Source organism: Cellulomonas soli (assembly GCF_052036975.1).
Lineage (GTDB): Bacteria > Actinomycetota > Actinomycetes > Actinomycetales > Cellulomonadaceae > Cellulomonas > Cellulomonas soli_A.
On sequence record NZ_JBQIAR010000004.1, the window covers coordinates 217,737 to 273,909 of the forward strand.

The 56,173-nt window shown below is 72.8% G+C and carries 53 protein-coding genes (2 of these 53 only partly in view); 33 read left to right on the forward strand and 20 right to left on the reverse strand.

The window, feature by feature from the left end:
• Positions 1-384, reverse strand: the 5' portion of a protein-coding gene (locus ACTHAM_RS06470) for a DJ-1/PfpI family protein (protein WP_440685539.1). Its footprint begins 216 nt before the window's first position; the window shows 384 of its 600 coding nt (coding positions 1-384); it begins with the start codon at positions 382-384; the stop codon falls past the left edge of the window.
• A 57-nt stretch (positions 385-441) separates the two neighbouring features.
• The gene (gene nadA / locus ACTHAM_RS06475; RefSeq protein ID WP_440685541.1) at positions 442-1,647 is read right to left on the reverse strand and encodes a quinolinate synthase NadA; all 1,206 of its coding nucleotides are present in this window, start codon (positions 1,645-1,647) and stop codon (positions 442-444) included.
• Between the two features lie 41 nt (positions 1,648-1,688).
• Between nadA and ACTHAM_RS06480 the strand changes: the two genes are divergently transcribed.
• Both ACTHAM_RS06480 and erpA read left to right on the forward strand, forming a co-directional pair.
• Complete coding sequence (locus tag ACTHAM_RS06480; protein WP_440685543.1) at positions 1,689-2,855, forward strand: glycerate kinase family protein; 1,167 nt, start codon at positions 1,689-1,691, stop codon at positions 2,853-2,855.
• Between the two features lie 258 nt (positions 2,856-3,113).
• A complete protein-coding gene (gene erpA, locus ACTHAM_RS06485) occupies positions 3,114-3,464 on the forward strand; it encodes an iron-sulfur cluster insertion protein ErpA (protein ID WP_440685545.1) in 351 nt (116 codons plus the stop codon).
• Positions 3,465-3,518: 54 nt separating this feature from the next.
• On the opposite strand, the gene ACTHAM_RS06490 is transcribed toward erpA, so the two are convergent.
• Positions 3,519-4,691 carry a cysteine desulfurase family protein gene (locus ACTHAM_RS06490; RefSeq protein ID WP_440685547.1) on the reverse strand — a complete coding sequence of 391 codons (1,173 nt, stop codon included), beginning with the start codon at positions 4,689-4,691 and terminating at the stop codon, positions 3,519-3,521.
• 297 nt (positions 4,692-4,988) lie between these two features.
• Here ACTHAM_RS06490 and ctaC point away from each other — a divergent pair, with 297 nt between their 5' ends.
• The 3 genes from ctaC to ACTHAM_RS06505 are packed head-to-tail and all read left to right on the forward strand — an operon-like array spanning position 4,989 to position 8,103.
• Positions 4,989-5,870, forward strand: coding sequence for an aa3-type cytochrome oxidase subunit II (gene ctaC, locus ACTHAM_RS06495; RefSeq protein ID WP_440685549.1), 882 nt, complete (start codon positions 4,989-4,991; stop codon positions 5,868-5,870).
• Positions 5,870-7,708, forward strand: a complete 1,839-nt coding sequence (gene ctaD, locus ACTHAM_RS06500) for an aa3-type cytochrome oxidase subunit I (RefSeq protein WP_440685551.1) — start codon at positions 5,870-5,872, stop codon at positions 7,706-7,708. Before ctaC ends, ctaD begins: the two co-directional genes overlap by 1 nt.
• Positions 7,705-8,103, forward strand: coding sequence for a cytochrome c oxidase subunit 4 (locus tag ACTHAM_RS06505; protein WP_440685553.1), 399 nt, complete (start codon positions 7,705-7,707; stop codon positions 8,101-8,103). The genes ctaD and ACTHAM_RS06505 overlap by 4 nt, the downstream gene beginning before the upstream one ends.
• Positions 8,104-8,169: 66 nt before the next feature.
• Here the strand turns inward: ACTHAM_RS06505 and ACTHAM_RS06510 are convergent, their stop codons facing one another.
• The 5 genes from ACTHAM_RS06510 to ctaE form a co-directional block, all read right to left on the reverse strand.
• Positions 8,170-8,799 (reverse strand): superoxide dismutase, encoded by a 630-nt coding sequence (locus ACTHAM_RS06510; RefSeq protein WP_440685555.1) that lies wholly within the window; start codon positions 8,797-8,799, stop codon positions 8,170-8,172.
• A gap of 133 nt (positions 8,800-8,932) precedes the next feature.
• Complete coding sequence (gene qcrB / locus ACTHAM_RS06515) at positions 8,933-10,672, reverse strand: cytochrome bc1 complex cytochrome b subunit (protein WP_440685557.1); 1,740 nt, start codon at positions 10,670-10,672, stop codon at positions 8,933-8,935.
• Positions 10,669-11,703 (reverse strand): cytochrome bc1 complex Rieske iron-sulfur subunit, encoded by a 1,035-nt coding sequence (gene qcrA, locus ACTHAM_RS06520; RefSeq protein ID WP_440685559.1) that lies wholly within the window; start codon positions 11,701-11,703, stop codon positions 10,669-10,671. Before qcrA ends, qcrB begins: the two co-directional genes overlap by 4 nt.
• On the reverse strand, positions 11,700-12,491 hold the full coding sequence (gene qcrC, locus ACTHAM_RS06525) for a cytochrome bc1 complex diheme cytochrome c subunit (protein ID WP_440685561.1): 792 nt from the start codon (positions 12,489-12,491) through the stop codon (positions 11,700-11,702). Before qcrC ends, qcrA begins: the two co-directional genes overlap by 4 nt.
• A gap of 69 nt (positions 12,492-12,560) precedes the next feature.
• Positions 12,561-13,208, reverse strand: coding sequence for an aa3-type cytochrome oxidase subunit III (gene ctaE, locus ACTHAM_RS06530; protein ID WP_440685563.1), 648 nt, complete (start codon positions 13,206-13,208; stop codon positions 12,561-12,563).
• A gap of 284 nt (positions 13,209-13,492) precedes the next feature.
• On the opposite strand from ctaE, the gene ACTHAM_RS06535 reads away from it, so the two are divergent.
• On the forward strand, positions 13,493-13,927 hold the full coding sequence (locus ACTHAM_RS06535; protein ID WP_440685565.1) for a hypothetical protein: 435 nt from the start codon (positions 13,493-13,495) through the stop codon (positions 13,925-13,927).
• Positions 13,924-14,961 (forward strand): anthranilate phosphoribosyltransferase, encoded by a 1,038-nt coding sequence (trpD, locus tag ACTHAM_RS06540; protein ID WP_440685567.1) that lies wholly within the window; start codon positions 13,924-13,926, stop codon positions 14,959-14,961. Before ACTHAM_RS06535 ends, trpD begins: the two co-directional genes overlap by 4 nt.
• A gap of 2 nt (positions 14,962-14,963) precedes the next feature.
• Here the strand turns inward: trpD and ACTHAM_RS06545 are convergent, their stop codons facing one another.
• A complete protein-coding gene (locus tag ACTHAM_RS06545; protein WP_440685569.1) occupies positions 14,964-15,245 on the reverse strand; it encodes an Lrp/AsnC family transcriptional regulator in 282 nt (93 codons plus the stop codon).
• Between the two features lie 7 nt (positions 15,246-15,252).
• Positions 15,253-17,172 carry a DEDD exonuclease domain-containing protein gene (locus ACTHAM_RS06550; protein ID WP_440685571.1) on the reverse strand — a complete coding sequence of 640 codons (1,920 nt, stop codon included), beginning with the start codon at positions 17,170-17,172 and terminating at the stop codon, positions 15,253-15,255.
• Between the two features lie 68 nt (positions 17,173-17,240).
• On the opposite strand from ACTHAM_RS06550, the gene ACTHAM_RS06555 reads away from it, so the two are divergent.
• Positions 17,241-18,626 (forward strand): NYN domain-containing protein, encoded by a 1,386-nt coding sequence (locus ACTHAM_RS06555; RefSeq protein WP_440685573.1) that lies wholly within the window; start codon positions 17,241-17,243, stop codon positions 18,624-18,626.
• A 19-nt stretch (positions 18,627-18,645) separates the two neighbouring features.
• Here ACTHAM_RS06555 and ACTHAM_RS06560 read toward each other — a convergent pair whose 3' ends face one another.
• Positions 18,646-20,454 (reverse strand): AMP-dependent synthetase/ligase, encoded by a 1,809-nt coding sequence (locus ACTHAM_RS06560; protein ID WP_440685575.1) that lies wholly within the window; start codon positions 20,452-20,454, stop codon positions 18,646-18,648.
• A 158-nt stretch (positions 20,455-20,612) separates the two neighbouring features.
• Between ACTHAM_RS06560 and ACTHAM_RS06565 the strand changes: the two genes are divergently transcribed.
• Positions 20,613-21,557, forward strand: a complete 945-nt coding sequence (locus ACTHAM_RS06565; RefSeq protein WP_440685577.1) for an ROK family glucokinase — start codon at positions 20,613-20,615, stop codon at positions 21,555-21,557.
• A gap of 55 nt (positions 21,558-21,612) precedes the next feature.
• On the opposite strand, the gene ACTHAM_RS06570 is transcribed toward ACTHAM_RS06565, so the two are convergent.
• Positions 21,613-22,158, reverse strand: a complete 546-nt coding sequence (locus tag ACTHAM_RS06570; protein WP_440685579.1) for a hypothetical protein — start codon at positions 22,156-22,158, stop codon at positions 21,613-21,615.
• 67 nt (positions 22,159-22,225) lie between these two features.
• Between ACTHAM_RS06570 and ACTHAM_RS06575 the strand changes: the two genes are divergently transcribed.
• The 3 genes from ACTHAM_RS06575 to ACTHAM_RS06585 all read left to right on the forward strand — a co-directional run bounded on the left by ACTHAM_RS06575 (position 22,226) and on the right by ACTHAM_RS06585 (position 25,728).
• Complete coding sequence (locus ACTHAM_RS06575; RefSeq protein WP_440685656.1) at positions 22,226-22,999, forward strand: lysophospholipid acyltransferase family protein; 774 nt, start codon at positions 22,226-22,228, stop codon at positions 22,997-22,999.
• Positions 23,000-23,158: 159 nt separating this feature from the next.
• Entirely contained in the window at positions 23,159-24,379 is a 1,221-nt protein-coding gene (locus ACTHAM_RS06580) for a pyrophosphate--fructose-6-phosphate 1-phosphotransferase (RefSeq protein WP_440685581.1), read from the forward strand.
• Positions 24,376-25,728 (forward strand): class II 3-deoxy-7-phosphoheptulonate synthase, encoded by a 1,353-nt coding sequence (locus ACTHAM_RS06585; RefSeq protein WP_440685583.1) that lies wholly within the window; start codon positions 24,376-24,378, stop codon positions 25,726-25,728. Before ACTHAM_RS06580 ends, ACTHAM_RS06585 begins: the two co-directional genes overlap by 4 nt.
• Positions 25,729-25,848: 120 nt before the next feature.
• Here ACTHAM_RS06585 and pknB read toward each other — a convergent pair whose 3' ends face one another.
• Positions 25,849-27,888: a Stk1 family PASTA domain-containing Ser/Thr kinase gene (gene pknB / locus ACTHAM_RS06590; protein ID WP_440685585.1), complete on the reverse strand. Its 2,040-nt coding sequence runs from the start codon at positions 27,886-27,888 to the stop codon at positions 25,849-25,851.
• Positions 27,889-27,935: 47 nt separating this feature from the next.
• Positions 27,936-29,144, reverse strand: a complete 1,209-nt coding sequence (locus tag ACTHAM_RS06595; RefSeq protein WP_440685587.1) for a LysM peptidoglycan-binding domain-containing protein — start codon at positions 29,142-29,144, stop codon at positions 27,936-27,938.
• A gap of 143 nt (positions 29,145-29,287) precedes the next feature.
• Here ACTHAM_RS06595 and ACTHAM_RS06600 point away from each other — a divergent pair, with 143 nt between their 5' ends.
• Entirely contained in the window at positions 29,288-29,701 is a 414-nt protein-coding gene (locus ACTHAM_RS06600) for an Rv2175c family DNA-binding protein (protein WP_440685589.1), read from the forward strand.
• 9 nt (positions 29,702-29,710) lie between these two features.
• Here the strand turns inward: ACTHAM_RS06600 and ACTHAM_RS06605 are convergent, their stop codons facing one another.
• Both ACTHAM_RS06605 and ACTHAM_RS06610 read right to left on the reverse strand, forming a co-directional pair.
• Positions 29,711-30,844, reverse strand: a complete 1,134-nt coding sequence (locus ACTHAM_RS06605; RefSeq protein WP_440685591.1) for a polyprenyl synthetase family protein — start codon at positions 30,842-30,844, stop codon at positions 29,711-29,713.
• A gap of 25 nt (positions 30,845-30,869) precedes the next feature.
• The gene (locus ACTHAM_RS06610) at positions 30,870-31,439 is read right to left on the reverse strand and encodes a hypothetical protein (protein ID WP_440685593.1); all 570 of its coding nucleotides are present in this window, start codon (positions 31,437-31,439) and stop codon (positions 30,870-30,872) included.
• 132 nt (positions 31,440-31,571) lie between these two features.
• Between ACTHAM_RS06610 and ACTHAM_RS06615 the strand changes: the two genes are divergently transcribed.
• From ACTHAM_RS06615 to ACTHAM_RS06640, 6 genes are all read left to right on the forward strand, one after another.
• Positions 31,572-32,711, forward strand: coding sequence for a DUF4192 domain-containing protein (locus ACTHAM_RS06615; protein WP_440685595.1), 1,140 nt, complete (start codon positions 31,572-31,574; stop codon positions 32,709-32,711).
• Positions 32,712-32,801: 90 nt separating this feature from the next.
• On the forward strand, positions 32,802-33,197 hold the full coding sequence (locus ACTHAM_RS06620; RefSeq protein WP_440685597.1) for a universal stress protein: 396 nt from the start codon (positions 32,802-32,804) through the stop codon (positions 33,195-33,197).
• 193 nt (positions 33,198-33,390) lie between these two features.
• The gene (locus ACTHAM_RS06625; RefSeq protein WP_440685598.1) at positions 33,391-34,932 is read left to right on the forward strand and encodes an RNA polymerase sigma factor; all 1,542 of its coding nucleotides are present in this window, start codon (positions 33,391-33,393) and stop codon (positions 34,930-34,932) included.
• Positions 34,933-35,126: 194 nt separating this feature from the next.
• Entirely contained in the window at positions 35,127-35,789 is a 663-nt protein-coding gene (locus ACTHAM_RS06630; RefSeq protein WP_440685600.1) for an ArsR/SmtB family transcription factor, read from the forward strand.
• Positions 35,786-37,168: an MFS transporter gene (locus ACTHAM_RS06635; RefSeq protein WP_440685602.1), complete on the forward strand. Its 1,383-nt coding sequence runs from the start codon at positions 35,786-35,788 to the stop codon at positions 37,166-37,168. The genes ACTHAM_RS06630 and ACTHAM_RS06635 overlap by 4 nt, the downstream gene beginning before the upstream one ends.
• A 41-nt stretch (positions 37,169-37,209) precedes the next feature.
• Entirely contained in the window at positions 37,210-38,085 is an 876-nt protein-coding gene (locus ACTHAM_RS06640; RefSeq protein ID WP_440685604.1) for a CAP domain-containing protein, read from the forward strand.
• Positions 38,086-38,125: 40 nt separating this feature from the next.
• On the opposite strand, the gene ACTHAM_RS06645 is transcribed toward ACTHAM_RS06640, so the two are convergent.
• Positions 38,126-38,380 carry a DUF7455 domain-containing protein gene (locus ACTHAM_RS06645; protein WP_440685606.1) on the reverse strand — a complete coding sequence of 85 codons (255 nt, stop codon included), beginning with the start codon at positions 38,378-38,380 and terminating at the stop codon, positions 38,126-38,128.
• A gap of 132 nt (positions 38,381-38,512) precedes the next feature.
• Between ACTHAM_RS06645 and ACTHAM_RS06650 the strand changes: the two genes are divergently transcribed.
• The 3 genes from ACTHAM_RS06650 to ACTHAM_RS06660 all read left to right on the forward strand — a co-directional run bounded on the left by ACTHAM_RS06650 (position 38,513) and on the right by ACTHAM_RS06660 (position 42,613).
• On the forward strand, positions 38,513-40,639 hold the full coding sequence (locus ACTHAM_RS06650; RefSeq protein ID WP_440685608.1) for a DNA gyrase/topoisomerase IV subunit B: 2,127 nt from the start codon (positions 38,513-38,515) through the stop codon (positions 40,637-40,639).
• Positions 40,640-40,739: 100 nt separating this feature from the next.
• Positions 40,740-41,768, forward strand: a complete 1,029-nt coding sequence (locus ACTHAM_RS06655) for a GNAT family N-acetyltransferase (protein WP_440685610.1) — start codon at positions 40,740-40,742, stop codon at positions 41,766-41,768.
• A gap of 107 nt (positions 41,769-41,875) precedes the next feature.
• The gene (locus ACTHAM_RS06660; protein WP_440685612.1) at positions 41,876-42,613 is read left to right on the forward strand and encodes a lysoplasmalogenase; all 738 of its coding nucleotides are present in this window, start codon (positions 41,876-41,878) and stop codon (positions 42,611-42,613) included.
• On the opposite strand, the gene ACTHAM_RS06665 is transcribed toward ACTHAM_RS06660, so the two are convergent.
• A complete protein-coding gene (locus ACTHAM_RS06665) occupies positions 42,529-44,997 on the reverse strand; it encodes a DNA gyrase/topoisomerase IV subunit A (RefSeq protein ID WP_440685614.1) in 2,469 nt (822 codons plus the stop codon). The two genes, ACTHAM_RS06660 and ACTHAM_RS06665, sit on opposite strands and share 85 nt — an antisense overlap.
• Before the next feature lie 188 nt (positions 44,998-45,185).
• Between ACTHAM_RS06665 and ACTHAM_RS06670 the strand changes: the two genes are divergently transcribed.
• The 4 genes from ACTHAM_RS06670 to ACTHAM_RS06685 all read left to right on the forward strand — a co-directional run bounded on the left by ACTHAM_RS06670 (position 45,186) and on the right by ACTHAM_RS06685 (position 50,531).
• Positions 45,186-47,936, forward strand: coding sequence for a GNAT family N-acetyltransferase (locus ACTHAM_RS06670; RefSeq protein WP_440685616.1), 2,751 nt, complete (start codon positions 45,186-45,188; stop codon positions 47,934-47,936).
• A 32-nt stretch (positions 47,937-47,968) separates the two neighbouring features.
• A complete protein-coding gene (locus ACTHAM_RS06675) occupies positions 47,969-48,544 on the forward strand; it encodes a DUF5998 family protein (RefSeq protein ID WP_440685618.1) in 576 nt (191 codons plus the stop codon).
• Positions 48,541-49,728 carry an alkaline phosphatase family protein gene (locus ACTHAM_RS06680; protein WP_440685620.1) on the forward strand — a complete coding sequence of 396 codons (1,188 nt, stop codon included), beginning with the start codon at positions 48,541-48,543 and terminating at the stop codon, positions 49,726-49,728. Before ACTHAM_RS06675 ends, ACTHAM_RS06680 begins: the two co-directional genes overlap by 4 nt.
• Positions 49,729-49,865: 137 nt before the next feature.
• Positions 49,866-50,531, forward strand: a complete 666-nt coding sequence (locus ACTHAM_RS06685; protein ID WP_440685658.1) for a thymidine kinase — start codon at positions 49,866-49,868, stop codon at positions 50,529-50,531.
• Positions 50,532-50,585: 54 nt separating this feature from the next.
• Here ACTHAM_RS06685 and sepH read toward each other — a convergent pair whose 3' ends face one another.
• On the reverse strand, positions 50,586-51,662 hold the full coding sequence (gene sepH / locus ACTHAM_RS06690; RefSeq protein ID WP_440685622.1) for a septation protein SepH: 1,077 nt from the start codon (positions 51,660-51,662) through the stop codon (positions 50,586-50,588).
• Between the two features lie 112 nt (positions 51,663-51,774).
• Here sepH and ACTHAM_RS06695 point away from each other — a divergent pair, with 112 nt between their 5' ends.
• The 3 genes from ACTHAM_RS06695 to ACTHAM_RS06705 all read left to right on the forward strand — a co-directional run bounded on the left by ACTHAM_RS06695 (position 51,775) and on the right by ACTHAM_RS06705 (position 53,774).
• On the forward strand, positions 51,775-52,413 hold the full coding sequence (locus ACTHAM_RS06695) for a trimeric intracellular cation channel family protein (RefSeq protein ID WP_440685624.1): 639 nt from the start codon (positions 51,775-51,777) through the stop codon (positions 52,411-52,413).
• Between the two features lie 108 nt (positions 52,414-52,521).
• The gene (locus ACTHAM_RS06700; RefSeq protein ID WP_440685660.1) at positions 52,522-53,316 is read left to right on the forward strand and encodes an inositol monophosphatase family protein; all 795 of its coding nucleotides are present in this window, start codon (positions 52,522-52,524) and stop codon (positions 53,314-53,316) included.
• Positions 53,317-53,474: 158 nt separating this feature from the next.
• Positions 53,475-53,774, forward strand: coding sequence for a DUF4193 domain-containing protein (locus ACTHAM_RS06705; RefSeq protein ID WP_440685626.1), 300 nt, complete (start codon positions 53,475-53,477; stop codon positions 53,772-53,774).
• A 90-nt stretch (positions 53,775-53,864) separates the two neighbouring features.
• On the opposite strand, the gene ACTHAM_RS06710 is transcribed toward ACTHAM_RS06705, so the two are convergent.
• The gene (locus tag ACTHAM_RS06710; RefSeq protein WP_440685628.1) at positions 53,865-54,359 is read right to left on the reverse strand and encodes a DUF3093 domain-containing protein; all 495 of its coding nucleotides are present in this window, start codon (positions 54,357-54,359) and stop codon (positions 53,865-53,867) included.
• 86 nt (positions 54,360-54,445) lie between these two features.
• Between ACTHAM_RS06710 and dut the strand changes: the two genes are divergently transcribed.
• The 4 genes from dut to ACTHAM_RS06730 all read left to right on the forward strand — a co-directional run.
• Positions 54,446-54,919, forward strand: a complete 474-nt coding sequence (gene dut / locus ACTHAM_RS06715; protein WP_440685630.1) for a dUTP diphosphatase — start codon at positions 54,446-54,448, stop codon at positions 54,917-54,919.
• Positions 54,920-55,012: 93 nt separating this feature from the next.
• Positions 55,013-55,774, forward strand: a complete 762-nt coding sequence (locus ACTHAM_RS06720) for a DUF3710 domain-containing protein (RefSeq protein WP_440685632.1) — start codon at positions 55,013-55,015, stop codon at positions 55,772-55,774.
• Positions 55,771-56,142 (forward strand): OB-fold nucleic acid binding domain-containing protein, encoded by a 372-nt coding sequence (locus ACTHAM_RS06725; protein ID WP_440685634.1) that lies wholly within the window; start codon positions 55,771-55,773, stop codon positions 56,140-56,142. Before ACTHAM_RS06720 ends, ACTHAM_RS06725 begins: the two co-directional genes overlap by 4 nt.
• A 1-nt stretch (position 56,143) precedes the next feature.
• Positions 56,144-56,173, forward strand: partial view of a DUF3159 domain-containing protein gene (locus ACTHAM_RS06730; protein WP_440685636.1) — the 5' end (the start) only. The gene runs 747 nt beyond the window's last position; the window shows 30 of its 777 coding nt (coding positions 1-30); its start codon is at positions 56,144-56,146; its stop codon lies beyond the right edge, outside the window.

Consider the following 56,173-nt stretch of genomic DNA (forward strand, 5'->3'; position numbering starts at 1 on the left):
CGTGGCCGGGCGCCCGGCCAGCAGACCCGCGGCGGCCAGCACCAGTGCGCCCGTGCACACGCTGGTCACCAGCGGCGTCGAGACGCGCATGGCGCGCACCCACGCCAGGTGCTCCGAGTCACGGGCCAGTGCGCGCGTGCCCTGCCCGCCCGGGTAGACCAGCACGTGCAGCGGCCCGACGTCCTCCACGGCCAGGTCGGGGACGAGGTTGAGACCCTTGGCGCAGCGCACCCCATTGCCGTCCGCCGAGAACGTCACCACGTCCGGGTGCAGGTCGGAGTGGGCGGCCCACCACGTCAGGACCTCGTAGGGGCCGACCACGTCGAGCTCCTCGGCGCCGTCGAACACGAAGATGCCGACCCGGAGCGCACTGCCTGTGCTCACGTCGCCTCCTAGTGCTGTGACCCCCCGTGCGACGGCCACGGGGCGCGATCGTCGACCTCAGTAGCCGGGCAGCGCCAGCATCTGGTCGAGCGCCGCACGCGCCCAGTGGGCGTCGTCGGCGTCGACCACGATCCGGTTGACCACCCGGCCTGCCGCCAGCTGCTCCATCGACCACACCAGGTGCGGCAGGTCGATGCGGTTCATGGTCGAGCAGAAGCACACCGTGGAGTCCAGGTAGTGGATCTGCTTGTCGGGGTGTGCGTTCGCGAGCCGGCGCACCAGGTTGAGCTCGGTGCCGATGGCCCACGACGAACCGGGTGCGGCCGCGTCGAGGGCCTTGATGATGTACTCGGTGGAGCCCACCATGTCGGCGGCCGTGACGACCTCGTGCGTGCACTCGGGGTGCACCAGCACCGTCACCGCAGGGTCGGCCTGGCGGATGTCGGCGACGTTGCGCGCGGAGAAGCGGCCGTGCACCGAGCAGTGCCCCCGCCACAGGATCATCCGGGCGTCCTTGAGCTGGCGGGCGGTCAGACCGCCGCCGGGCTTGCGCGGGTCGAACACCACGCAGTCCTCGAGCGCGAGCCCGAGCAGGCGGACCGCGGTGTTGCGCCCCAGGTGCTGGTCGGGCATGAACAGCACCTTGCCGGTGCCCTCGAGCCCACCCACCCGGTCGAACGCCCAGCGCAGCGCGACGTGCGCGTTGGACGAGGTGCACACCGTCCCGCCGTGCCGACCCGTGAACGCCTTGATGGCGGCCGTGGAGTTCATGTACGTGACCGGCACGGTGTCGTCGGCCACGCCCGCGTCCACCAGCACGTCCCACGCGTCCTCGACCTGGTCGATCGCGGCCATGTCGGCCATGGAGCAGCCGGCCGCCAGGTCGGGCAGCACGACCTGCTGGGTGTCGGCGGTGAGGATGTCGGCCGACTCGGCCATGAAGTGCACACCGCAGAAGAGGACGAACTCCGCCTCGGGCCGGGCGGCCGCCTCTCGGGCCAGCTTGAACGAGTCGCCCGTGACGTCGGCGAACGCGATGACCTCGTCACGCTGGTAGTGGTGGCCCAGCACGAAGGCCCGCTCGCCCAGGGCCGCGCGGGCCGCGCGGGCGCGTTCGACCAGGTCGGGGTCCGAGGGGGCAGGCAGGTCGCCGACACACTCCACACCACGCTCGGAGGCGAGGTCGACCCCGCGCCCGAGGAGCAGCAGCGCGGAGGGCGCGGGCTCGGTGAACGCACCGGGCAGGGGGGTCGTCAGGCTCACGGGTCGATCTTTTCATACGGTGCGTGTGCCACGATCGCCAGGTGCGCGTCCTCCTCGCCCCCGACGGCTTCGGTTCCAGCCTCAGCGCCACGCAGGTCGCGCAGACCGTCCGGGACGCCTGGCTGTCCGTCGCACCGGACGACGAGGTGCTGCTGCGCCCGCTGTCGGACGGGGGGCCGGGGTTCCTGGACGCGCTGCGCACCCACCTGTCCGGTGAGCTGCTGCCCGTGCAGGTGCCCTCACCCGTGGGCGTACCCGTGACGGCCGAGGTGCTGCTCGTCGAGAGCGGCACCGCCTACGTCGAGACGGCCCAGGCCATCGGTCTGCCCCTGGTCCCCGCCGACCGCCGTGACCCGGGCCGCACGACCAGTCGCGGGGTCGGTGTGCTGCTGCAGGCGGCGCTCGACACCGGCGCCCGACGGGTCGTGCTGGGGCTCGGCGGTTCGTCGACCAACGACGCCGGGGCGGGCATGCTCGCCGGGCTGGGCCTGGCGCCGCAGGAGGTGCTGGGCGGGGGCGGCGGCGGGCTCGGTGCGCTGCGGGCGCACGACCTGACCGGGCTGCGTGCGCTGCGCGAGCGGTTGCGGGACGTCGAGATCGTCGTGGCCACCGACGTGGACGTCCCGCTGCTCGGCCTGACGGGGGCCAGCGCGGGTTTCGCCGCCCAGAAGGGCGCCACGCCGCAGCAGGCGCAACAGCTCGAGCGTGAGCTCGCCTCGTTCGCGCACGCCGCGGTCGAGGCCCTCGGTGACGCCGTGCGACCGGACCTGCTCGCCGCGCGGACGACCTCCGCCGTGTCGCGGCTCAGCCAGGCACCCGGTGCGGGTGCGGCCGGCGGGCTGGGGTTCGGGCTGTCGCTGCTGGGTGCCCGGCTCGTGCCCGGCGCGGCGCTCGTCGCCGACGTCGTCGGGCTCGACGCGACCCTGGCGGACGTCGACGTGGTGGTGACCGGCGAGGGCCGCTTCGACTGGCAGTCGCTGCACGGCAAGGTCGTCTCCGAGGTCGCCACCAGGGCGCTCGCGGCGGCGGTGCCCACGGTGGTGCTCGCCGGTGAGGTCAGCGTCGGCCGCCGCGAGCTCTCCGCCGCCGGTATCACCGCCGCGTACGCCGTGGGGGAGACGCCCGAGGAGGTCCGCGTCGCGCTCGCCGACCCTGTCGGCTCGCTGCGTGCACGTGCGGTGCGGGTGGCCCGGACCTGGTCGCGCTGAGCGTCGTCCTGACCGGAGAGGCGGCCAACCCGTCGGCCCGGGTGCGGGATCGTGGGCGGGTCACGGGCGACGTACCCTGGTTCGCGCAGGCCCGCCCCGGCAAGCCGCGCGCGACACCCCGAGCGGTTCGTCGCGGTGGCGGGAACAACCGGGCGGGCCCCGGCGTTCGCACCGAGGACGCCGCGGCGATGACGACGGCGGGTGCCGTCAGAGCCGAGTCCAGCAGACCAGGCCGAGTCCAGCAGACCAGGAGTGAGCATGAGCGAGACCACCGAGACCGCGACGCACGGCGTCCTCCTCACCGACGTCGCCGGGGCCAAGATCCGCAGCCTGCTCGAGCAGGAGGGCCGCGACGACCTTCGCCTGCGTGTGGCCGTGCAGCCCGGCGGCTGTTCGGGCCTGATCTACCAGCTGTACTTCGACGAGCGGGTCCTGGACGGCGACGCCGTCAAGGACTACGACGGTGTCGAGGTCGTGGTGGACCGCATGAGCGTCCCGTACCTCGAGGGCGCCACGATCGACTTCGCCGACACGATCGAGAAGCAGGGCTTCACGATCGACAACCCGAACGCAGGCAGCGCCTGCGCGTGCGGCGGCTCGTTCAGCTGACGCACCGTCGACGCACGGCCCGGTCCCGCCTTCGCGGGGTCGGGCCGTCGTCGTTCACAGATCCTCGACGCCGAGCATCGCCCGCACGTCCCGCACCGCTGCGGGCAGCGCGTCCAGGAACGCCTCGACGTCCTCGTCCCGAACATGCTGGGGCAGGGCGAGCCGCACGTTGCCCTGCGTGAGGACGCCCATGGCGGCCAGCACGTGGCTGGGCTCGAGGGTGCTGGACGTGCAGGCCGAGCCGGAACCCACCGCGAAGCCCTGGGCGTCGAGCGCACCCACGAGCGCCTCCCCGTCCACGTACAGGCAGGAGAACGTGACGACGTGCGGCAGACGGTCGGCGGGGTCGCCCACGACCTCCGTGTCGGGAACCTCGGCCGCGACCCTGGCGCGGACACGCTCCACGAGGGCGCGGCGTCGGACATCGGCCTCGGGCGAGCCCTGGACGGCCGACTGCAGCGCGACGGCGGCGGCCAGTGCCGCGGGCACGGACACACCGCCGGGGAACCAGCGGTCCTCGTCCTGCGGGCCGTCCGGCGAGCGACGCACCCCCGGGCGCGTGGCCAGCACCCCCAGCGGTGCGGGCCCGCCCCAGTCGCCGGCGTCGGCGGCCAGCAGGTCCCAGTGCTCGCCCACGGCCACGTGCCCGAGGCTCGCGCCGGCGTCGACGAGCAGCGGCACCCCGGCCGTGCGGGCCGCGCCGTGCACCTGGCTCAGGGGCTGCGTCGTGCCGACCTCACCGTTGGCGTGCTGGAGTGCCGCCAGGGCGACACCGGGCGCCGCGAGCCTGGCGGTGAACGCGTCGGCGTCCACGCGTCCGTGCCGGTCCACCGCGACGGTGTGCCGGGTCCCGTCGGTGGCGGTCACGAAGTCTGCGGCGTGCAGCACGGCGGCCCGCTCCACGGCTCCCACGACGACGTCGTGACCTGCCCGTCGCCGACCGCGCGCGAGCTGGCGGACCGCACCGTGCAGCGCGGCGGTGTGCGAGGGGGCCAGGTCGATGTCCTGCGTGCGCACCCCGATCACGGCGGCCATCGCCTCGCGGGCCCCGTCGAGCAGCATCCGCGCCCGTCGTCCCTCGGCGTGCAGGCGGCGCGGGTCGGCCCAGCCCTGGTCGAGCGCCTCGAGGAACGCCTCGCGTGCGACGGGGGACAGCGGTGCGTGGCCCGAGGCGTCGAGGATCCGACGGGGCTGCCGGGCGGGGGCGGCGGGAGGCGTCGAGCTCACCTGCGCACGGTAGCCGCCCTGCGGGTCGTCGCCAGCCGCCGCCGGACGCCGCCGGACGCTGCCGGACGGAGTCATGGTCAGGGGGTCACCGCGTGCAGGCATGCTGAGGGTCAGGTGTGCGTCAGCGGTGCACCACGACCGATGTGACGATGCTGACACGGTGTCGGCACGTGAGTGTCAAGGCGGGAAATCGGGGACTCGGGCGCGCTACGCTGCTCCCGTCGAAGGACGAAGGTCCCAGGTGGCGCGGCCTGCACGAGTGCTCGCGTCGCGGGGATCACGAGTGGAAGGCCCCCCGTGCACCCGGATTCCCCCCGCCGCCACCGGCGCCTGACCCGCCGATGGGCAGGCCTGGCGCTCGTCGCCGCCGTCGCGCTGTCCGGTTGCTCGGCCGAGGTCCGCCGCGGCTGGATGCCCGGCAACTCCGAGGCGGAGATCACCGACCAGACCGGCCGCATCACGAACCTGTGGGTCGGGTCGTGGATCGCCGCGCTCCTGGTCGGCCTGCTCACGTGGGGCCTGATCCTGTGGTGCGTCGCGGCCTACCGCAAGCGCAAGGACGACGACGTCCTGCCCGTACAGCTGCGGTACCACGTGCCCCTGGAGATCATGTACGTGATCCTGCCGATCATCATGGTCGGGGTGCTGTTCTTCTACACCGCACGCGACATGACGGCGATCAACGACACCAGCGCCGAGCCCGACCTGACGGTGCAGGTGATCGGCAAGCAGTGGAGCTGGGACGTCAACTACCTCGACTCCGACGTCTACGACACCGGGCAGCACGCGCAGGGCGTGGGTGACTCCGCAGGGGTCCTGGCCCAGCAGGTCACGATCTGGCTCCCCGTCGACCAGCGGGTCGAGTTCGTCCTGGACTCCCGCGACGTCATCCACTCGTTCTGGGTGCCGGCGTTCCTCTACAAGCTGGACATGATCCCCGGCAAGACGAACACGTTCCAGGTCACACCCCAGGAGGAGGGCACCTACCTGGGCAAGTGCGCCGAGCTGTGCGGCGAGGAGCACTCCTCGATGCTCTTCAACGTCAAGGTCGTCTCCCAGGAGGAGTACGACGCGCACATGCAGGACCTGCGCGACGCCGGCCAGACCGGCGAGCTCGGCCTGGAGTACAGCCGGCAGCAGGACGTGCAGGACCCGCAGCAGCAGGAGGGCGAGAACTGATGGCGACCGTCGCCGAGCACATCCCCGGGCTGGCGCCCTCGCGTCAGACCCTCGGTCGCACGGTCATCAAGTGGGTCACCTCCACCGACCACAAGACCATCGGGTACATGTACCTGATCACGTCGTTCGTGTGGTTCATGGTCGGTGGCCTGCTGGCCCTGCTGATCCGCGCCGAGCTGTACCAGCCCGGCCTGGAGCTGTTCGCCTCCAAGGAGCAGTACAACCAGGCGTTCACCATGCACGGCACGATCATGCTGCTGCTGTTCGCCACGCCCCTGTTCGCCGGGTTCGCCAACGTGATCATGCCGCTGCAGATCGGCGCCCCCGACGTGGCGTTCCCGCGGCTGAACATGTTCGCGTTCTGGCTGTTCTTCTTCGGCGGCCTGATCGCCGCCGGAGGGTTCCTCACCCCGCAGGGTGCGGCCTCGTTCGGCTGGTTCGCGTACGCGCCGCTGTCGAACACCGTGTACTCGCCGGGCGTGGGCGGTGACCTGTGGGTGTTCGGCCTGGCGCTGGGTGGTTTCGGCACCATCCTCGGCGCGGTCAACTTCATCACCACGATCGTCACCATGCGCGCACCGGGCATGACGATGTTCCGGATGCCGATCTTCACCTGGAACACCCTGGTGACCAGCCTGCTGGTGCTCATGGCGTTCCCGCCGCTGGCCGCCGCGCTGTTCGCGCTGGGTGCCGACCGCCGGCTCGGTGCGCAGGTGTTCAACCCCGACAACGGCGGGGCGATCCTCTGGCAGCACCTGTTCTGGTTCTTCGGGCACCCGGAGGTGTACATCATCGCCCTGCCGTTCTTCGGCATCGCGACCGAGATCCTGCCGGTGTTCAGCCGCAAGCCGATCTTCGGCTACAAGGGCCTCATCTACGCCACCATCGCCATCGCCGCGCTGTCGGTCACCGTGTGGGCGCACCACATGTACGTCACCGGCTCGGTGCTGCTGCCCTTCTTCTCGTTCATGACGATGCTCATCGCGGTGCCCACCGGTGTGAAGTTCTTCAACTGGATCGGCACCATGTGGCGCGGCAAGATCACGTTCGAGACACCGATGCTGTGGACCCTGGGGTTCCTGACCACCTTCCTGTTCGGCGGTCTGACCGGCGTGATCCTGTCGAGCCCCGCGCTCGACTTCCACATCTCCGACACGTACTTCGTGGTGGCGCACTTCCACTACGTGGTGTTCGGCACCGTGGTGTTCATGGCCTTCGCCGGGCTGTACTACTGGTGGCCGAAGTTCACCGGCCGCATGCTCGACGAGCGGCTCGGCAAGATCCACTTCTGGCTGCTGTTCGTCGGGTTCCACACCACGTTCCTGGTGCAGCACTGGCTGGGTGTGGAAGGCATGCCGCGCCGCTACGCCGACTACTCGCCGGCCGACGGCTTCACGACGCTCAACCAGATCTCCACGATCGGCTCGTTCATCCTCGGTGCCTCCATGCTGCCGTTCCTGTGGAACGTGTACGTGACCTGGCGCAACGCCCCGAAGGTCACCGTCGACGACCCGTGGGGCTACGGTGCCTCGCTGGAGTGGGCCACCAGCTGCCCGCCGCCCCGGCACAACTTCACGTCGCTGCCGCGCATCCGCTCCGAGCGTCCCGCGTTCGACCTGCACCACCCTGAGGTCGCCGCGATGGACCACGTGACACCGGACGCCGGCGTGCTCGACTGGGAGGCCCAGCGCACCGGTGAGACGGCCGTGGCGATCGACCGGGTGGTGCACGGAACGGGTGAGCCCGAGCAGTCGACCATGACCATCGTCGACGAACCGCCGGTGCGTACCGACGACCTGGGTGCCGGTGCCGAGGATACGCGAGAGGACAGGCCGTGAAGCTCGAGACGAAGCTGTTCGCCTACGGGGTGCTGTTCTTCGTGCCGGTTGGCCTCGTCTACGGCATCTGGAGCCACGGCGAGCCCGTCGGCACGGTCGCGATCCCGCTCACCGGTGGTCTGGTCGGCATGATCGGCGCGTACTTCGCGCTGCTCTCGCGCCGCATCGACGCCCGCCCGGAGGACGACGAGCACGGGGAGATCGACCAGGGCGCAGGCGACCAGGGCGTGTTCTCGCCGTGGAGCTGGTGGCCCCTGGTCATCGCGTTGGCCTCCGCGATCGTGTTCACCGGCCTGGCGGTCGGCTGGTGGCTGTCCGGCATCGGGGTGGCGCTCGGCGTCATCGGCCTGGTCGGCTGGGTCTTCGAGTTCTCCCGCGGGCAGCACGCGCACTGAACGCCTGAGCAGCGCACGACGAAGGCGCCGCCCCCCGTGTGGGGGACGGCGCCTTCGTCGTGCGGATCAGAGGCTGGGGACGATGAGCCCGGCCGTCTGGGTGCGGGCGCGCTCGAAGCGGGCGGCCGCGTCGGCCCAGCTGACGATGTTCCACCACGCCTTGACGTAGTCCGCCTTGACGTTGACGTAGTCGAGGTAGAAGGCGTGCTCCCACATGTCCAGGACGACCAGGGGCACCAGGCCGAGGGCGATGTTGCTCTGCTGGTCGTACAGCTGCACGATCACGAGCTTGGCGCCGATCGAGTCCCACGCGAGGATCGACCAACCCGAGCCCTGGATGCCGATGGCGTTGGCCGCGAAGTGCTTCTGGAACTTCTCGAACGAGCCGAAGAACTCGTCGATCGCGGCGGCCAGCTCGCCGGTCGGCTTGTCGCCGCCCTCAGGGGACAGGTTCTGCCAGAACACCGAGTGGTTCACGTGCCCGCCGAGGTTGAACGCGAGGTTCTTCTCGTGCAGGTTGACGGCGGCCAGGTCGTCGGCGTCGCGCGCCGCAGCCAGCTTCTCCAGGGCGGTGTTGGCGCCCGTCACGTAGGCCGCGTGGTGCTTGTCGTGGTGCAGCTCCATGATCCGGCCGGAGATGTGCGGCTCGAGGGCCGCGTAGTCGTAGGGCAGGTCGGGGAGTGTGTAGTCAGCCATGCGTGCGTGCCTCTCCTACGTCGTGTTCCTGCGTGGTCCACGACCGACGGGTTCGGCCGTGGAACTGAAGGAGCCGGGCTGCGCGCCGTGATGCGGCACGTGGCCCGGCTCCTGGGTCAACCGTCTGGCATGGTCACCGATTCCGCGCGGCGACGTCCGTCTCGTCGCCCGAGACGAGCGTGCTCTCGCCGTTGGTGCTGGTCAGTGCGGGGGCCGGTGCGGTCGGCGGGAGCCCGTCGTGGTCCGCACCGGGGGCGTGCGCGGTGTGCGCGTGGGCGGCGGCGAGCTCGGCGGGTGTCACCGGCTCCACACGGTCCTCGTAGAACACCCGCGAGACCCGCTGCCGGAACGCGTCGAGGCGGTACCCCTTGCGCCGCACACCACGGGAGTCCTCGGCAGGCTCGATCTCGATCGGGCGGACGGGGGAGTGCTGCACCCGCAGCCAGCGCTCGTGCTCGTCGAGGGGGCGGTGCACCTCGATGTACTCGCCGCTGGCGAACCGCACGATCCGACCCGTCTCGTGCCCGTGCAGCACGAGCTCGCGGTCCTTGCGCTGCAGGCCCAGGCAGATGCGCTTGGTGATCCAGAACGCGAAGGCCGGCGCGGCGAACAGCAGCACGCGGAACGCCCAGGTGATGTCGTTGATCGACAGGTGGAAGTGCGTGGCGATGAGGTCGTTCGAGCCGGCCAGGATCAGGATGAAGAACGCCGTCAGGAGCGAGACGCCGAACGCGGTGCGGAACGGGCGGTTGCGCGGGCGGTCGAGCACGTGGTGCTCACGCTTGTCACCGGTGGCGAACGCCTCGATGAACGGGTAGGCCGCCAGCAGGGTGAACAGGACTCCTGGCACCACCATGGCCGGGATGATCACGTTGAGCGGCACCGTGAAGCCCGCCACGACGAACTCGGCCTGCCCAGGCATCAGGCGCAGCGCACCCTCGAGGAACAGCATGTACCAGTCGGGCTGCGCACCGGCGGACACCGGTGAGGGGTCGAACGGACCGTAGTTCCACACCGGGTTGATCGCCATGGTGCCGCCCATGAGGGCGATGACGCCGAACACGGTGAAGAAGTAGCCGCCGGCCTTCGCCACGTACACCGGGAACAGCGGGAAGCCGGCCACGTTCTTGTCCGAGCGGCCCGAACCGGGGTACTGGGTGTGCTTGTGCAGCACCACGAAGAACAGGTGCAGACCGACCAGCGCGAGGATCAGCCCGGGCACGAGCAGCACGTGCACGGTGAACAGGCGGGGGATCAGGTCCTGGCCGGGGAACTCCCCGCCGAAGATGAAGTACGACATGTACGAGCCGATGATCGGGATGGCGCGCACGACGCCGTCGGTGATGCGCAGACCGTTGCCCGAGAGCACGTCGTCGGGGAGCGAGTACCCGGAGAACCCGGCGGCCAGGCCGAGGATCAGCAGCACGAAACCGACGACCCAGTTGACCTCGCGCGGCTTGCGGAACGCACCGGTGAAGAACACGCGCATCATGTGCGTGACGATCGCCGCCATGAAGATCAGCGCGGCCCAGTGGTGGATCTGCCGCATGAGCAGGCCGCCGCGCACCTCGAACGACAGGCGCAGCGTCGAGGCGAACGCCTCGGACATCTCGACGCCGTTCATCGCCGCCCAGGGGCCGTCGTAGTGCGTCTCGGCCATGCTCGGCACGAAGAACATCGTCAGGAACACGCCGGAGATCAGCAGCGTGACGAAGCTGAACAGCGCGATCTCGCCGAGCAGGAACGACCAGTGGTCGGGGAAGATCTTGCGGGCGAAGGTCTTGACCGCGGTGCCGATGCCGGTGCGCTGGTCGAGGTAGTCGGCGGTGCCGGCCGCGGCGCGGGCTGCGCGCGAGGGGGTCGTCGTCGTCACTTCAGGCGCTCCCAGAAGCTCGGGCCGATCGGTTCGTGGAAGTCGCTCTGCGCCACCAGGTAGCCCTCGTCGTCGACGGTGATGGGCAGCTGGGGCAGGGGGCGCTTCGCAGGGCCGAAGACGACCTTGGCGCCGTCGGCGACGTCGAACGTCGACTGGTGGCACGGGCACAGCAGGTGGTGCGTCTGCTGCTCGTAGAGGGCCACGGGGCAGCCCACGTGGGTGCAGATCTTGGAGTACGCGACGATGCCCTCGTACGACCAGTCCTTGCGGTCCTCGGCCTCCTTGAGGTCGCGCGGGTCGAGGCGTACGAGCAGCACGACGGCCTTGGCCTTCTCGTCCAGCGGGTGCTCGGCCTCGTGCAGGTCCTCCGGGATGACGTGGAACACCGAGCCGATGGTCACGTCGGCAGCCTTGATGGGTCGGCCCGAGGGGTCGATCGCCAGGCGGGTGTTCTTCTTCCACAGCGTGTGCTTGAACTTCGAGACGTCCCAGTCCTCGCCGACGTTACCGATGAGCGGGATCACGATCGTCAGCGGGAACAGGGCGAGGGCCGAGGCGAGAGCACCCTTGAGCACGCCGCGCCGTCCGATCCCGGAGTCGGCCGCACCGGCCTTGAGCGCCTCGACGGCGGCCGCACGGTCCTCGTCCGAGCTGCGCAGCTCGTGCCGGTCCTCGTGCTGCTCGCGGTCGTTCATGAGCGACTTGGCCCAGTGCACGGCCGCGGTGCCGATGCCGAGCAGCGCGAACGCCAGGCTCAGCCCGAGCACCAGGTTGGAGCGCCGCATGCTCGCGGCGGTCTCGCCGGGGGGCAGGGCGAAGTACGCCACCACGAACGTGAGCGTGCCGAGGATCGACAGGGTCAGCAGCGTGACGACCTGACGTTCGGCGCGCTTGTCGGCGGCCGGGTCCTGGTCGGCGCGCCGCAGCTGGTGCGGCTTGTCGCCGGGGTCGGTGAACCTCGCGGGCACCTGGTCGTCGCCGTCGTGCACGGCGACGTCGCGCGTGCTGTCGTGGTCGTGGCTGCTCACGAGGACTTCGCTCCGATCCAGACGGCGGCACCGATCAGCAGACCCATGCCGACGACCCAGGCCCACAGGCCTTCACTGACAGGACCGAGGCTTCCCAGGTCCAGGCCGCCGGGGGCCGGCTGGCCCTGCTCGGCGATGTAGGCGATGACGTCGCGCTTCTCCTCGGGCGTGATGTTCGCGTCGTTGAACACGGGCATCGACTGCGGGCCGGTCAGCATGGCCTCGTACAGGTGCGTGGGGGAGGTCTCCAGCAGCGAGGGTGCGAACTTGCCCTGGGACAGCGCGCCGCCGGCGCCGACGGCGTTGTGGCACATGGCGCAGTTGGTGCGGAAGATCGCCATGCCGTTGGCCACGTCGCCCTGGCTCGCGTCGACCTGGTCGGCGGTGGGGATCGACGGACCGCCACCGAGGCTGTCCACGAACACCGCCAGCTGGGCGATCTGCTCGTCGTCGAACTGCACCGGCTTGACGGGGGCCTGCGGGCCGGTCGCCTGCATGGGCATGCGTCCCGTGCCGACCTGGAAGTCGACGGCCGCCGCACCCACGCCGATGAGGGACGGTGCACTGTCGGTGCCCTCGGCGTTCACGCCGTGGCAGGTCGCACAGTTGGCCTGGAAGAGCTTCTGGCCGGCGTCGACGTCACTGGCACTGGCGCTGGCGGGTGCGGTGGCCGCGTCGGCCGACGTCGGCGCCAGGACGGCGTACAGGCCGCCGGTGACGAGCAGCGCCAGCAGGAGCAGCACGACCGGCGCGCGCCGGTCGTGCCTGCGGGCGGCGAGTGCCTTCACGGATGGGTCCTCGTCTCGCGTGTCGGGGGAGGGGCGTCGGGCCCGGGACGGGTGCGGGGGTGCGTGCGTTCAGCGCAGCAGGTAGATGACCGCGAACAGCGCGATCCAGACGACGTCGACGAAGTGCCAGTAGTACGACGTGACGATCGCGGTGGTGGCCTCGTGGTGACCGAACCGCTTGGCGGCGAACGAACGGCCGAGCAGGAACAGGAACGCGATCAGGCCGCCGAGCACGTGCAGGCCGTGGAACCCGGTGGTCAGGTAGAACACCGAGCCGTACGGGCTGGAGGAGATCGTCAGACCCTCGTGCACGAGGGCCGCGTACTCGTAGATCTGTCCGCCGATGAAGAACGCACCCATGAGGTACGTCATGGTCATCCACTCGTTCATGCCCCAGCGGCCCACCTGCAGCAACGAGCCGGTGCGCACCGGCTGGAACCGCTCGGCCGACCAGACGCCCATCTGGCACGTGACCGACGAGAGCACCAGCACCGTGGTGTTGATCGCGGCGAACGTGACGTTGAGCTTGCTGGTCTGCTCCGCCCACTCCTGCGGCACCGCTGCGCGCAGGGTGAAGTACATGGCGAAGAGCGCGGCGAAGAACATGAGCTCGCTGGCGAGCCACACGATCGTGCCGACCGACACAGGGTTGGGTCGGTTCACGCTCACGTGGGTGGCGGTGCGAGGGGCAGCCGTTGCGGTCGACACGCTCGCCATTATGGCCGAACTGTGAAGCGCATGGGCCGTTAGGCCCAGATGACGCGCACGGGATATGTCACATCGTCACGATCGAGCCCGGATCGGCGGTCGATCGTTGCCGTTCCGTGTCCGTCCCGTAGCCGCGTCGTGGCCGTGCCGAGGTGGGCGGTGCACCTCCTGGCACGCCGCGGGGCGGAGCCCCCCGGCGCGCGGCCCTGCCGTCGGTCAGGTGCGCGCAGGCTGTGCCTCTCACGTGCCACGATGTCCCCGGACGCACGTCGACGACGAGTGAGGTACCCACGATGAGCACGGCCACCCCCGCACAGCCCGCTGACGCCACCGCGACCGGTCCGCGGATCCTGCTCTACAGCGACGACGTGGACGCACGCGAGCAGGTGCGGCTCGCCGTCGGTCGTCGGCTCGGACGGGGAGAGCCGGACATCGCCTGGTACGAGGTCGCCACGGCCGACGTGGTCGTCGCCGCCGTGGACTCCACCCGCTACGACCTGCTCATCCTGGACGGCGAGGCCGACAAGGTCGGCGGCATGGGCCTGTGCCACCAGCTCAAGGACGAGGTGTACGACTGCCCGCCCGTGCTCGTGCTCACCGGGCGCCCGCAGGACGCCTGGCTCGCGCACTGGTCCAACGCGGACGCCGTCGTCGCGCGCCCGCTCGACCCGGTCGGCGTGCAGCAGGCCGTCGCCTCGCTGGTCGGGCCGCGGTCGGCCGCCCGATGACCACCTGGCCCGACCTGCTGACCTCGCTCGTCGCACGTCAGGACCTGACCTCGTCGGACGCCGCCTGGGCCATGGGCGAGATCATGCGCGGCGATGCCTCACCGGCCCGGGTCGCCGGGTTCCTGGTCGCGCTGCGCGCCAAGGGGGAGACCGTCGCCGAGCTCACCGGGCTCGCCGACATGATGCTCGAGCACGCGCACCGCTTCGTCGTGCCGGGACGCACCGTCGACATCGTCGGCTCCGGCGGCGACCGCGCGCACACCGTCAACATCTCCACCATGTCCGCGCTCGTCATCGCCGGCACAGGGCTGACCGTCGTCAAGCACGGCAACCGGGCCTCGTCGTCCTCGTCGGGGTCCGCCGACGTGCTCGAGGCACTGGGCATCCGGCTCGACCAACCCGTCGAGCGGGTTGCCGCACTGGCGGGCGAGGTCGGCATCACGTTCTGCTTCGCCGCGACGTTCCACCCCTCGATGCGTCACGCAGGCGTCGCCCGTCGCGAGCTGGGCATCGCCACTGCGTTCAACTTCCTGGGTCCGCTGACCAACCCCGCCCAGCCCCAGGCCGCGGCGATCGGCGTGGCCGACCCGCGCATGGCGCCGCTGGTGGCCGGTGTGCTGGCCGGGCGCGGCACGAGCGCCCTGGTGTTCCGCGGCGAGGACGGCCTCGACGAGATCGCCCCGACCGCGCCCACGCGCATCTGGGAGGTCCGCGACGGCGCGATCGACGAGCAAGTCGTCGACTGGACGCGCGACCTCGGGTTCGCACCGATCGAGCAGTCCGCGCTGCGCGGCGCCGACGCCACCTTCAACGCCGACGTCGCCCGCCGGCTGCTGGACGGCGAGCGGGGCCCGGTGCGCGAGACCGTCGTGCTCAACACGGCCGCAGGTCTGGTGGCCGACGGCACCCTGCCCGGCACCGCGAGCGGCTCGCTCCTGGAGCGTCTGACCGCAGGGGTCGACCATGCCCGGGCATCGCTGGACACCGGGGCAGCGCGGGACGTGCTCGAGCGCTGGCGCCTGGCCAGCGGCTGACCTCAGTCGTCCAGGCCGAGCGCGAACGCCTGCGCGAGGTCGTGCTGGGAGTACGCGCGGAACGCGATGTACGTCTGCGTGCGCAGGACTCCCTCGACCTTGCTGACCCGGTCCGCGATGATGTCGGCCAGCTCCTCGTGCTCACGCACACGCACCATCGCGATCAGGTCCACCTCGCCGGTGACCGAGTAGACCTCGCTCACGCCGGGGATCTCCGCGATGGCGGCGGCCACCTCCGGGATCCGGTCGGCGTCGGTGTCGATGTGCACGATGGCGGTCAGCATGCGGCCATCATGCCGTGCGTGGTGCCGGGGTGACGACCGACGCCGGGCCGGGCCGGGTGTCGGGACCGGGCCGCATGCCCCCCGGTCCCCGGACCCACGCGAGGTCCAGGTCGTCGGCGCCAGGCTGTTCGGACACCGCCCTGACCGCCCCGACGGCCGAGGCGGCATCGCCCAGACCCTGCGCGCCGCGCACCGGGCAGGTCCACGCCGCAGACACGGCGACCAGCCGCACACCCGGCTGGTCGAGCCAGGCCAGTACCAGGTCCGTCTCCTCGGGGTGCGCGGCCGGCGCAGGTGCGACCGGCGTGGGCACGTGCTCGCCGGTGATACGCAGCGTCTCGATGGTCGGCATCGGGTCGGTGCGGCGATCCACGCGGGCCGTCCCGGCGAGCCGGCCGTGGCGGACGAGAACCAGCTCCCACCCGCCGTCCTCGTCACGCCGCGCCGCCACCAGCTCGGCAGCCCTGGACACCGGGTCGAACCGCTGTGCGCGGCTGGCTCCCCGCAGGTACGCCGCGAGGCGCTCGCGCACGGTCACGGCCTCCTCGAACCGCTCCTGCACGACCAGGTCGGCGATGCGGTGCGCGTGCGCACGGGCCACCGGCGTCGCGTCGGCGAGCATGCCGTCACGCACCGCATCGACCACCTCGGCGTACGCGTCCACGTCCTGCCCGCCTGTGCACGGCGCACCGCAGCGACCCATGTCGGCGAGCACGCACGCCGTGGCCCCGATCGCCGGCTCGGCCGGGAGCCGCCGGGTGCACTGACGCACGGGGTACGACTCGTGCAACGCCTCGACCGCCAGGCGCGCCGCGGCGGTCGAGGCGAACGGACCCAGGTACGTCGCGCCCGGCTCGTCGCGCACATCACGCACGACCGACAGCCGCGGGTAGGGCTCGCTGGTCAGCCGCACCCAGGGCATGCGCTCGGGATGCCGCGAACGCCGGTTGTACCGCGGCGCGTGCTCGGCGATGAGGCGCAGCTCGCGCACCCGGGCCTCCAGCGGGGTCGCGCACGCCACCGCGTCGACCCGTGTGGCGACCCGGACCATCTCGGTCATCCGCCGGCGCTTCTCCGCGGCGGTGAAGTACGTGCGCACCCTGGACCGCACCGACGTGGTCGACGTGCCCACGTACAGCACCTCGTCACGGGGACCCCGGAACAGGTACACACCCGGGGTGTCGGGCAGGCCGTCGGCCAGGCCGCGCTTGCGACGCACGTCCGAGGGCACCGGGTCGCTGGCGGTCGCCAGGTCCTCCAGGTGGGTCACGCCCAGGGGTGCCAGGCGTGCCAGCAGGGCGTGCAGCACGTCGACGGTGGCGCGCGCGTCCGAGAGCGCGCGGTGGTCGGGCGTCACCGTGGCGTGGAACAGCGCAGCCAGCGTCGAGAGCTTGTGGTTGGGCACCTCGTCGCGCAGCACGGCGCGGCGGGCGAGCGGCACCGTGTCGACCACACGGTTGCCGGGCCACGGGTGCCCGGTGCGTGCGGCTGCCACCTTGAGGAACCCGATGTCGAAGCGGGCGTTGTGCGCCACGAGCACCGCGTCGCCGGCGAACTCCAGGAAGCTGGGCAGAACCTCCGCCAGACGTGGTGCGCCCACGAGCATCGAGGTCGTGATGCCCGTGAGCACCTGGATGTACGGCGGGACGGGACCGCCGATGTCGATGAGCGTCTGGAACTCGCCGAGCACCTGCCCACCGCGGACCTTGACCGCCCCGATCTCGGTGATCTCGCAGTCCGCAGGGGTGCCGCCGGTCGTCTCGAGGTCCACCACGACGAACGTGACCTCGTGCAGGGGCGTCCCGACCTCGTCCAGGGTGGGCTGCACCGCCCGGTGGTCGGGCTGGACCTGCGCCCCGGAACCGGCCCGCGCGGCGGACGCCTGCTCCTCGACCCAGACCGGTCGCAGTCGGCGTTCCCTCGGCATGGCAGGGAGGTTAGCCGCGGCCACCCACAGGCCGACCGGGACCCGGCCCCGCCCGTAGGGTTGGGCCCATGAGCCTCCCGCCGACCACCGAACCCGGGGGGTCGCCCGAGGTCGAGGTGCCCGCACCGCTGCGGGCAGCGATCGTGCAGGTCGCGGGAGACGTGCTCGGCACGCTCGAACCCGTCGAGGTGCCCGCCACGCTGCGCCAGGTGCGGCAGTTCGCGCCCCGACGTCGTGCGCTCGCCGGCGCCGGACCGCTCTGGGCGGCGCTGCACGACCCGGCGTTCCGGGCCCGGGTCGTCAGGGTGTGGGCGCAGGGCCACCGCGAGCTGGCCGCCGTGCTGCGGCCCCCGGAGCAGGGGGAGCCCGACCCGGATCGCCCCGCAGAGGCTGCCCCGGTGACCGCACCTGCGGACGGACCGGTGGAGGGCCTCGCCGCGGCCGTGGCCGAGCACGGAGCCCTCACCGTCGCGGTCGGCTCCTGGCTGCTCGACACCCCGCACTGGCCCGGGCTCGTCGAGGGGCCGGCCGCGCCCGCGCCCGCCGACGCCGCGCGGGCCGCCGCCGAGCGCCTGGCGCGGTCCGAGGCGGAGCAGGCCCGGCTGCGCGTCGAGCTGGGTGCGGCCCGCGACGCCGCACACGCGGCGCAGGAGGAGCTGGCCGCCCTGCACCGTGAGCTGCGCAGGCTGCGCTCGGACGCCGACCGTGCGCGCTCGCAGGCGCGCGCCGCCACGCAGCGGGCCGACGAGCTGGCGACCGCCGCGCAGGAGGACCTGCAGGCCGCCCGTGAGGAGCGGGCCGCCGCCGAGGCCGAGCATCGGGCCGCCCGGGCCGCGCAGGCACTGGCCCGCACGCAGGCCCGCACCGCCCGGGACCTGGCCGACGTGCGGGTGCGTCTGCTGCTGGACACGATCGTGGACGCCGCCGACGGCCTGCGCACCGAGCTGGCGCTCCCGCCCGTCGACCGGCTGCCCGCCGACCTGGTCGCACCCGACACCACCGCGATCTCGCCCGCCTGGACCGGTTCTCGCGGCCGCACCGCGCAGGACCCCGGGCTGGTCGACGAGCTGCTGGCCCGGCCACGCGCGCACCTGGTCGTCGACGGCTACAACGTGTCCAAGACGTGGCTGCCCGTGCTGACCCTGGCCGAGCAGCGACGCGGGCTCGTGGACGCCCTGGGGCGGCTCGCCGCCCGCACCGGCGCCGAGGTCACCTGCTGCTTCGACGGGCAGGAGGGGCATCGCTCGCCGCCGACGGCCGGCCGGGCGGTCCGCGTGCTGTTCTCCGTGGGTGAGATCGCCGACGACCTCATCCGCCGTCTGGTGCACGCCGAACCGCCCGGGCGGCCCCTGCTCGTGGTGACCAGCGATCAGCAGGTCACGCGCGACGTGGAGGCCACCGGGGCGTGGGTGGTGCCCTCGGCGACCTTCGTCGAACGGCTGCGCAGGCTCTGAGGCCCGCGCAGGTGCGTCGTCAGTCCTTGCCCCCGTCGTAGATCGCGTCGACGTCGGCCGCGAACGCCTTGAGCACCTCGGCCCGGCGCACGCTGAGCTTGGGCGTGAGGAACCCGTTGGCGATCGTCAGGTCGGACTCGAGGATCCGGTACTTGCGGATCGACTCGGCACGCGAGACCGCCTTGTTCGTCCGTTCCACGGCGCGGTCGAGCGAGGCCAGCACGTCGGGGTCCTTCGCGGCCTGCTCCAGGCTCATCTCGGGCTTGCCGTGGGCCGAGAGCCAGCCGGGGACACCCTCAGGATCCAACGTGATCAGCGCGCCGATGAACGGGCGCTGGTCGCCGACCACGACGACCTGGCTGACCAGCGGGTGGCCGCGCAGTCGGTCCTCGAGCACGGCCGGGGCGACGTTCTTGCCGCCGGCGGTCACGATGATCTCCTTCTTGCGGCCGGTGATCCGCAGGAACCCGTCGGCGTCCAGCGAGCCGAGGTCGCCCGTGCGGAACCAGCCGTCGTCCATCGCCTCGGCCGTCGCGTCGGCGTTGGCGTGGTACCCACGGAAGACCTGGATGCCCTTGATCTCCACCTCGCCGTCGGCGGCGATGCGCAGCGCGGTGCCCGGCAGGGCGGGGCCCACCGTGCCGATCTTGGTGCGGCTGGGCAGGTTCACGGTGGCCGGTGCGGTGGTCTCGGTCAGGCCGTAGCCCTCCAGCACCACCAGGCCCACCCCGCGGTAGAAGTGGCCCAGGCGTTCGCCGAGCGGTGCCCCGCCGGAGATCGCCCACTTGGCCTGACCGCCGAGCACCGCCCGCAGCTTGGACAGCACGAGGACGTCGGCGACCTTGTGCTGCAGCCGCAGCCACAGGCTCGGGCCGGAGGGGTCGTCGAGCGCGCGCGAGTAGACGATCGCGGTCTTGGCCGCCCGCTGGAAGATGGCGCCCTTGCCACCCGCGGCGGCCTTCTGCTCGGCCGAGTTGTAGACCTTCTCGAACACGCGCGGCACCGACAGGATGAACGTCGGGCGGAACGACTGCAGGTCCGGCACCAGGTCGCGGGTGTCGGGCGTGTGGCCCATCGTGGCTCCGGCCACGACGCACAGCACCTCGATGAACCGCGCGAACACGTGCGCCAGCGGCATGAACAGCAGCGTGCGGGCACCGGGCTCGTCGAGGATCTCGTGCAGCTTCGCGGCGGCGTTGGTGGTCAGCAGCGCGAAGTTGCCGTGCGTCAGCTCCACGCCCTTGGGGCGCCCGGTGGTGCCCGAGGTGTAGATGATGGTGGCGACGTCCTCGAGCCCGGCCAGCGTGCGGCGGCGGGCGATCTCCTCGTCGGTGACGTCCGCGCCGGCGGCCACGAGCGTGGCGATCGCGCCGTCCTCGATCTGCAGCACCTCGCGCAGCGTGGGGGCCTGGGAGCGGACCTCGTCGACGACGGCGGCGTGCGCGGCCTGCTCCACGACGAGCAGGGACACCTCGGCGTCGGTGAGGATCCACAGCACCTGCTCGGCCGAGGAGGTCTCGTACAGCGGCACCGGGATCGCACCGGCGGCCCACACGGCCCAGTCCAGCAGCGTCCACTCGTAGCGGGTGCGCGACATGATGCCGACGCGGTCGCCCGGCTGCACCCCGCGGGCGACAAGACCCTTGGCCACGGCGACGACCTCGGCGTCGAACTGGCGCACGGTCAGCGGTTCCCAGGTGCCGTCGGTGGCGTTCTTGCGCTCGACGAGGACCCGGTCGGGGGAGCCCGTGGCACGGTCGGCGAGCAGGTGGTTGAGGTTGCGCTCGGGATCGATCTCCACGAGCAGTGGCGTACTGAACTCGTCCATGCTGACTCCATTGGCAGAAGGGGCGATGGTTGCAGCGAGGATACGGGACGTTCTGCCTCGTGCGTCGGGCGGCCGTCCAGGTAGCCTCGTCCGGGTTCGCGCGCGTCCTCGTCGGTTGCCGCGACCACTCGGACCAGCGCGGAGGAGCACAGACGCACATGCACGCCATCGGGGTCGACATCGGCGGGACGAAGATCGCTGCGGGTGTGGTCGACGAGGAGGGCACGATCCTGGCCAAGACGCGCCGGGACACGCAGCCCGACGACGCCGGGAGCATCGACCGCGCCATCGCCGAGGTCTACGCCGAGCTCAGCGCCGGCTACGACATCGGTGCGATCGGCGTGGCGGCGGCCGGGTTCGTCGCTGCCGACCGCTCCGGGGTCCTCTTCGCGCCGAACATCGCCTGGCGCGACTACCCGCTGCGCGACAACGTGCGCGCCCTGATCGGCACCGACGTGCCCGTGGTCATCGAGAACGACGCGAACGCGGCCGGCTGGGCCGAGTTCCGCTACGGCGCCGCCAAGGACGTCGAGGACATGCTCCTGCTGACCGTGGGAACGGGCCTGGGCGGGGCGATCGTCGTCAACAACAGGCTCGTGCGCGGCGCCTGGGGAGTGGCGGCCGAGGTCGGCCACATGCGTGTGGTGCCCGGCGGGCACTACTGCGGTTGCGGGCACGAGGGCTGCTGGGAGCAGTACTCCTCGGGCAGCGCCCTGGTGCGTGACGCGCAGGCGGCGGTCGTGGCGCAGCCCGACCGCGCGGCGCGGCTGCTGGAGCTGGCCGGCGGGGACGCCTCGCGGCTGACCGGTCCGGACGTGACGAAGGCCGCCCAGGAGGGCGACGGGCTCGCGATCGACCTGCTGGCCGAGCTGGGCCGCTGGATCGGTGAGGGCTCGGCCTCCGTGGCAGCGCTCCTGGACCCGGCGCTCATCGTCATCGGTGGCGGCGTCGGTGCAGCGGGCGACCTGCTGCTGGCGCCGGCCCGCAAGGCGTTCGCCGAGCAGCTCTCGGCGCGGGGTCACCGCCCGGAGGCGGCGATCGTGCTGGCTGCCATGGGCAACGACGCGGGGATCGTCGGCGCGGCCGACCTCGCCCGGGCCTGACCTCTCTGGGCCTTTCCCGGCTCGGACAGAGCCGGTCCACGACACCGGCGCCGGTCTAGACGACGGCGCCGGTGTCGTCGTCCGACGGGTCACGGCGGTGCGGCATGCGCCAGACCAGCACGCCGACACCGAGCACGAACACGATCCCGGCGGCCTGCAGCACGGCCGCAGGGGCCGACCGCCACGCGATGGCCACCACGAGGAGCAGCAGGGCCGGGACAGCCACCGCGAGCCAGGCCATGGTCAGCAGCGGGTCTCCGCCGAGCACGGGCCCGGGGTCCGGCGGCACGAAGTGCTCGGCCTCGTCGACGGCCGCTTCGGCGTCGTCGATCTGCCCGGTGCCGTCCCAGTCCCGGCCGGTCGGTTCACCCGCCTGCCGAGCGGGCCGCACGACCCGGGGGTCGGAGACCCACGGGGCGACGGGGTAGGTTACGTGCGGTCCGTCCGTGGACCTCGCGTCCGTGGACGTGCTGGTCGCGGCGGAGTCCTCGTCCTGCGGGTCGAGGTCGCCGAGCCGGGCGACGAGCGAGGCCCATGCCTCGTCGTCGCTCCCCGGGTCGTCCGGGGGCACTGCGTCGGGCTCGTCCGGGCGTGCGGGCATGAGAGCACTCTAGAGTCGTACGGAACGGTCCGGGCGGGCGAGAGGTGAGCCGTTGTTCTACTGGTTGATGAAGCGGGTCATTGCGGGCCCGCTCCTGCACCTCATCTGGCGCCCGTGGATCCGCGGGGCCCAGAACGTGCCGTCCGAGGGCGGTGCGATCCTGGCGAGCAACCACCAGGCGGTCTTCGACTCGGTGTTCCTGCCGATCATGATCGATCGCGAGATCGTGTTCATCGGCAAGCAGGAGTACTTCACCGGCAGCGGCCTCAAGGGGCGCCTGACGGCCGGGTTCATGCGCGGCGTGGGGACCATCCCGGTCGACCGTGGTGGCGGCAAGGCGAGCGAGGCGGCCCTGCGCACCGGTCTGCGGCGTCTGCAGGACGGCGGCCTGTTCGGCATCTACCCCGAGGGCACGCGCAGCCCCGACGGCCGGCTGTACCGCGGCAAGACCGGGATCGCGCGGCTCGCGCTGGAGTCCGGCGCCCCGGTGATCCCCGTCGCCATGGTCGGCACGGGGGAGGCCCAGCCCATCGGTCGCCGCATCCCCAAGGTGATGCGCGTGGGCGTCGTCATCGGTGAGCCGCTGGACTTCAGCCGGTACGCAGGCATGGAGAACGACCGCTTCATCCTGCGGTCGGTGACCGACGAGATCATGTACGCGATCATGAGCCTGTCGGGCCAGGAGTACGTCGACGTCTACGCCGCGACGCAGAAGGCCCGCATCGCCACGGGCCACCCGGCGGCCGAGGTGGAGACCTCCGCACCGGCCGCTCCCGGTGGTCGTCCGGTGCCGGCCGTCCAGGTTCCGGTCCCTCCGGAGGACGAGCCCTCGGCTCAGTAGGATGAGCCGGGTCGGCCCCGTGCCGACCGCGCACCCCCACGTGAGACCCGCACCGACGGCCCGGACCTAGGGCCCGCACCGTCGTTGTCCGGGCACAGCACCCTGGGGGCGCTAGTGCAGGTCGACCAGAGCTGTGCAGTTCAACGAGAGGTGTGTCTCATGTCGGTTCGTCGCGTCGCCCTCCTGACCGCGGGTGGCTTCGCTCCGTGCCTGTCCTCCGCCGTCGGTGGCCTGATCGAGCGTTACACCGAGATTGCGCCGGACGTCGAGATCATCGCGTACGAGCACGGGTACTACGGCCTGCTGCGCGGCGACAAGATCGTCATCGACGCCGAGACCCGCAAGAAGGCCGGCATCCTGCACCGCTTCGGCGGTTCGCCGATCGGCAACTCGCGGGTGAAGCTCACCAACGCCAAGGACTGCGTCAAGCGCGGCCTGGTCAAGGAGGGCCAGGACCCGCTGCAGGTCGCGGCCGAGCAGCTCAAGGCCGACGGCGTCGACGTGCTGCACACCATCGGTGGCGACGACACGAACACGACCGCGGCCGACCTGGCTGCCTACCTCGCGCAGAACGACTACGGCCTGACGGTCGTCGGTCTGCCCAAGACGATCGACAACGACGTCGTGCCGATCCGCCAGTCGCTGGGTGCGTGGACCGCCGCCGAGGAGGCCGCGGGCTTCGCCGCGAACATCATCGGCGAGCACCGCTCCGGGCCGCGCATGCTGATCGTGCACGAGGTCATGGGACGGCACTGCGGGTGGCTGACCGCTGCTGCGGCCGCCGAGTACCGCAAGTGGCTCGACCAGCAGGAGTGGGTCCCGAGCATCGGCCTGTCGCGTGAGCGCTGGGACATCCACGCCGTCTTCCTGCCTGAGCTCGCGCTCGACATCGACGGCGAGGCCGCGCGGCTGAAGAAGATCATGGACGAGCAGGGCAACGTCAACATCTTCCTGTCGGAGGGTGCGGGCATGCACGAGATCGTCGAGCAGCTCGAGGCCGCCGGCACGCCCGTGGAGCGTGACCCGTTCGGTCACGTCAAGCTCGACACGGTCAACCCGGGCCAGTGGTTCGCCAAGCAGTTCGCCGAGAAGCTCGGCGCCGAGAAGACCATGGTGCAGAAGTCGGGCTACTACTCGCGCGCCGCGGCCGCGAACGCCGAGGACCTGCGCCTCATCAAGTCGATGACCGACCTGGCGGTGGAGTGCGCCCTGCGCGGCGAGTCCGGCGTCATCGGCCACGACGAGGAGAACGGTGACCGTCTGACCGCGATCGCGTTCCCGCGTATCGCCGGCGGCAAGGCGTTCGACGTGTCCCAGCCGTGGTTCGGCGCCCTGCTGCAGGACATCGGCCAGCCGCTGGTCCCGGCGAGCCACGCATGAGCGTCGAGGCGGACCCGCAGGTCGTCGCCGGTCTCGACGCGTGGCGCACGCTGCCCGCCGGGCAGCAGCCGCAGTGGCCGGACGCCGACGAGCTCGCCCGGGTGACCGGGCGGCTCGCGTCCCTTCCCCCGCTGGTGTTCGCGGGCGAGGCCGACGACCTGCGGGCCCGCCTCGCAGCCGCTGGTCGCGGCGAGGCGTTCCTGCTGCAGGGCGGTGACTGCGCCGAGACCTTCGCGGAGGCCACGGCCGACAACATCCGCAACAAGATCAAGACGATCCTGCAGATGGCGGTCGTGCTCACGTACGGCGCGAGCCTGCCGGTCATCAAGATGGGCCGCATGGCCGGGCAGTACGCCAAGCCGCGCAGCTCGGACTCCGAGACGCGCGACGGCGTGACGCTGCCGGCGTTCCGCGGCGACATCATCAACGGGTTCGACTTCACGCCCGAGGCCCGCACGCCCGACCCGCAGCGGCTGCTCGAGGCGTACCACACGTCGGCGTCGACGTTGAACCTGATCCGTGCCTTCACCACGGGTGGGTTCGCCTCGCTGCTGCGCGTGCACGAGTGGAACCGGGGCTTCACCACCAACCCGGCGTACTCGCGCTACGAGGAGATCGCCGCCGAGATCGACCGGGCCATCCGGTTCATGGCGGCGTGCGGTGCGGACTTCGACGCGTTGCGGGCCGTGGACTTCTTCTCCAGCCACGAGGGTCTGCTGCTCGACTACGAGCGGCCGCTGACGCGCATCGACTCGCGGACGGGTCTGCCGTACGACTGCTCGGCGCACTTCCTGTGGATCGGGGAGCGCACACGTGAGCTGGGTGGGGCGCACATCGACTACTTCTCGCGCGTGCAGAACCCGCTGGGCATCAAGCTCGGTCCGACCTCGACCGGCGACGACGCGCTGGCGCTGATCGACAAGCTGAACCCGAGCGGTGAGGCCGGGCGTATCACGTTCATCACCCGCATGGGTGCCGGCCTGATCCGCGACCGCCTGCCTCAGCTGGTCGAGAAGGTCACCGCCGACGGTCGTCCCGTCACCTGGGTGTGCGACCCGATGCACGGCAACGGCATCACGTCGGCCACCGGGTACAAGACGCGCCGGTTCTCCGACGTCATGGACGAGGTCGCCGGATTCTTCGAGGTGCACCGCGCGCTGGGCACCGTCCCCGGCGGTCTGCACATCGAACTCACGGGTGACGACGTCACCGAGGTGCTCGGCGGCTCGGAGGAGATCGACGACGAGGGCCTCGCGCTGCGGTACGAGACGCTGGTCGACCCGCGGCTGAACCACCAGCAGTCGCTGGAGATGGCCTTCCAGGTCGTGGAGCTGCTGCGCCGCGCCTGACCCTGCTGCTCGTCACGGGCGCCCCGGCGGACACCGCCGTCGGGGCGCCCGTGCTGCGTGCCGAGCTGCCGGCGAGCGGCACCGCTCTACCGCATCTGTACGAAGGCTGCTGACTATGACTCAGACGACGGTCAGCGTGACGGTCGTGCCCTTGGTGACCATGTCGCCGGAGTCCACCGACTGTGCTCGCACCGTGCCGAAGATTCCGCCGAGGACGTTCTCACGTGCGGCGACCAGCCCGAGGTCTTCGAGTGCCTTCGCCGCCTTGTCGTACTGAACCCCGGTGAGGTCTGGCATCTCGACCGTCTCCGGCCCCTTGGAGACCACGACGTTGATCGTGTCGCCCCGGTGCGCCGTGGCACCGGCCTCGGGCTCCTGCGAGATGACGACGCCGGCGGCGACCGTGTCGGAGAACGCCTCGGTGGCGGCCACGGTGAGCGCGTCGTCGGCGAGCTCGGCGGTGGCGTTGTCCAGGGTGGCGCCCACGACGGAGGTCACGGTCACCGGTGCGGGGCCGTTGGAGAGCACCAAGGTGATGGTGGTTCCGCGGGTGACCTGGGCGTTGGCCTCGGCGGGGGAGCCGTCCGGGAGGGAGGCCGTCAGGACGCTGCCCTTGGCGGCGGTGTCGTGGTACTGCGGGTCGCCGTAGTCGACCGCCAGGCCCGCGTCGGTCAGCGCCGTGGCGGCGTCGGCCTGCAGCACGCCGAGGATCCCGTCGGGGATGGTCACCAGGTCGGGTCCCAACGACACGACGAACGCGACGGTGCCGTCCTTGCGGACGTCCTCGCCGACACCCGGGTCGGCGGACACGACCAGACCCTTGGCGACCTCGTCGTCGAACGCGGCGGTCGGGTCGGCGTCGAGCCCGGCCTGGGTGAGCAGGTCGGTGGCTGTGGCCTCGTCCTGGCCGACGATGGCAGGCACCGTGATGTACGCGCCGGGGCCGAACGAGACGTACCACCACACGCCGAGGCCTGCGAGGGCGCCGACGAGCAGTGTGAGCAGCACGGCGCGCAACCGGTGGCGGCGTCGCGCGGGCGTGGCGGCAGGCGGGGTGGGCCGTAGACCGGTACCGATGGGCAGCGCGACGGTGGCGCCCGCGGGCGGTGTGCGCTCGCCGTCCCGTGGATCGACCAGCAGACGTGTGGTGGCCTCGCCGTCGGCGGTGGCGCTGTGCGCGGAGTCCGCACCGGTGGGCGGCAGGGAGTCGGCGAACGGCAGATCGTCCTCGCCGCCGTCCGGGTCGGTCGCGGAGGGCAGCAGCACGGTGGGTGCCACGTCGGCGCGGCGTGCCAGTGTCGCCTCGTCGAGCGCGGCACGGGCACGCCGCACCAGGGCGAGTGCGGCGCCGGCGTCCACGGGTCGGTCGGCCGGTTCGCGGGCAGCCAGGGCCTGCACGAGCTCGTCGACCTCGGCGGGCAGCCACGGCACCACGTCGGACGGCGCGGGCACATCGGAGTTGACGTGCTGGAACGCGACCTGGATCGGCGTCTCGCCCGTGAACGGCTGGGCGCCGGTGAGCATCTCGTACAGCAGGATGCCGCACGCGTAGACGTCGGTGCGGGCGTCGCTGGTGCCGCGGGTCACCAGCTCGGGGGCCAGGTAGGCCACGGTGCCCATGACCGTGCCGGTGGTGGTCGCGGTCACCTCGGTGACGGCGCGCGCGAGCCCGAAGTCGGCGAGCTTGATGCGCCCGTCGTCGGCGAGCAGCACGTTCTCGGGCTTGATGTCGCGGTGCACCAGACCGTTGCGGTGCGCGGCCCCGAGGGCGTCGAGCACGTGCTCGGCGGTGCTCAGGGCGTCACCGACGGTCAGCGAGCCCCGCTCGCCGATCCGGCGCCGCAGGTTCGTGCCGTCGATGTACTCCATGGTCAGGTACGACGTCTCGCCGTCGACACCCTGGTCGAACACCCCGACGAGCCCCGGGTGCGTCAACCGCGCCGCGGTGCGCGCCTCGCGGCGGAACCGGGCCACGAAGTCCAGGCCCGAGGCGCCCTCGGCCAGGTGCGGGTGCATGACCTTGAGCGCGACCTCACGGTCGAGGCGCCGGTCCACCGCGAGGTAGACGGTGGCCATGCCGCCGCGGGCGATGCGGGAGACAACCTCGTACCGCCCGTCGACCAGGCGGCCGACGAGCGGATCGGTGACGGTGGTTCCCACGGGCAGATCCTACGGTGGCCACTGGTCCGTTCGTGGTAACCGCGCGGTCAGGCGAAGCGCGTCATGTGCGTCTGCACGTTGGCCACGTAGCGGCGCGTGTCGGCGAACATGCCGTGGCGTCGCACCGACGAGGCGCCCTGGTAGTAGCCGGCGATCGCGGTGGGCAGGTCGGGGGAGGTCTTGATCAGCGAGCGCAGGATCGCCACACCGGCCACGACGTTGTCGGTGGGGTCCAGCAGGTTCAGCTGCCGGCCCACCAGCTGGGAGGCCCATTCGCCCGAGGACGGGATGACCTGCATGGTGCCGATGGCGTTGGCGGGCGAGACCGAGGCGTGGTTGAAGCCGGACTCCTGGAATGCCACCGCCAGGGCGAGCGCCGGGTCGACGCCCATGGTCCGGGCGGTGTCGGCGACCAACGTGCGCATCTCGGCCTTGGTGGGCACGCCGACGGTCAGCAGCGTGGCCTTGTTGGCGTTGGCCGAGGCGACCACGGTAGCCGGGTAGGTGCGGCCCTCGAAGGTGTTGCCGACCAGCTGGGTCGTGGGCGCCGTGGTGGTGGGCGTGGTGCCTGCGGTGGCGCCGGGGATCGACAGGGTCTGCCCGATCCGGATCAGGGCGCGCGAGTTGAGACCGTTGGCCGTGATGATCGCCTGCACGCTCGTGCCGTAGCGCTTGGCGATCGCGCCGGCGGTGTCGCCCGCGACGACCGTGTGCGTGGCGGAGGTCGTCGCTGCGGAGGGCGCCGCGGCGGTGGTGACGGACGCGGTGCCCGTGCTCGTCGCGGTGCCGGGGATCGTCAGCACCTGCCCGGCGCGGATGAAGGCGCGCGCGTCGAGCCCGTTGGCGGCGACGACGGCCTGGACGCTCGTGCCGTAGCGCTTGGCGATCGCGGAGACCGTCTCACCGGAGCGGACCGCGTGCGTGCCGGCTGCGGGCGCCGCGGCGGTGCTCGCAGCGGCGGGGGCAGCAGCGGTCGTTGCTGTGGTGGTCGTCGCAGACGGGATGGTGAGCACCTGCCCGATGCGGATGCGTGAGGCGTCGGCCAGGTTGTTCGCCCGGGAGATCGCGGTGACCGTCGAGCCGGTCCGCGTCGCGATGTGGCTGACGGTGTCGCCGGAGCGCACCGTGTACCGCTCGTCGGCGTGCGCGGCGCCGCCGGTGGCGGTCACGGCGACGGCGGCGAGGGCGAGCGTGGCGCCCGTTCCGGTGCCGGCACGGCGCAGTCGGGCGGAGCGGGCGGTGGCGGGCTGCGTCATGGCTGAACCTCTGGTGCTGGTGTACACGGAAGTGACGGATGTTGTTCAAGTGACAAAACGTGACGGTAGTCGACATGCGCTGACCGGGAAAGCCACGCGGGGCAATTGCGCCGATGTCATTTGTTGTTGCGTAGGCTGGTCGGGTGAATCCCTCTGCTCCCGGCCTCGATCTGCTCGTCGACGAGTGGCTGACCATCCCCGACGTCGCCGAACGGCTCGACCTCGACATCACCAAGGTGCACCGCCAGCTGCAGGAGAGGCGGTTCGTCGCCGTGCGCCGCGGAGAGCGCCCCGTGCTGTCCGTGCCCGCGGCGTTCCTGGTCGCCGGTCACCTGGCCAACCCGGCCGCGCCGTCCAAGGCCGAGGACTCCCCGGAGTGGACCGTGCTGGCCGCGCTGCAGGGCACGTTGTCGGTGCTCACCGACGTGGGTTTCTCGGACGAGGGCGCGATCGAGTGGCTCTTCACGCCGAGCGAGTCGCTGGGCACCTCGCCGATCGAGGCGCTGCGCGCCGGTCGCAAGACCGAGGTCCGTCGTCTGGCCCAGGCCGAGCTGTAGCCCGGCCGGTCAGGCCCTGCGGTCGACGGCCGCGTGCGCGAGCGCGGCCAGCTGTCCTCGCGCCGGTTCGGCCCACGGACGCTGCTCCATCCGGTCGAAGGCCTCGGCGGACAGCACCGAGATGAGTTCCTCCACGTCGTCCGGTGCTCCGGTGGCGGCGATCGCGTGCGCCAGGGCCGTCACCTCGCCCTCGCTCATCGACCGATCGCCGAGCCGGCCGCGCAGCAGGTCGACCGTGTCGAGGTCGCCGGCTGCCCGCGCGCGTGCGACCGCGCGGGCGGCGAGCACGGTCCGCTTGCCCTCACGAAGGTCGTCCCCGGCGGGCTTGCCGGTCGCCCGGGGGTCGCCGAACACGCCGAGCAGGTCGTCGCGCAGCTGGAAGGCCTCGCCGAGGGGCAGACCGATCCGCCGGCAGGCCTCCAGCTGGCCCTCGTCGGCGTCCGCGAGAGCGGCACCCAGCACGATCGGGTGCTCGACGCTGTACCGGGCGGACTTCGCGCGGATGACCGTGCGCGCCCGCCGCTCGTCGGCCTCGGGGTCATGGCCCCACGGCGTCTCCTGCGCGAGCACGTCGAGGTACTGCCCGACGGTGACCTCGGTGCGCATGAGGTCGAACACCGCGCGGGCCTGCGTGGCGCGGGGCAGGGGCTCGAGCGAGAGCGCGCCGGCGAACTCCTGCTCGCTGGCCACCAGTGCGAGGTCGCCGAGCAGGATCGCCGCGGACGTGCCGAACTGCTCGGCGTCGCCGACCAGGCCCCACGTCTGGTGCAGCGAGGCGAACGCACGGTGAGCCGCGGGCTGCCCGCGGCGGGTGTCGGAGGCGTCCATGACGTCGTCGTGGAACAGTGCGGCCGCCTGGAAGAGCTCGAGGGCCGCGCCGATGCGGATCGCCGTGTGCGCCTGGGGCGAGCCGGGTCGGCCGCCGTGCGCGCGCCACGACCAGTAGCAGAAGGCGGCACGCAGGCGCTTGCCGCCCGAGAGCATCCGGGCCACGGCGTCGGCCAGCACCTCGGCGTCGGGACCGGCCGCTCGCAGCACGGAGCGCAGCTCGCCCACGTGCCCGGCGAGGACGGCGTCGACCTGGGTGCGCACCTGCTCGACGTCGACCAGGCTCGGGACGTCCGGGGTCGCGGAGGAGTTCACGCCACGAGCCTAGGCGACCGGCAGGTCAGGAGCCTGCCCGCACCTGGCCGCCGAGGGTCAGGGTGCGTTCCCCGTCGCGGTCGAGGACCCCGGCGACGAGCAGCTCGGCCCCGTCGGAACGACTGAAGGTCGTCTGGGCCGCCAGGCCTGCGTCGGGGGTGGCCGCGGCGGTCTCGGCGAATCCTGCAGCGATCAGCGGGCCGCGGATCGCGTCCAGCAGTCCGGCGGCGTCCTGCGCGGAGCGGATGTTGAGGGAGATCTCCACCAGGTCGGTCCCCTCGACGGGCGCGGCCGCGGAGACGAGCACCTCGGCGCCCTCGGGCACCGGGACCAGCGTGCTGGGGAACCCTTCGACGAGTGCGCCCACGGCCGAGTGCGTGTCCGTGCCGTCCGCCAGGAGCGTCTCGGTCGGCGAGGCCGAGGGCTGGACGACGACCGCCGTCGGTTCGAGGCTCGCCGGTGTGCTGGACGTGCACGCCGAGAGCGGGACCAGCACGGCGGCGGTGAGAACGGCGCGCAGCACGGCGCGGCCGGTGCGGGAGGCGGGCCTCGCGCTCCGACGGTCGTGGTCCTCGTGGACGGCCCGGTGCAGCACGGGCACACAGTAGTCGCGACCCATGGACCGGGAGCAGCCGCGATCCGCCCACAGGCGCGCGATCGGCCTGCGCTGTGCACAGCCGGAGGGCCGGCAGCCCGGCGCCTGGCGCCGCGCCGGTTGTGTACCCCCATGGACACCACACTCCGGCTCAGCGAACCCCGTGAGCTGCTCGCGCTGATCCCGCACCAGCTCGGCTTCCGACCCGCGCAGTCCGCCGTGGGTGTCAGCCTTCGGCCTCCCTCCGGCGAGGTCGGCCTGGTGGTCCGTGTCGACCTGGACGCCCTCGCCGACCCCGTGGACGGCCCCCGCCTGGCCCGGGGGCTGGTCACGCACCTGGATCGTGACGGGGCGCGGCGCTCGGTCCTTGTCGTCTACACCGACCGTGACCCGCGCACTGAGCCGGACCACGCCGCGCACGCGGCGGCAGCCGCGCTGCGTGAGGCTGCGCACAGTGCGCTGGGGGACGTCCCCGTCTGGGTCGTGACGCCGCACGGCTACCTGGCGCTGGACTGCCGTGATGCGTGCTGCCCGCCGGGTGGTAGGCCGCTGGCGGACCTGGAGGGGACCCAGGTCGGCGCCCGGATGGTGCTCGCCGGGTCGGTGGTGGCCGCCTCGCGCGACGACGTCGGCAGGATCCGTCGCGCACCGGCGGAGCCCCGCCGCGCGGTGGCGCGCGTGCGCCGACGGTGGGAGGCCCGGGGTGCCCAGGCCGTGGCCGCCGGTCCCCGGGCCGTCGCCGACTGGCGTGCCGACTCCCTGGCGGCCTGGCGGCGATCCCTCGCGCAGGGCGCGGACGGTCCGGCCCCGGCGACCGGCTCGCCGCTGGGGCGGGTCGAGGCCGGGCTCGCCGACCGCCGGGTGCGTGACGCGATCCTCGTCTCGTGCGTCCCCGGGACCGCCGACCTGCCCGAGCGTGCCGTGCGGGGCGAGCGTCCTGACGCGGCCTCCGATGCCGCGGTGGGCGCCGCCGTCGCCGCGATCGTCGACCCGCAGGTCGCAGTGCCGCCACCGCCCGACGTGCGCAGGTACGAGCACGTCCTCGAGCAGGTGGTCGCCCACGGGCGCGCCGGAGGTCAGGCACCCGCGCTGACGCTGCTGGCGCTCGTGTCGTGGTGGCGAGGGGACGGTGCGCGGGCGCAGGTGCTGCTCGAGCGGGCGCTGGCGGACGACCCGGCGCACCGGCTCGCGCTGCTGCTGGCTGACGCCCTGGCGGCCGCGATCCCCCCGGGGTGGGTGCGTGCGGGTGGCGCCGGGGTCGCCCCGGGCTGAGCGGCCCACGGGCGGACGGTCAGCGGGCAGCCCTGCGCTCCGGTAGCGTCGTGTGCACGGCGAGGACGCCGTCGAGCGAGGGGAGGACCGATGGTCATCGTGGTCGGCTATCTGGCTACGCCGGAGGGGCGGGCAGCCCTCGAGGCGGCGATCGAGGAGGGCCGGCGCCGGGAGCTGCGGGTCGTGGTGGTCGTGAGCATGCGTGCCGACGCCACCGACGTGGAGCAGATGCAGGTCGAGACCGAGCTGGACGCGGTGCGTGCCGAGCTCATCTCCCGCAACGTGGCCTACGACGTGCTCGTGCTCGACGGCGGTGACGTCGCCGACGACCTCATCGGGACGGCGGAGGAGCTCGAGGCCGAGCTCATCGTGATCGGTCTGCGCCGTCGCAGCCCCGTCGGCAAGCTGATCCTGGGTGCGAACGCCCAGCGTGTGCTCTTCGACGCACCCTGCCCGGTGCTGACGGTCAAGCCTCCGCAGGCCTGATCGGTCCCACGCACGGCCCGACCGGCGTGGGAATCATCGTCGCCGCCCGCTCGTTGGAGGAGGGTCGCGCGGCGCCACTGCGTCGCCGGCACGGTTCCGTCCGTCGTGGGGCCGGGACGAGGTGCGGGTCGGTACAATATCGGTGTACCTCTCCGGCCTCAGATCCGGTTCTCACGCTGCCGAAAGGTCGTTCGTGTCGTCCCAGACCCCGCATCCCGCGCTTCCGCGTGAGTTCGAGCACCCCGCACTGCAGGAGCTGGTCCTGCGTGGCCGCACGCACGGCAGCGTCGGTGCCGAGGAGCTGCGCCAGGCGTGCGAGCAGGCGGACGTGCAGGACGCCAAGCGCCTGCGCGCCGTGATCCGTGGCCTGGCCACGGCAGGCATCGGCGTGCAGGAGCCCGCCGCCCCGGCGCGCGCCGTCGCCGCCACCAGCGCCAAGGCCAGGCCCTCCGCGAAGGCCGTGGTGTCGAGCGACGAGTCCGGCGCTGCGGCCAAGCCCGTGCGCAAGGCTGCCGCCAAGCCGGCCGCGACCAAGCCCGCGACGAAGTCCGCCGCGAAGTCCAGCACCAAGACGGCGGCGAAGGTCGGCGCCGAGGTGGTCGGCGATGACGAGGTCGAGGTCGAGGGTGAGCTCGAGGAGGTCGTCATCGACGAGGTCGATGTGGTCGTCGTCGACGAGGTCGTCGAGGAGGTGGACGCCGAGGAGTCGGAGGAGGGCGCGAAGAAGCCCGCTGCCGCAGCCGAGGAGGAGTCCGAGGACAAGGGCTTCGTCTACTCCGACGCCGACGACGACGACGCCCCGGCGCAGCAGGTCGTCACCGCGGGTGCCACCGCCGACCCCGTCAAGGACTACCTCAAGCAGATCGGCAAGGTGGCCCTCCTCAACGCCGAGCAGGAGGTCGAGCTCGCCAAGCGCATCGAGGCCGGCCTGTTCGCCGAGGAGCGGCTGAACTCCGGTGCACCGATGGAGCCCAAGAGCCGCCGCGAGCTGGAGTGGATCGCGGGCGACGGTCGGCGCGCCAAGAACCACCTGCTCGAGGCGAACCTGCGTCTGGTGGTGTCGCTGGCCAAGCGGTACACGGGCCGCGGCATGCTGTTCCTGGACCTGATCCAGGAGGGCAACCTCGGTCTGATCCGTGCGGTCGAGAAGTTCGACTACACCAAGGGCTACAAGTTCTCGACCTACGCCACGTGGTGGATCCGTCAGGCCATCACGCGCGCCATGGCGGACCAGGCCCGGACCATCCGCATCCCGGTGCACATGGTCGAGGTCATCAACAAGCTCGCTCGGGTCCAGCGGCAGATGCTGCAGGACCTGGGCCGTGAGCCCACGCCGGAGGAGCTCGCCAAGGAGCTCGACATGACGCCTGAGAAGGTCGTCGAGGTCCAGAAGTACGGTCGCGAGCCGATCTCCCTGCACACGCCGCTCGGGGAGGACGGTGACAGCGAGTTCGGTGACCTCATCGAGGACTCCGAGGCTGTGGTCCCGGCCGACGCGGTCAGCTTCACGCTTCTGCAGGAGCAGCTGCACCAGGTGCTGGACACCTTGTCCGAGCGTGAGGCGGGCGTGGTGTCCATGCGGTTCGGTCTCACCGACGGTCAGCCCAAGACCCTGGACGAGATCGGCAAGGTCTACGGCGTGACGCGCGAGCGGATCCGCCAGATCGAGTCCAAGACGATGTCGAAGCTGCGCCACCCGTCGCGGTCGCAGGTGCTGCGCGACTACCTGGACTGAGTTCCCGCTCGCCCGCGAGCGTCCAGCAAGGCCCGGACCGTCTCGGTCCGGGCCTTGCTGCGTCCGGCGGGCCGGAGAGCCGGCAAGTGGGGCCCTGGGCAGCTGCGGTCCGAAGGGCGTGGCCGCGAGGCGCCGCACGCGGCGGATGCAAAGAATTCCTTGCAAAGAAGCCTTTGCATCGCTAGCGTGCTGCCATGACCACCGACTCGCACGACGGTTCCGCCCGTGAGGGTGCATCCGAGGACCGACCGGTCGACGTCCGTCGGCTGCGCGCCCTGGCTCACCCGCTGCGCACACAGCTCTACGACGCCCTGACCACGGGGCCTGCCACGGCCAGCGGTCTGGCCGAGCGGCTGGGGGAGTCCTCCGGCTCGACCAGCTACCACCTGCGCCAGCTCGCCGAGCACGGGTTCGTCGAGGAGGTGCCGGGCCGGGGTCGCGGCCGCGAGCGTTGGTGGCAGATCGCCTCCGGGCGCCAGGCGTTCAGCTCCCAGGCTGCCGACACGCCCGCGGGGCGCCAGGCCCTGGGCACGTTCGCCTCGGAGTGGCTGCGGCTGCGCTACCGCGCGGCCGCCGACTTCCGGGCACGGGCGCTGGCGGGGTTGGAGCCGGAGTGGCGTGGCAAGGCCAGCGACACCACCGTGCTGTTCGTCATGACACCCGACGAGCTGGCGGAGATGACCGCCGAGCTCACGCAGGTGCTCGACCGGTGGGACGAGCGGTGCGGTCGTGACCGAACCGACATGCCGACCGGAGCGCGCGTCGTCGAGGCGCAGCTGCGGGCCTTTCCCCGCGTGGGGTCGCCCGAGGACGTGCACGAGGCCGCCCAAGCCGTGCAGGAGAGGGGTCAGGGATGAGCACCACCGTGCTCCCGGCGGGCTGGCTACCGGGATCGTTCCACCGCCTGTGGTCGGCGGGGCTGCTGGGCAACCTCGCCGACGGGGTCGGCATGGTCGCCGTCCCGCTGCTGGCGATGCGCCTCAGCGACGACCCGCTGGTCGTCTCGACCATCAGTGCCCTCGGGTTGCTGCCGTGGCTGCTGCTCGGCGCGTTCTCGGGCGCCGTGGTCGACCGCACCGACCGGCGGCGGGCGATGGGCGGTGGCGCACTGGTCCGCGGTCTCCTGCTCGCGACTCTCGCCCTGGCTGGCGCGGTGGCCCACGTGCCGCTGTGGGTGCTGTTCGTGACGGTGTTCGCGGTGGCGTGCGTCGAGACCGTCGCCGACGGGGCCGCGCAGGCGATGGTGCCGTCGTTGGTGCCGGTGGACCGGCTCGACACCGCCAACTCCCGCTACCAGGCCGGTGAGCTCGTCACGCAGGGGCTCGTGGCGCTGCCGTTGGGCACCGCACTGTTCGCCTGGTCCACCTCGGCGCCGTTCGTGGTGGGCGCCTGCGCCTACGCGGCGGCTGCGGTGCTGGCCTTCACGCTGCCGCGCAGGGCCGCGCGGGCCGCGGTCCCGGTGCAGCCCGCGGCGCCGGAGAGCGTCTGGCGGTCGACTGCCCAGGGGTTGCGCTACACGTTCGCCGCCGGTCCGTTGCGTCGGCTCGTGCTCGTGAGCACGGCGCTGGCCGCCACGCTGCAGTTCGCGCAGGGTTCGCTCGTGTTCTACCTGGTGCGCGGGGTCGGACTGCCGGAGGCTGCGTTGGGGCTGGTCACGGCCGGCATGGCGATCGGCGGCGTCCTGGGTGCGACGGTCTCGCCGCGGATGGTCGCGCGGGTGGGGCGGCGCGGCGCGATGCTGTCGGCCGCCGTGCTCGCCGGGATCTCGTTCGCGCTGCTCGGCGCCGTGCCCGGGGTGCTGGGCGGGGTGGTCGGCATGGTCGCGGCGGCGGTGCTCGTGGCTGCCGCAGCCGGCAGTGCCGCGGCGTGGAACGTGCAGTCGGCCACCGTGCGGCAGCGGATCGTCCCGGGGCACCTGCTGGGTCGGGTCCAGGGTGCCGGGCGGACGCTCGTGGTGGGTCTGACCTCGATGGCCATGCTGGCCGGTGGAGCCGTCTCCCGCTGGGACCTGCGTGCCCCGCTGATCATCGGCGGGCTGCTCAGCGTGGTCGTGGCGCTCGCCGCGTTCCGTGCGCTGGCGTTCGTCGATGCGATCCCGAGCTCGGGTGGTCCGACGCCGCTGTCCCCGGTCGAGCCTGCCGAGTCTTCCGGGCCGCCCGCGGCAGGTGCGGGGGGCGACGCGCTCGCAGGCGCGAGAGTGCACGGCGGCGAGATGTCGGACATGTCCGATCAGTGATCCGCTGCCGTCGTGAGGTCACGATCAGGTAACGTCCAGGCATGCCTTCTCCGACGCCTGCCCCGCACCGCCGTGACCTGCGACGGTGGCAGGTCCGGCGCCGCCGCCACCGCACCGCCGTGCGTCGCCGGGTCGGTGTGCTGGCCGCGGCGCTGACGTTGGTGGTCGCGGGCGCCGGTGCCCAGGCGTTGGCCCCCGACCGGGTCGCCAAGGGTTACGCGCAGGTCTCCGCCTGGGTCCCCGGTGACAGTGAGGGGCGCGACGCGGCCACGTCGAGCCGATCCTCCGACCGGACGCCCGCACCCGCGAGCACCGGCGAGCCGACGGCCACGAGTTCCGCCCCGGCGGAGTCGGCGGCGGGCGCGGGTGTCCCGGCGGTGTCCGCGGCCCCCGATGCCACCGCCACGCCCTCGGGCACGAGCTCACCGCAGGCCACACAGCCCGCTGCGGGCCCTGCCGACGCGGCGCCGCCGACATCGCCGGACGGTGGCGGCTCGCCCGCCGGTGACCCGGCAGCGAGCGCACCCCAGGCCGCAGCTGCGCCGGCCCCCGCGGTCGAGGCGTCCCTCACGCAGCAGATCGTCGACCTGACCAACGTCGAACGGGCCGCGGCCGGCCTGCCCGCGCTCGCCGTGTCGGCGTGCGGTGCCGCACAAGCGCAGGCGCGCACGGACCTGCTGGTCGCGGAGGACAGGTTCGAGCACGACCCCCTGGGTCCGATCATGCGGGCGTGCGCCGCCTCGACGGTCGGGGAGAACCTCGCCATGGGGTACCGCGACGCGAGCTCGACGGTCGCCGGGTGGATGGCCTCGCAGGGGCACCGCGAGAACATCCTGCGCCGGGGGTACACCTCGATCGGTGTCGCGTGCACGGCCGGGCCGAACGGTCAGCTGTGCGCGCAGGTGTTCCTGGGCTGAGAGATCACCCGCGGTCGCCCGGCGGTTCCCTCAGCGCGGTTCAGCTGACGGCGCCGGCACCTGCGCCGTGCTCGGCGTGCAGACGCGCCGTCTCGTCCTGCACGTGGGTTGCGACAGCCTCGAACTTGTGGGCGTGCTCGCGGGCGTGGTGCGCGCAGAACAGCAGCTCGCCGACGGGCAGGACGACGCGGACGTACGCCTGGGCGCCGCAACGGTCGCAGCGGTCAGCCACGGTCAGGGGGGCCAGGGTGTCGGTCGTCGCTCCAGTCACGCGTCCATAGAACCATCCCGACATGCCATCGAGGTCACCGGTGGGCCACGGTTCGCTACGCGCATAAGTCCTCCCGGGCCCTCGGACCGCGCCCACGACCGTCGCTGCGGCACGGCGAGCCGGTCGCGTGGGTCCCGGCGACTACCATCGGGCCTCGTGACGACGACCTCGCCGCAGACCGGCTACACGGCCCGCCACCTCTCGGTCCTGGAGGGGTTGGAGGCCGTCCGCAAGCGCCCCGGCATGTACATCGGCACCACGGACAGCCGTGGTCTCATGCACTGCCTGTGGGAGATCATCGACAACTCCGTCGACGAGGCCCTCGGCGGTTTCGGTGACCGCATCGAGGTGATCCTGCACGCCGACACCTCGGTCGAGGTGCGCGACAACGGTCGAGGGGTGCCGGTCGACATCGAGCCGAAGACCGGCCTGACCGGCGTCGAGGTCGTGTTCACCAAGCTGCACGCCGGCGGCAAGTTCGGTGGCGGGTCCTACGCGGCCTCCGGCGGGCTGCACGGTGTGGGTGCCTCGGTGGTCAACGCGCTGTCCTCGCGGCTGGACGTCGAGGTCGACCGTGGCGGCCGGACGCACCGCATGACGTTCCACCGGGGCGAGCCGGGGACGTTCGACGACTCCGCGGGCATCGGGCCGGAGTCGCCGTTCGAGCCGTTCGTCCAGGGTTCCGAGCTGGCGGTGGTGGGCAAGGTCGCCAAGGCGCGCACCGGCACGCGGGTGCGGTACTGGGCCGACCGGCAGATCTTCCCCAAGACCGCGGTCTTCTCGTACGACGAGCTGGTCACCCGGGCCCGGCAGACCGGCTTCCTGGTGCCCGGCCTGACGATCATGCTGCGCGACGAGCGAGGACTGCCCGGCACGCCGGGTGCGGACGGCCCACACGAGGAGACGTTCCTGCACACCGGCGGTGTGCTCGACTTCGTCGACCACCTCGCGCCGGACCCCGCGGTCACCGACACCTGGCACCTGACGGGCACGGGCACGTTCACCGAGACCGTCCCCGTGCTGGACGAGCGCGGCCACATGACCCCGCAGGAGGTCGGCCGCACGTGCGAGGTCGACATCGCGGTGCGGTGGGGGACCGGCTACGACACCGAGGTGCGCAGCTTCGTCAACATCATCTCCACGCCCAAGGGCGGCACCCACCTGGCCGGCTTCGAGGCGGGCCTGCTGCGCACGCTCCGCAAGGCCGTCGACGCCAACGCCCGTCGGTTGAAGATCTCCGCCAGGGACACCTCCGAGCGCATCGAGAAGGAGGACGTGCTCGCCGGCCTCACCGCCGTCGTCACCGTGCGCCTGGCCGAGCCGCAGTTCGAGGGGCAGACGAAGGAGGTCCTGGGCACCGCGCCCGTGCGGGCCATCGTCGCCAAGGTGCTCGACACCGAGCTCGCGGCGATCTTCGCCTCGCCCAAGCGCGACCACAAGGCGCAGTCCTCCCTGCTCCTCGACAAGGTCGTCGGCGAGATGCGGGCCCGGCTGTCCGCGCGCAAGCAGAAGGAGATCTCGCGGCGCAAGAACGCCCTGGAGACGTCCTCGCTGCCGGCCAAGCTGGCCGACTGCCGCATCGACGACGTGGCACGCAGCGAGCTGTTCATCGTCGAGGGCGACAGCGCACTGGGCACCGCCAAGCTGGCGCGCAGCTCGGACTTCCAGGCGTTGCTGCCCATCCGCGGCAAGATCCTCAACGTCCAGAAGGCGTCCGTCACGGACATGCTGAAGAACGCCGAGTGCGCCTCGATCATCCAGGTCGTCGGCGCCGGTTCGGGCCGGACGTTCGACCTCGAGTCGGCCCGTTACGGCAAGATCGTGCTGATGACCGACGCCGACGTCGACGGTGCGCACATCCGCACGCTGCTGCTCACGCTGTTCTTCCGGTACATGCGCCCGCTCGTCGAGGCCGGACGCGTGTACGCCGCGGTGCCCCCGCTGCACCGCATCGAGGTGATCGGGGCCGGCAGCCGCAAGAACGAGTACATCTACACGTACTCCGAGGCCGAGCTGGCTGCGACGCTGAAGAAGCTCGACCGGGCCGGGAAGCGCTACAAGGACGACATCCAGCGGTACAAGGGTCTGGGCGAGATGGACGCCGACCAGCTGGCCGAGACGACCATGGACCCCCGGCACCGCACGCTGCGGCGGGTGACCGTCGAGACGGCGGCCCGCTCGGAGGAGGTCTTCGAGCTGCTCATGGGTTCCGACGTGGCGCCGCGCAAGGACTTCATCGTCGCCGGCGCGGACGCGCTCGACCGTAGCCGCATCGACGCCTGAGCGGGCGGGCGCCGGTGCGGCCGGCGTCCACCCCGGGGTGCCGGGGCGACCTGCGTGAAATGGGTTGTCCCGGGCAGGGGCCGCATCGCAGGGTGGTGCTGTGAGCGACCACCAGCAGCCCCTGTCCGTGCGCGCCGACGCGCCCGCCGTCCTCGTCGTGCCCACCGGCCCGGACCGCCTGAACTGGCGGCCGATGAGCCCCGCCGACGCACCGGCGCTGGGCCGGCTGGTCGCCCGGATCGAGGACCACGAGGGTGCGCCCTTCCGCACCTCCGTCGAGGAGGTCGCCGAGATGTTCGACGGCGACTGGAAGGACCACGCGCGAGACACCCTCGCGGCCGTCGACGACGACGGCGAGCTTCGGGCCTACGCGCAGGTCAGCACCGTGCCCGGGGACACCGGGGTGGTGCGCGTGTTCACCGCCGGCGGCGTCGACCCGACCTGGCGCGGCCGAGGCATCGGGCGGGCGCTCGCCGCGTGGATGACCGGACGAGGACGGCAGCTGCTGGCCGCGTCCGAGCTCGACGCACCCGGTCGCATCGCCGCCTACGTCGACGACCACACGCCTGACACGCTCGCCCTCTACCTCGCGGCGGGCTACACCCCGGTCCGCTACTACAACGACATGCGGCGTTCCCTGACCGAGCCGCTCCCGCAGGCGCCCGCGGTGCCGGGCATCTCGATCGTCGCGTGGACGCCCGCGCTGGACGAGGCCGTGCGCGTGGCGCACAACGAGGCGTTCGCCGACCACTGGGGGAGCGAACCGCGCACGCCGGAGGTCTGGCAGCGGGGCCGGTCCATGTTCGCGCCGCAGTGGAGCTTCGTGGCCGTCGAGGACGCGACCGGGGACGTCGTCGGGTACCTGCTCTCCGACCGGTTCGAGCAGGACTGGGCGGTGGCGGGCTACACCTCCGGGTACACGCACCTGCTGGGTGTGCGCCGCGCCTGGCGCGGTCGCGGCCTGGCCGTGGCCCTGCTGTCGGCTGCCATGGCCGCCTACCGGGCCGACGGCATGCAGTACGCGGAGATCGGGGTCGACACGGCGAACCCGTCCGGTGCGCACGGGCTGTACGCCGCGCTCGGGTACGAGGTCCGGCACACCTCGACCATGCTGTCGATCGAGATCTGAGGCCCCGCAACCCAGGGTCCGGTCGGTACCATCACGCCGACCGGACGACGTCGTCCGGCACGACCCGGGTGAAGCCGCCCGGACACGGGAGGCGTCGGGTGGGCACTGTGAGGGTCGCACGTGCGGTGGGCGTGGTCTTCGTGGCCGTCGCGACGGTGCATCTGGGTGCGCAGCTGGCCGGGTCGGCCGCGCTCGCGCAGGTCACGCAGTGGCTGCTGATGCCGACCCTGGCGGTGTGCGTGCTGGCGGCGACGGCGTCACCGCGTCCCCGGCAGGTGCGAGTCGTCGTCCTGGCGCTGGGACTGTCGTTCCTCGGCGACGCCGCACCCGACCTCGTCGCGGGTGGTGATGCGTCGTTCCTGGTGATGGTCGGGTTCTTCCTGCTGGCGCAGGTGGCGTACGTGGTGGCGTTCGCGCCCCGGGCGCGCAGCTCGGTCCTGTACCGCCCCGCACGCACCGCGCCGTACGCTGCCGCGCTGGTGGTGCTCGTGGGGATCGTCGCCCCCCACGCCGGCACGCTCCTGGTGCCGGTGGCGGTGTACGCCGGCGTGCTGACCGCGATGGCTGTGCTGGCCACCGGCCTGGGCCGCTGGGGCGCGGTCGGTGGTGCGGTGTTCCTCGTCTCCGACTCGCTGATCGCGCTGGAGGCGTTCGTGCCGGGCTGGTCGCTGCCCGCGCACGGGTTCTGGGTCATGGCGACCTACTGCGTCGGGCAGGCGCTGCTCGCCGTGGCGGTGCTGCGCCTGCCCGACGTGCGTCCTCAGCCGATGCCGTGCACGGGTGCCGCCAACGGCACGCCGGAGCCGTCGCGTCGCGCATCGGTCTCCGGCAGCGCGATCGGCTGACCTCCTGAACCGGTCGCCCGCGCCGGTGCGGGACCGACCCACGCGAGGATCAGCGCGTCCTCGCCCTTGAGGAACCGGTGCGAGCGCACGCCCCCGGTGGCCCGCCCCTTGCCGGGGTACTGGTCGAACGGGGTGACCTTCGCGGTCCCGGGTTGCGTGCCCGGCAGCGCCGACGACGACCCGGCGACCGTGACGACGACGGCGTCCTGCCCCGGCCGGACGGCCCCGAACGCCACCACCCGGGCGCCGGCGGCCAGCTTGATGCCGGCCATGCCACCTGCGGGCCGACCCTGGGGGCGCACGTTCGAGGCGGGGAAGTGCAGCAACGACGCGTCGGTGCTGATGAGCACCAGCTCGTCGTCCTCACCGACCTCGGCGACGCCGACGACCTCGTCTCCGTCCTTGAGGCCCACCACCTCCCAGGCGTCCCGGTTGGCCGGTGCCTCGCCCGGGGTCACCCGCTTGACCGTTCCCTGGACCGTGGCCAGCGCGAGAGTCGGGGCGTCCGCCGCGACGGAGACCAGCCCCACGACCCGCTCACCGGGCTCGAGGGCCACGACCTCGGCCAGCGGGACGCCCCCGGACAGCGTCGGTGCGCCGTCGGTCGGCGGCAGCGCGGGCAGGTCGAGAACGGACACCCGGACCAGCCGACCGCGTGAGGTGACAGCACCCACGTCGGCGCGGGCCGTGGTCAGCACCGCCCCGGCCAGCACGTCGTGCTTCGTCCGGCGGTCGTCGCCCTCGCGCACCGGGCTCTCCTCGCCCGCGGTGCGGGCCAGCAGCCCGGTGGCGGACAGCAGCGCCCAGCAGGGCGTGTCGGCGATCTCCAGCGGGGCCGCGCTCGCGCGCGCCGCCGCCGCACCCGTCACCGTCGCGCCGCCCGCGGACTCCAGCAGGATCGTGCGACGCGGCGTGCCGTGCGTCGCGGCGACCTCGGCCATCTCGTCCGAGACGAGCGTGCGCAGGCGCGCGTCCGACCCGAGGATCTCCAGCAGCTCGTCGATCTCGGCCCGCAGCTGCTCCTGCTCCCGCTCGAGCTCGAGGCGGGAGAACTTGGTCAGCCGACGCAGGCGCAGCTCGAGGATGTACTCGGCCTGCGCCTCCGACAGGTCGAACACGCTGCGCAGCTTGGTGCGGGCCGCCTCGGAGTCGTCGGACGTACGGATGACCTGGATGACCTCGTCGATGTCGAGGATCGCGACGAGCAGGCCTTCGACCAGGTGCAGGCGCTCCTGGCGCTTGGCCAGACGGAACGCGGAACGGCGGCGCACGACCGAGAGCCGGTGCTCGACCCACACCTGGATCAGCTCGCGCAACCCCAGGGTGCGCGGCTGCCCCTCGACGAGGGCCACGTTGTTGATGGAGAACGAGTCCTCGAGCGGCGTGAACCGGTAGAGCTGCTCGAGCACCGCCTCGGGGTTGAACCCCGTCTTGACCTCGACGACCAGGCGCAGACCGTGCTGGCGGTCGGTCAGGTCGACGGCGTCGGAGATGCCCGACAACTTCTTGGACTGCACGCCCTCCTTGATCTTCTCGATCACCTTCTCCGGGCCGACCAGGTACGGCAGCTCGGTGATGACGATGCCCTTGCGCTTGGGCGTCACGTTCTCGATGCGTGCCGTGGCCCGCGTGCGGAACGCACCACGACCGGTGCGGTAGGCGTCACGCACGCCGTCCAGACCGACGATCTTGCCGCCGGTGGGCAGGTCCGGACCGGGGACGAACCGCAGGAGGTCCTCGAGGGTGGCGTCCGGGTGCATCACCAGGTGCCGTGCGGCCGCGACGACCTCGACCAGGTTGTGCGGGGCCATGTTGGTCGCCATGCCGACCGCGATGCCCGCCGCACCGTTCACCAGCAGGTTCGGGATCGCCGCGGGGAGCACCTCGGGCTGCGTCAGCTTGTTGTCGTAGTTCGGCACGAAGTCCACGACGTCCTCGTCCAGACCCGTGGTCATCGCCAGGGCGGCCGGGGCCATGCGGGCCTCGGTGTACCGGGGTGCGGCGGGGCCGTCGTCGAGCGAACCGAAGTTGCCGTGCCCGTCGACCGTGGGCAGCCGCAGCGAGAACGGCTGCGCCAGACGCACCATCGCGTCGTAGATGGCCGTGTCACCGTGCGGGTGCAGCTTGCCCATCACCTCGCCGACCACGCGGGCCGACTTCACGTACGGGCGGTCCGGGCGCAGACCCATGTCGGACATCTGGTAGAGGATCCGGCGCTGCACCGGCTTGAGGCCGTCGCGGGCGTCGGGCAGCGCCCGGGAGTAGATGACCGAGTACGCGTACTCCAGGAACGAGCCCTCCATCTCGGAGGCGACGTCGATGTCGATGATCTTCTCGACGAGGTCCTCGGGCGGGAGGTCCGGGGTCGCGGGGCGACGCGCCATGGGTCAGGTGCTCCTCGGGGGCGTTGTCGTGCGGGTTCTCGGTGCTGCTGCATGCGCCGCCGGCTGGTGCCGGGTGCCGCCCGGGTGCTGCTCGGGCGGGGTCGACGCGGTGCGGGGACCATTGTCGCGTGCCGCGCCCACGCCCCGACGCACGGCGCGCGGGCACCGGGCCGCACTAGCCTGACGGCATGGCAGGCGCCGAGGACGACGCATCGCGGGACCCAGGGCTGGGCGACGGCGCGGTCGGGTACCCCGACGCGTGGGAGGCCGACGTCGTGCTGCACGACGGTTCCACCACGCACGTGCGACCCATCCGGCCCTCCGACGCCGACGCACTGCAGGCGTTCCACGTCGGGCAGTCCGAGCGGTCGACCTACATGCGGTTCTTCGCGCCGCTGGAACGTCTGTCCGACAGGGACCTGCAGCGGCTGGTGGGGGTCGACCACCAGGACCGCGCGGCCCTGCTCGCGGTGGCCTCCGGACCTTCGGGCGAGGACCAGATCATCGCGGTGGCCCGCTACGACCGCATCGGCGCCGACGACGCCGAGGTCGCCTTCAACGTGGCCGACGCCCACCAGGGGCGCGGTCTGGGCTCGGTGCTCCTGGAGCACCTGGCCGCGGCTGCGCGCGAGCGGGGCGTGCGGCGGTTCGTGGCCGAGGTGCTTCCGCAGAACGGCCGGATGATCGCGGTGTTCCGTGAGGCGGGCTTCGAGATCCGGCAGCACACCGACGACGGCGTGGTCACCGTGACCTTCGACATCGACCCCACCGAACGCTCGCTGGAGGTCATGGCCGACCGTGAGCACCGCGCCGAGGCGCGGTCGGTGCGCGCGCTCCTGACGGCGCGGTCGGTGGTGGTCATCGGCCCGGGGCGTCAGGCGGACCCCGCCGGACGCGACGCTCGGGCCGCCGCGCGGGTCGTGGCCGCGCTCGAGGCCGGCGACCCGCACGTCGCCGTGCACGCGGTCGGCGTGGTCGCCACGACCACGGGGCCCGGCTCGCGTGCCTGGCACCACGACTCGCTCGCCGACGTGCCTGGACCGGTCGACCTGGCGGCGGTCGCGGTCGCCGCCGCACGGGCGCCCGACGTGGTGCGTGCCCTGGCGCCGCTGGGCGTGCGCGGCGTCGTGCTGCTCTCAGCGGGCTTCGCCGAGACCGGCGCCGACGGGCTCGAACGTCAGCGAGCGCTGCTGCGGAGCGCCCACGGCCTGGGCATGCGCGTGGTCGGACCCGGCTCGTACGGCCTGCTGGCCACCGGCCCCGACGGGCCGCTCAACGTCTCGCTGGCGCTGGACCCCCCGTCCGCCGGGCGCGTGGGCCTGTTCTGCCAGTCGGCGCCGATGGCCGTGGCGATGCTCGACGCGGTGCGCGCGCGCCGGCTGGGGGTCTCCGAGCTCGTGTCGGCCGGCAACCGTGCGGACGTCTCCGGCAACGACCTCATGCAGTTCTGGGGCGACGACGAGCGCACCGACGTCGTGGGCCTGCACCTGGAGTCCATCGGCAACCCGCGCAAGTTCACCCGGGTCGCCCGGCGGCTCGCCGCGGTCAAGCCGGTCGTCGTCGTCGCGGGCCGCTCCGGACCTGTCGTCCCCGCCGGGCACGCGGTCCGGCCCACCCACGCGCCCCGGCGCACGCTCGACGAGCTGCTGCGGCAGGCGGGCGTCATCCGGGTCGAGGACGTCCACCAGCTGCTTGACGTCGCCACGCTGCTGGCCCACCAGCCGCTGCCCAGCGGACGACGAGTGGCGCTGCTGACCAGCTCACCCGCCCTGACCGCCCTGGCTGCGCAGTCCGCCGCCGCCAGCGGGCTCGTGGTCTCCGGCACCACCGCCGTGCTCGCCGAGGACGCCTCGGACGCCGAGATCCAGGTGGTCGTGGACGCGCTGTTCGCCGACCCGGACAGCGACGCCGTCGCGGTGGTGCGGGTGCCCACGCTGGGTGAGCCGGACACGGATCTGAGCAGGGCCGTGGCGGCCGCGGCAGCCCGCACGGGCCGGCCCACCGTCGCCTGCCTGGACGGTCTGCAGGGAGTCACCGCCGCGCTGAGCGCCCTCGACGGCGACGGGAGAGACCGGACCGTCCCGGCGTACTCGACCCCCGAGGCCGCGCTGCGCGCGCTCGGTCGGGCCGCCCGGTACGCGCGCTGGCGCCGCGACGGGCGAGGGCGCCCCGTCCGGCCCGAGGGCGCCGACACCCGCGCGGCGCGGCGGCTGGTCGGTGAACGACTCCCGGCAGGTCTGACCGGGACCGTCCCGCTCGACCAGGACGCCACCGCTCGGCTGCTGGCGTGCGTGGGTGTCGAGGTCCTTCCGGCCGTGCGCGTGCACGACGCCGACGAGGCGGTCGCCGCCGCGGTACGCATCGGCTGGCCCGTGGCCCTCAAGACGACCGTGCCCGCGCTGCGGCACCGGGCCGACCTGGGCGGTGTCCGTCTGGACATCGGCGACGAGCAGGAGCTGCGGGTCGACGTGGCCGAGGTGCTCGCCCTCGCCTCCGTGCACCGCGCCGACCCGGACGAGGCCCCGCTGGAGGTGCAGGCGATGGCCCCGCACGGCTCGTCGTGCGTGATCCGCTCCGTCGAGGACCCCCTGTTCGGGCCGGTGATCAGCTTCGGCCTGGCCGGCGACGCCAGCGACCTGCTCGGTGACGTGACCTACGGCGTGCCGCCGCTGACCGACGTCGACGTGGCCGAGCTCGTGCGGGCGGCGCGGGCCGCCCCCCGGCTCTTCGGCTACCGAGGCCTTCCGGCGCTGGACGTCGACGCCCTCGAGGACGTCATCGCCCGCGTGTCGGTCCTGGCCGACGCCCTGCCCGAGCTGCGCAGCCTCGAGCTCAACCCCGTGGTGGTCTCAGAGCAGGGCGCCGTGGTGCTCGGCGCCCGCGCATCCCTTGCGCACGCCGACCGCACCGACACCCCGCTGCGCCGGCTGCGTCGATGAGAGCCGGTCGGCGGGGATGGGAGGATGGGTGCGTGCCCGCCGCCTTCACCGACCTGCGTGACGACCTGCATCGTGCCGGCTACTACCCGGATCTCGTGGCCGACGTCCTGGACGTCGCGCTCGCGGACGAGCAGGTCGTCGCCCATCTCGTGCACCCCGAGACGACCTTCGACGCCAACGAGGTGCGCCGTCATGTCACGGTCCTCGCGCTCACCTCGACCCGGCTGGTCGTCGCCCACGTCGACGACCACCCCGCCGACTCCGAGCACCCCTCGACGAGTGCCTCGGCGACCACCGAGTCGGTCCCGCTCAGCGAGCTGCGGTCGGTGGCCCTCACGCACGTCGTGCCGACGCCCGAGCAGCACCGTCCCGGCAGCCCTGCGCTGGAGCTGACGCTCGCGATCGGTTGGGGAGCGGTCTCGCGCGTCGACCTCGAGCCGGCCACGTGCGGCGACCCGCAGTGCGACGCCGACCACGGCCTGACGGGCACCCTGACACCCGACGACGTCGTCGTGCGGGTCAGCGCGGCCGCCGAGGGGCGCGCCGCGGTCCTGGCCGCGACGAGCTTCGCCAGGCAGCTGTCGGCCGCCAGCGCGCGGCCGCGATGACCGAGCTGCAGGCAGGCCTGGTCGGCACGCTGGCCGACCAGGAGGCGGCCGCCGGGTTCCTCGCACCCGGTGGACCGCGCGGGCTTGCCCGTGTGCTGCCGGCCCTCGCCTCGGCCCTCGGGCACGATCTGCACCCGGACGGCGCGTCGGCACGTCGTGAGCTCGACGTGCCGAGCACCGACCGCGTGTGCGTGGTGCTCGTCGACGGTCTGGGGTTCGGCAACCTGACCGAGCGGTCGGGGCATGCGCCGTTCCTACGCCGTCGGCTCGACGAACGCGAGCCGTTGACCAGCACTTTCCCCTCGACGACCGCCACCGCCATGGGCTCGTTCGGCACGGGTGCCTCGCCGGGGCGCACCGCGATGCTCGGGTACACGGTGCGGGACCCGGCCACGGGGCAGCTCGGCAACCTGGTGTCGTGGACGGGCCTGCCGCCGGCGCACACCTGGCAGCAGGTGCCCACGCTGTTCGAGCAGCTGAGTGCGGCGGGCGTGCCCGTGACCAGCGTGGGGCCGCAGCGGTTCGCCGGCTCGGGTCTGACCGAGGCGGCCCTGCGGGGGGCGACCTACCGGTCCGCGCAGCACCTGCCTCAGCGGGTGGACGCCGCGCTGGACGCCCTGCGCCGCCCAGGCCTGGTGTACCTGTACTGGGGCGACGTGGACAAGGTCGGTCACCACCACGGCTGGGGCTCCTGGCAGTGGGGCGACGAGCTGGAGTCGTTCGACCGCGAGCTGGCACGGCTCGCCCGGGGCCTTCCGGCCGGCACGTCGTTGCTGGTCACCGCCGATCACGGCATGGTCGACGTGGACCGGTCGCGCCGCTGGGACGTCGCACGGCACGCGGGGCTCGCCGAGGGCGTCGCGCTGGTGGCGGGGGAACCGCGCGCCCTGCACCTGCACCTGGTCGACGGTGCGGACCCGGCGGCGGTCGCCACCCGGTGGCGTGACGTGCTGGGCGACGCCGCCGTGGTCGTCCCCCGCGAGCAGGCCGTCGAGGGGGGCTGGTTCGGGCAGGTGGATCCGCACGTGAGCCCCGTCGTGGGCGACGTGGTGGTCGCGATGACCGGACGGGCCACGGTGGTGGACTCCTCGACGCAGACGCCGGCCTCGCTGGAGCTGGTCGGGGTGCACGGTTCGAGGACGGCGCTGGAGACGCTGGTGCCGTTCGTGCTCGTGACGGGCTGACACCCGGACGGCCGAAGGCGCCCCGGTCGGGGTGCCCGGTGGCCGTGCACGGCGCGCCGCGGACGCGTGCCACGATGGACCCGGCGCGCGAGCGCCGTGATCGCGACGGACCTCGACGGACGGTGGGTGAGCGGCCGGTGGCCGAGCTGGTGTTCTTCTCGGGCACGATGGACTGCGGCAAGTCGACGCTGGCTCTGCAGATGCACCACAACCACGCTGCCCGCGGCCGAGACGGGATCCTCTACACCCAGCACGACCGTGCGGGGGCGGCGACGATCTCCTCCCGGCTCGGGCTCGTGCGCACCGCGTACGAGGTCGGGCCGTCCACCGACTTCTGGGCCGAGGTGATCGAGGGGCGCACGCACGGTCGTCCCGTCGACTACCTGATCTGCGACGAGGCCCAGTTCTACGGCGCCGAGCAGGTCGAGCAGCTGGCCCGTGTGGTCGACGAGCTCGGGGTGGACGTCTTCGCGTTCGGCATCACGACCGACTTCCGTGCCCGGCTGTTCCCGGGCTCGGCCCGGTTCGTCGAGCTGGCCGACCGGGTCGAGGTGCTGCAGGTGCGGGCGCTGTGCTGGTGCGGGTCACGGGCCACGCACAACGCCCGGACCGTCGACGGCGCCATGGTCGTCGAGGGGGCGCAGGTGGTCGTCGGCGACGTGACGTCGAACGCGGGCGACGTGGCCTACGAGGTCCTCTGCCGGCGTCATCACATGCGGCGCATGACGGCTGCTGCCGCCCGGGCGGCAGCACCGAGCCCGCAGACGCTCGCGACGGCGGGGGACGCCACGCTCGACGTGTGAGGTCCTCCGGCGGGGGAGTTGCCCTCGCGCGCGGCCCTCACGCGCCGCACGACCTCACTCGGGCTTGGCGCCGAAGACGATCTCGTCCCAGCTGGGCACCTTGGCGCGACCCCGACGGGCCGCGCGCGGTCGCGTCGTGGTGCCGTCGACCGCGGTGTCGGCCGCGACGTCCTCGTCGGACGTGCGTGGTGCCTGCTCCTGCGGGTCCTCGGCGCTCGGCAGCGCCGGTACGTCGCCGACCGGCCCCAGCACGCGGGCCTCCTGGTCGGGGTCGGCGTCGACGGGGTGGGCGCCGGGCACCTCGGACTCCAACCGGGCGAAGTCGAACGCGTGCGGCGGGCCGAAGCCCTCGAACTCCTCGCCGTCGTCGTCCTCGTCGAGCAGCTGACGGACGCCGCGGCGTGTGCGCAGGTCGTCCAGCAGGGCACTGGTCGCCTCGAGCGGGTCGGGCTCGTCCGGCTCGACCGGCGGCGCATCGGGCGAGGTCGGGAGCACCGCGCCGTCGCGGAAGTCGAAGACCACGTCGCGCACGGCGCTCAGGTGCCTGCGCGAGACCGGCTCGTCGGCGATCTCCGTCTCGGACAGCCAGCGGGCCTCGTCCTCGTCGGCGACGACGGTGCGCTTGGCGGCGTCGTAGGTCCAGCGGGCGACGTGCTCGTCGTCACCGACGGCGAAGCGTGCCAGCACGACCCAGGGGTGCGTGCCGTCGCGGGCGGCGTCCCACGCCAGGGTGTCCAGGTCGACCCCGCGGGCGGCCAGCCGGTCGGTGACCAGGTCGCCCAGCAGCGGCGCCCCGGCGTCGCGCCCCACGCGGGTGGCGCGGGCCTGGTCGGCGACGTACTCGCGTTCGGCCAGCACCGGCCCCTCGTACCGGCGCACGTGCTCGACGGCCAGACCTGCATCGTCGGCGACCTCCTGCGCGGTCGCGCCGGCACGGATGCGGCTCTGGATCTCGCGGGGGCTGAGCGCACCCGCGCCCTGGTGCCGCAGCTGCTCCAGCTGTGGACGGTCACGGCGGACGGCCGCGCGCAGCGCCTCGTCGATGCGCACACGGAAACGTGTGCCGTCCGGCGCTGCCAGGACCAGGTGCTCACCGTCCTCGTGCAGACCGACGAGCTCGAGCTCACCCATACGACCTCCCCGTACCTCGGTAGGAGAGCCTGCCATCGATTGTGCCCGTTCGGCGTCAGGCCGCGCGGTGCGCCGCCGCACGGGTGCGGTGGACGCCTGCCATGATGCCCGCGTGCTGCCCGACCTCCCGCTCGAACCGGTCCTGGAGATCATCGGTGTCTTCGTCTCGGGTCTGTCCGGTGCCCTCGCCGCGGTGCGCAAGCAGTTCGACGTCTTCGGTGTGATCGTGCTGGCGTGGGCGGCGGGCCTGGGTGGCGGCATGCTGCGCGACGTGTTCCTCGGCGCGGTCCCGCCGGTGGGCATCTCGGACTGGCGGTTGATCGGCACTGCCGTGGCGGCGGGCCTCGCGATGTACTTCTTCCACCCGAGCCTGGTGCGGGCGCGGCGGGCCATCGTGGTCCTCGACGCGGGTGCCCTGGCCCTGTTCACGGTCGTCGGTACGGTCAAGGGCCTGGAGTACGGGGCGGCCCCGGTCGCGGCGGTCTTCGTCGGGGTGTTCACCGGGGTGGGTGGCGGTGTGCTGCGCGACCTGCTCACCGGTGAGGTGCCTGTCGTGCTGCACCACCGGCAGCTGTACGCCATCCCGTCGCTGCTCGGCGCGGTGGCCATCGCGGGGCTGTGGGCGGTCGAGGCGTACACCACCCTCACGAGCCTGCTGGTGGTCGGCGGCATCTTCGCCGTGCGGGTGCTCGCGCTGCGGTTCCGCCTGAACGCACCCGGACCCTGGCGCGAGCCCACCTCGCGCGGCTGACGGGGTACCCGGTCGGGCAGGATGGCGGGGGTGAGCACACCGCAGCCTGAGCGCACCGCCCCCGACCGTCAGCCGCCCGTTCCCGACGAGGACCTCGTCCGTGAGCTCATGGGTCTGGCCGAGCAGCTGGCGCGGGAGGCCGGTGCCCTGGTGCACGAGGGCCGCCCCGACCGGGTCGAGGTCGCCGCGACCAAGTCCAGCCCGCAGGACGTGGTGACCGCGATGGACCTGGCCTCGGAGCGGCTGCTGCGCGAGCGCCTCGCGCAGCACCGGCCTCAGGACGGGATCCTGGGGGAGGAGCAGGGCCATGAGCCCGGCACGTCGGGTGTCACGTGGGTCGTCGACCCGATCGACGGCACCGTCAACTACCTGTACGGCATCCCGGCGTACGCGGTCAGCGTCGCGGCGGTCGTCGGAGAGCCCGACCCGGCGACCTGGCGTGTGGTGGCCGGGTGCGTGCACGCACCGGTCGACGGGCGCACGTTCACCGCCGGGCTCGGGCAGGGTGCGTTCCTCGACGGGCGTCGGCTGCGGGTGAATTCTGCGGTCCCCCTGGAGCTGAGCCTGGTGGGCACCGGCTTCGGTTACGTGGCCGAGCGGCGGCGTGCGCAGGCGGCCGTCGTGGCCGACCTGCTGCCCCTCGTGCGTGACATCCGGCGGATCGGTTCGGCCGCGCTGGACCTGTGCACGGTGGCTGCCGGGGGTCTGGACGCGTACTTCGAGCGCGGTCTGCAGCCCTGGGACCTGGCCGCCGCCTCGCTCGTGGCTCAGGAGGCCGGCGCCGTGGTGCGCGGCCTGCACGGCCGCCCGGCGGGTACTGCGATGACGGTGGCCGGTCCGCAGGCGACCGTGCAGGCGCTGACGACCTTCCTCGAGGAGCGGGCGGCCGACACGGGCGCCTGAGTGCGGCGACCTCCGTTCGGGGCACGTGGTCACGTGTCCGTGTTCGCGGTGGGTCCGGATGTGGTGCACAATCCCTCCGCGCGAGGGAACAAACGAGTCGTCCCGTGCATTGATCCCGCGTACCGCCGACCGACAGACACGGAGTGTGAAACCACCTCATGGCAACCGACTACGACGCCCCGCGCAAGACCGAGGAGGACCTCAGCGAGGACTCGCTGCAGGAGCTCCAGGCTCGGCGCTCCGACAAGAACTCGGGCGTGGTGGACGAGGACGAGACCGAGGCCGCCGAAGGCTTCGAGCTCCCCGGTGCGGACCTGTCCGGCGAGGAGCTGTCGGTCCGTGTCCTGCCGCGTCAGGCTGACGAGTTCACCTGTTCGCGGTGCTTCCTCGTGCACCACCGCAGCCAGCTGGCCTACGAGCGCGACGGCATGCCGGTGTGCTCGGAGTGCGCCGCCTGAGCCGCACTGCCCGCTGACGGCGAAGGCCGGTGTCCCCCTCGGGGCACCGGCCTTCGCCGTGCGTCGTGCGGCCCGCCCGCAGGGCTCGGCTCAGCGCGCGGGCGCAGCGGCCGCCAGTGCCGCGGCGAGGCGCTGCGGGTGCCGGGTGGACACGAGCCAGTACGGCGTCGGGTCGTGCGGGTCGCGCAGCTCGACCTGCACGGCGCCGCCGACCCAGGCCCGCACGCACACGTAGGCCCGCGCGTCCAGGTCGGGGCCCATCGCCGTGCGCACGCCCGCGCGGTCGAGGGTCGTCACCTCGCCCAGCCAGGTCAGGGGGATCCGTGCCCGACCGGCGAGGAGCTCCCCGTCGACGACGGCCACGCGGGGTGTGGCGGCGGCCATCGCAGCCAGCGCCCCGACCAGACCTACCCCGGCGACCGCCACGGCGGCCGGGACCGACACCGGGACGAGGATCACGCCGAGCACCAGGCCGAACAGCGAGGTCAGCACCCAGCCGAGGGGTCCGGGCCACAGCCGCTCCTCGTAGGTCGCACCGGCGTGGGTGACGTGCTCGGCCGGGGGCGGGGAGGGCGCATCGGACATGGCGTCAGCATCGCATCGTCGGCGCTCGGGCGGGAGCGGACGTCGGGTGGCCGCGCACGGCGACGGGCGATGTAGGGTTCGGCACCGTGACGGACGTCCCGACGACCGAGGTGCTCCTGCTGCGGCTGGACCCCGAGCTCCCTGCCCCGACGTACGCCCACCCGGGCGACGCCGGCGCCGACCTGGTCGCGCGCATCGACGTGGTGGTGCCGCCCCAGGGCCGGGTCACCGTGCCGACGGGTGTGGCGATCGCCCTTCCCGACGGGTACGCGGCCTTCGTGCACCCCCGTTCCGGACTGGCCGCCAGGCACGGCCTGACGATCGTCAACGCACCGGGCACGGTCGACGCCGGCTACCGCGGCGAGATCGCCGTCACGCTGCTCAACACGGACGTCGAGCAGCCGCTGACCCTGCACCGCGGGGACCGCATCGCCCAGCTGGTCGTGCAGCGGGTCGAGCGGGCGCGGTTCGTCGAGGTGGAACGCCTTCCCGGTTCCCACCGCGGCGAGGGCGGGTTCGGCTCCTCGGGTGGCTGGAAGGCCGCCCCGCCCGCGTCGTGAGCCTGCCTCGTCACGGCCGTGCCGCCCGCTGCGGTGGCGGACTAGTCTCGATCACAGCGGTGCGTGTCGTGCGCGCCATGGAGGAGTGAGCACGTGGGTCTGTTCCGGCGTGGAGCCAAGCCCGAGACCGATGGCACGGACGTCGAGCCGTCGACCCTCGCCCCGCAGTCCTCGGCCGACGCCGACGACGGTGCGCGAGCGGTGGACGGGGACGACGCGCTCGAGCCCGACGCGGTGACGCCCGGCCGACCCCGTGGCCCGTGGGACGTCGACGACGTCGACGACGAGGTCGGCCGGGTCGACCTGGGTGCGCTGCGCCTGCCCGGGGTCCCGGGCATGGAGCTGCGGATGGAGATCGACAAGGCCAGCAACGTCGTCTCGGCCGCCACCGTGCTGCTGGACGGCTCCTCGCTGCAGATCCAGGCCTTCGCGGCCCCGCGCACCGAGGGCATCTGGGACGAGATCCGTGCGGAGATCGCCGAGTCGGTGACCCAGCAGGGCGGGTCGGCGGACGACCTGCCCGGTCCGTTCGGTCGTGAGCTGCTGGCGCGGTTGCCGGTCCGCACCCCCGAGGGGCGCACGGGTCACCGCCCGGCGCGCTTCCTGGGCACGGACGGCCCGCGCTGGTTCGTGCGGGGTGTGCTCACCGGCAAGGCGGCCGTGGAGCCCGAGGCCGCGCGTGCGCTCGAGCAGGTGTTCTCCCGGATCGTCGTCGTGCGGGGCACCGAGGCGCGCCCGCCGCGCGACCTGCTGCCGCTGTCCCTGCCCGGCGGTGCGGCAGTGCCGACCTCGGCACCCGAGCAGCCCACGTTCGACCCCCTCACGCGGGGCCCGGAGATCACGGAGATCCGATGACGACGTTGCGGGACCGCCTGCGCAAGGTCGTCGCCTCCCGTGCGGAGATCGAGGCCGACGAGGAGCGCGCCGAGGCCGAGCACTTCGTCGGCTGCACTCCCGTCGCCACGGTCAAGGACCGCACGCGCGCCACGGTGTCCGGGGTCGTCCGGTCGATGACGTGGCGGCCCCGCGAAGGGGTGCCCGCGCTGGAGGCCGAGCTCTACGACGGCAGCGGCACGCTCGACCTGGTGTGGCTGGGCCGGCGGGAGATCGCCGGCATCGCTCCCGGGCGACGGCTGCGCGTCGAGGGCATGGTCTGCGAGGTCGACGGGCGCCGGACGGTCTACAACCCGGCGTACGAGCTGCGGCCGCGGCCGGGTGAGTGAGATGCCTCCCGTGAGCGGGCCACTGTCCGAC

Excerpts from the sequence above, each read along its gene's own strand:
- ACTHAM_RS06680 (WP_440685620.1), top strand. The coding sequence starts at position 48,541 with ATGACCGAGCTGCAGGCAGGCCTGGTCGGCACGCTGGCCGACCAGGAG.
- ACTHAM_RS06670 (WP_440685616.1), top strand. The coding sequence starts at position 45,186 with ATGGCAGGCGCCGAGGACGACGCATCGCGGGACCCAGGGCTGGGCGAC.
- trpD (WP_440685567.1), top strand. The coding sequence starts at position 13,924 with ATGACCACCTGGCCCGACCTGCTGACCTCGCTCGTCGCACGTCAGGAC.
- ACTHAM_RS06620 (WP_440685597.1), top strand. The coding sequence starts at position 32,802 with ATGGTCATCGTGGTCGGCTATCTGGCTACGCCGGAGGGGCGGGCAGCC.
- ACTHAM_RS06580 (WP_440685581.1), top strand. The coding sequence starts at position 23,159 with ATGTCGGTTCGTCGCGTCGCCCTCCTGACCGCGGGTGGCTTCGCTCCG.
- erpA (WP_440685545.1), top strand. The coding sequence starts at position 3,114 with ATGAGCGAGACCACCGAGACCGCGACGCACGGCGTCCTCCTCACCGAC.
- ACTHAM_RS06560 (WP_440685575.1), bottom strand. The coding sequence starts at position 20,454 with ATGGACGAGTTCAGTACGCCACTGCTCGTGGAGATCGATCCCGAGCGC.
- ACTHAM_RS06550 (WP_440685571.1), bottom strand. The coding sequence starts at position 17,172 with ATGCCGAGGGAACGCCGACTGCGACCGGTCTGGGTCGAGGAGCAGGCG.
- ACTHAM_RS06575 (WP_440685656.1), top strand. The coding sequence starts at position 22,226 with ATGAAGCGGGTCATTGCGGGCCCGCTCCTGCACCTCATCTGGCGCCCG.
- ACTHAM_RS06570 (WP_440685579.1), bottom strand. The coding sequence starts at position 22,158 with ATGCCCGCACGCCCGGACGAGCCCGACGCAGTGCCCCCGGACGACCCG.
- ACTHAM_RS06630 (WP_440685600.1), top strand. The coding sequence starts at position 35,127 with ATGACCACCGACTCGCACGACGGTTCCGCCCGTGAGGGTGCATCCGAG.
- ctaD (WP_440685551.1), top strand. The coding sequence starts at position 5,870 with ATGGCGACCGTCGCCGAGCACATCCCCGGGCTGGCGCCCTCGCGTCAG.
- sepH (WP_440685622.1), bottom strand. The coding sequence starts at position 51,662 with ATGGGTGAGCTCGAGCTCGTCGGTCTGCACGAGGACGGTGAGCACCTG.
- ACTHAM_RS06565 (WP_440685577.1), top strand. The coding sequence starts at position 20,613 with ATGCACGCCATCGGGGTCGACATCGGCGGGACGAAGATCGCTGCGGGT.
- ACTHAM_RS06510 (WP_440685555.1), bottom strand. The coding sequence starts at position 8,799 with ATGGCTGACTACACACTCCCCGACCTGCCCTACGACTACGCGGCCCTC.
- ACTHAM_RS06535 (WP_440685565.1), top strand. The coding sequence starts at position 13,493 with ATGAGCACGGCCACCCCCGCACAGCCCGCTGACGCCACCGCGACCGGT.
- ACTHAM_RS06545 (WP_440685569.1), bottom strand. The coding sequence starts at position 15,245 with ATGCTGACCGCCATCGTGCACATCGACACCGACGCCGACCGGATCCCG.
- ACTHAM_RS06615 (WP_440685595.1), top strand. The coding sequence starts at position 31,572 with ATGGACACCACACTCCGGCTCAGCGAACCCCGTGAGCTGCTCGCGCTG.
- ACTHAM_RS06665 (WP_440685614.1), bottom strand. The coding sequence starts at position 44,997 with ATGGCGCGTCGCCCCGCGACCCCGGACCTCCCGCCCGAGGACCTCGTC.
- ACTHAM_RS06635 (WP_440685602.1), top strand. The coding sequence starts at position 35,786 with ATGAGCACCACCGTGCTCCCGGCGGGCTGGCTACCGGGATCGTTCCAC.
- ACTHAM_RS06555 (WP_440685573.1), top strand. The coding sequence starts at position 17,241 with ATGAGCCTCCCGCCGACCACCGAACCCGGGGGGTCGCCCGAGGTCGAG.
- ACTHAM_RS06595 (WP_440685587.1), bottom strand. The coding sequence starts at position 29,144 with ATGACGCAGCCCGCCACCGCCCGCTCCGCCCGACTGCGCCGTGCCGGC.
- ACTHAM_RS06645 (WP_440685606.1), bottom strand. The coding sequence starts at position 38,380 with ATGTCGGGATGGTTCTATGGACGCGTGACTGGAGCGACGACCGACACC.
- ACTHAM_RS06640 (WP_440685604.1), top strand. The coding sequence starts at position 37,210 with ATGCCTTCTCCGACGCCTGCCCCGCACCGCCGTGACCTGCGACGGTGG.
- ACTHAM_RS06585 (WP_440685583.1), top strand. The coding sequence starts at position 24,376 with ATGAGCGTCGAGGCGGACCCGCAGGTCGTCGCCGGTCTCGACGCGTGG.
- ACTHAM_RS06725 (WP_440685634.1), top strand. The coding sequence starts at position 55,771 with ATGACGACGTTGCGGGACCGCCTGCGCAAGGTCGTCGCCTCCCGTGCG.
- ACTHAM_RS06710 (WP_440685628.1), bottom strand. The coding sequence starts at position 54,359 with ATGTCCGATGCGCCCTCCCCGCCCCCGGCCGAGCACGTCACCCACGCC.
- ACTHAM_RS06705 (WP_440685626.1), top strand. The coding sequence starts at position 53,475 with ATGGCAACCGACTACGACGCCCCGCGCAAGACCGAGGAGGACCTCAGC.
- ACTHAM_RS06700 (WP_440685660.1), top strand. The coding sequence starts at position 52,522 with ATGGGTCTGGCCGAGCAGCTGGCGCGGGAGGCCGGTGCCCTGGTGCAC.
- ctaE (WP_440685563.1), bottom strand. The coding sequence starts at position 13,208 with ATGGCGAGCGTGTCGACCGCAACGGCTGCCCCTCGCACCGCCACCCAC.